The following is a 57,100-nucleotide window of genomic DNA, read 5'->3' on the forward strand; positions in this document are numbered from 1 at the left end:
TGGGGTTGGCCACACGCTTACATTTGACGACCGCGAGGGCGCAATAGAAATTGCCGGGAAGCATATGCGAATTGAACGTCGTTATTTAGAAAGGGCGTGGGAAGACCATACAACTGATGAAGCGCTGCCCAGCGACTTGCGCCTTGAGCGGCGCTCTATCGAGACTGCCTTAAGCATGATGAAAAGAGACCGCGGTGTTCGCGTGGCTCAAGATGCAAGCCCTGAAAAGTATGTTGATACAACATACTTGTACCAAGCTTATGAGCTTTTGGGTTTAAAAGCAGAAGCTATGTGATCTTCAGGACTTATCCAACGTATAGTTTCAAAGAAAAATATCCGGCAAAAATGCCGGATATTTTTTAGTCGATCATCGACACATTTACATTTTTGAGTTGCGTGAACTCATACAGCTCTTCGAGACATTCCTCTTTGCCAATACCAGAGCGTTTGTAGCCCCCAAAGGGTGCTCCGATAAAGTGTGATGAGCAATCGTTGACCCAGACATAGCCAGCTTGCACTTTAGCGGCCGCCCGGTGAGCAGTCACCAAGCTACGCGTCCAGATTGATGCAGTTAAGCCGAACTCGGTACTGTTTACATCGTTGATAAGGGCGTCTTCATCATTCCATTTAAGTACAGAAAGTACAGGGCCAAATACCTCTTCTTGGGCAATGCGCATGTTTGGCGTGACGTTGGTGAAAACGGTGGGTTCTAAGAAATATCCGTCCTTGAGCGCCGGATCGTCGGGTTTTTTGCCGCCGCAAACCAGGGTTGCCCCCTCGGCTTTTGCAATTTCGATGTACTCGAGACTGCGTTGATATTGCGCAGGGCTTGCCAGGGCGCCCATAGTTGAGCTTAGGTTGGTTGCGATGCCTGGCTTGTGCTCTTGGTGAATCTTTTGAATGAGAGCCTCGACAAATTGGTCATGTAAGCTTTCATGAATGAATAGCCGACTGGTTGATCCGCAAGACTGGCCGCACCAGGTGAAGTTCATTCCACGCACTGCTCCGCTTACGGCACGATCAAGGTTTGCATCCGGGTAAATGATCATTGCATTTTTACCCCCCAGTTCAAGTAGCGTGCGCTTCATGTCAGTGGCGGTTGCTCGCAGCACGGCCTGGCCTGCCTGTACGCTGCCAATTAGCCCTACTGCTGCAACTTCCGGATGGGCAACAAGAGCGGCGCCTGTATTGCGGTCGCCGACGACGCAGTTTAGGACCCCTGCCGGAAAAATGTCTGCCAAAAGCTCCATCAACTTAATGGTGGATAAAGGCGCTTGCTCTGGCGGTTTGACAACGACCGTGTTGCCGGCGGCGAGTGGCGCTGCAATTTTGCCACCGGCAAACATAAAAGGGTGATTGAAGGGGAAAATGCGCGCAACTACACCCAGTGGCTCGCGCTGGGTGTAGTTCAAAGAGCCGTTGCCCGTAGGTATTGTTTCCCCCTTAACTTCAAGTACAAGGCCCGCAAAGTATTCGAGTTGGGTCGCGGCAATTTCTGCATCGAAGATCATGGCCTTGACGGGATTACCACAGTCGGCGGCATCTAAAAGTGCCAAGTCTTCCGCATGCTCCCTGATTCGTGTGGCCGCCTTTCGCATAAGGCGCGCACGTTCAAGTGGCGGTGTGGTGCGCCACTTTTCGAAGGCGTTGCTTGCCGCTGTGACCGCCAAATCTACCTGCTGATCGCTTGCAATGGGTAGTGATGCAAGTAGTTTGCCGGTTGATGGGTTGATAGATTCGATAAAGCCATTGTCAGCCGAGAAATGCCATTCGCCCCCCCAATAATGTCCGAGCTGTGACGGCATGATAGTTGGGACGCGGGAGGATAAATCTTCGTTGGTCAGGTTTGTTTTATGTTGTGTCATGACGGTTGCTTCAGGCGGTTGGTATTAAGGTAGCGAAGAAAGTTTGCGTACTTTTTGTGCAATGCGAATTAGCCGATAAGTCCCGGTAGCCAGGTGGCAACGCTAGGAACCAAAAATATGACGACTAGCATAAGCACGCTGATTATTACGAATGGCATTGCCGACGCGAACACCTGGTTTATGGATATTGACGGCGGTACTACGCTTTTCATGGTGAAGAGCAATAATCCGAACGGTGGCGTCATGAGCCCCATTTGCATGGCAATTAGGAATAAAACGCCAAACCAGATTTGGTCGATGCCTGCAGTTAGTACTAAAGGCATAAAGAATGGCAGCGTAAGCAGCATCATGCTGATTTGATCAACGAAGCAGCCCAAAACAATTAACACCAGAATCATCATGATCAATAGTGTTGTCGTGCCAAGGCTCATTTCGCTGATCATCCCCAGGAACCCGTTGGTTGCGCCGGACATTCCCAATAGCTGTGAAAATGAGGTGGCTCCTACGATGATAAAAAGAATGATTCCCGACACATGAACTGTGCCTTTCAGAGATGCAAGCAGGCTTGAGAGCGTTAGCGCGCGATAGGCTAACGCTAAGACGATGGTTGCCGCTGCACCTAATGCGGCCGCCTCTGTTGGTGTTGCTATGCCGCCGGTCATGGTGCCAATGACCACCGCGAAAATAGACATTAACGGCAAGACATACGTGACCAACGGCTTGTATTTTTCCCACCCGGAATATCGGGTGCCCACGTCGTCGGTCGGCACCATTGATGGTGAGATTTTTGCGCGCAGAAGAATGTAAAGTACAAAAAGACAGGCAAGTGCCACGCCAGGCAAAATCCCGGCAAACAAGAGCTTTGTGATTGAAATGTTTGCGAGGCTACCAAAAAGAACGATTAGTGCAGATGGTGGTATCAGCATATCGACACCGCCAATCGCGATAATCGGCCCCATGGCCAGACTAGGATGATATTTTTTCTTGAGCATGACGGGCGTCATGGATCTGCCCAGCATAGCTGTAGTTGCGATTGTCGATCCTGAAACAGCCGAAAATGCTGTTCCTGCAACTACCGAAATGATTGGAAGGCGTGCTGGGACTCGGTAGATCAATCTATCGAAGCCGTCGATGACTTTGAGTGCCAAGCCTGTTTGAAATAGCACTTCTCCCATTAATACAAAGAGAGGGATAGGTGTGAGTGAGAATGTAATGACCGAAGCAATTGAGTTGCGGGCCAATTGGTCAATGCCCGCAATGCCGCCCATGAACAGGAAGGCGCCAATAACATTCGAGGCCAGAAAAGCCATGGCGACGGGTAGGCCGATCAGCATTAAAAGTACGATCGTGCCCATCAGGAGAGCCAGGTTTGTCGTCCAGTCCATATGTTTGTCTCTTTTTGATTTATCTGGCGTTACGCTACTGACGTGGCTTCTGCCCGCAGGGTTCTGGTGCCCGTCAATAACCGATGAATTCGGAAGAGGAACTCGATGGCGAGAATAAAAAACATGGCCGCCGCGGGCGCCAGCACCCACCATTCTGGAAATACCAAAATTTTCAAGACAAGCGAACCACTGTCTGCGCTGGCGGTAACCGCGCGTATGCTTGATACGGTCAAGACAAAGGCTGTTGCGGCGCCGATGATGTCGGCGACTAATTCGGTCGCCCAGGCGGCTTTAGATGGAATCGCTCGTAAGAGCATGTCCATGCGGACGTGTTTGCCCTCGCGCAGCAGCCAAGGAGCAGCTAAAAAAGTGGATAAGTAGAGTGTATATTCGGCGACCTCAGGCGACCAGGGGATGTTGCCCCATTTCATCGCCCGAGTCCCTACGTCGGCGCAGATCACGACAACCATGATTATGATGAGTAGACAAGCAACTAATGCAAGTCCATTGAGAAGCTTTTCCCAATAATGATCGATTTGATCCAGCATGCTTTAAGTCCTCAAGCTCATGGTTGCCGACCGGCGTTATTTCGTTACTAGATCGCGGAGTTTTTGGCCATGATCCGGGCTTCGCGAAATAATGCTGGCCCAAATGGTGTTGTTTGCTTTTTCTACGTAAGCCGCGCTTTCTTTGGCGTCAAAACTAATGGTTTCGATACCTGCAGCCGCTTGACGTTTTTTCTCCTCTTCCCACATTTTTGCATTGTCGAGGTTAAGGTCTTCCATCCAGCGTGCAGCGTTATTCAGAATTTCCTTTTGTTTGTCGTTGAGCTTGTTCCAGGTGTTTGCGTTTATTAGTACACCAACCTCTGTGTTGTAAAAACCAGGCTCAACACGATATTTGGTTTGTTCCTGAAGACTGAGGTCGAAAATGCCCGATACAGGCCAGCCGTACCCGTCGACGACCCCCCGTTCGAGTGCTGTGTAAAGCTCGCCAGGGGCGATAGTTAACACCGAGCCTCCCAATGATTCAAAGAATGAGCGATAGATTGGGATGCCGCGCAGTCGCAATCCTTTCAGATCTGGCGAAGAGATCGATTTTTTCAGGAAAAGGTGATAGGGCATTTGATCAATGGCGCGACCAAGATATCGTGCATTGAGTTTCTCTCCCCAGATTTTGTTGATGTAGTCGTAAGCACCGTTTTTGTGCCATTCCTGGACGGGTACCGTGCTGACCGACAGCGCATCTGATTCGGGGAGCAGGTTCGTGTAGAAATTGCCGGTGACGTTTGCCATATCGATAACGCCAGCTTTGATTGCGTTGCCGACTTCGAATGGGGGCATTACTTTTGCCCCGCCGCCCAGATATTGAATCTGTATGTCGCCTTTTCCGTCTTCGTTCACCTTCTTGACAAACTTCTCGAAGTTTTGCGAGAAGAAGTTGCCTTCAGGCCATGCACTCACAGCCCGAATAGTAATTTGTTCGGCTTGGGCTGAAGTGCTCATTGCGAGTGTTATGGATGCTGCTGCCAGCAGAAATCGCTTGGTAAGTGTCATGATTGTCTCCTCTGGTTTTTGGGGGGGCTGCGTATTTATGTATTTTGTGAAAGGCGAGCGCTGCAACAATACTGCTGAGCCCTTGTTACAGGAAGGTCAGCCCGCCGTCTACGATTAATGACTGACCCGTAATAAAGCGGCTATCTTCCGATGCCAGGAATACGGCGACGCCAGTCAAGTCTTCGGGGTTCTCTTCCCTGGGTATAGAGCGCATCGCTATTTGCGCTTGTTTTTGCGCCGCCGTTACCGTTTCCCTCGAGATTTCCGTATCGGTTGCGCCCGGCAATATGGCGTTGACAGTAATGCCGTCGCGTCCAAGTTCTTTAGCCATAGAGCGGGTCATGCCTATAACTGCAGCTTTGGATGTCGTGTAGTGAAGATAATGCGGCCGGCCCATTGTTACTGCTGCGGACGAAATGTTGATGATGCGGCCCCAATTGTTTTTGCGCATTGTCGGCAGGAACGCTTTAACCATTAGCAGAGTGCCAGTGATGTTGACGTGCAGTACTTTTGTCCACTCGTCCATTGGGATTTCTTCGAAAGGCCGCATTTTGAGCGTCGAGAAAATGGCCGCATTGTTGATCAGGATGTCGGCCTGCCCATATGCCTCTAAGACTTTTTGATGCGCGTTTTGAACCGAGGACTCATTGCCGATATCGACGGCGACTGAAATGCATTGCCCGCCATTGGCCTGGACTTCGGCGGCGACATTGGCAACGCCTTCTGTGTTGATGTCTAACGCCGCAACTTTGTAGCCCAATGCCCCAAATCTATGAGCATAAGCCCGCCCAATGCCCTGCGCTGCGCCTGAGATTACTACAACGCGCTGTACCGAACTGCTCGTTTCCATTCTTGTCTCCGTTTAACTAGCTGATACTGGACTTTCTTGTGTATTTGAATGTAGTCTATCGATCAGTAAACATTGATTCAATCTCGATTCAACAATCGATCAATATAAATACCTAGGACGTATGCCAGAAACGAAAAACCCCATTTCTCCCGATAGCCTGCAGGACTCAGAGCTCTTGAGCGCAAAGCAGGCTTGCGAGGTGCTTGGCGTCAAGCCTGCAACGCTTTATACGTATGTCAGCCGTGGGAAATTACATCCGGTAGGGCAGTCGACGGGGCGTGAGAGCCTTTACTTGCGTCAGGATGTCCTTGGGTTGAAAGCGCGCAGCGAGTCTCGCCTGGGTCACGGGGCGGTAGCGGCCAGCGCGATGCGTTGGGGGCAGCCGGTTATTAATACAAGCATTACCGAGATTACGAGCCGGGGGCCAAAATACCGTGGGTACTTGGCAACCGAGTTGGCGACGTACCCAGGCGCATTTGAAGGTGTTGCCGAGTTGCTTTGGTCCGGGGTGCTTCCAAGCGGTCGGCATACTTGGCCCGTCGAGCCGATGGATATCGATGTTCAGGGGGCACTTGACGGCATGCATATCGAGCGTATGCCTAGTTTGCGCATGATGCGGGTGCTTGCTATTGCAGCCACCTCTATGGGGGGTGGGACGCTGGCCGAGGAGCTCCGAAGCGGGTCTTTAACAAGTTACTCGCGTCAACTGATCTTTGCTTTTGTGGGTTGCTGCGGCATTCTAGGGATAAAGAAAAAATTTCACGAACCAGTTGGCGAGCAGCCGATTGCTGCGCACATTGTTGATGCGTTGGGCATGCCCGCAGATCCGCTCTTGGTCGATGCGATCAATGCGGCGTTGATTGTCGGGGCTGATCACGAGCTTTCACCTGCGACATTCACGGCACGTATTGCCGCTTCGGTCGGCGCTGGTTTGCATGCTTGCGTTGTTGCAGCCTTGGCAACCCAAGTTGGAAGTACGCTCGGCGGGGGCTGTGACCAAGCGGATCAATTGCTTCGGGGCTTTGCGTCGCAGGCCCAGATTCGCGTCCGAGTAGACGAGGCCGATCGTCATCGCGAAAGGCTGCCGGGTTTTGCGTTGTCTTTATACCCTGAAGGAGACCCTCGCGCTGTTTTGTTGATTGAGCTTGCGAAGAAACTAGGAAAGCAGTCCAGGCAGTCAGAGTTGGCTTTTCGGTTTATCGAGGATGTTCAGAGTCGCCTTGGTATACATCCGAACATCGAAGTGGGGCTGGCGATGTTGTGTCTGGCCGGAGGCTTGCCCGAACGCACGGCTGGGGCGCTATGGGGAATAGGTCGATCGGCAGGATGGATTGCTCATGTTCTTGAGCAACGCCTGGCGGGCTTTGTATTACGGCCGCGTGGCAATTACGCGGCACGCTAAGATTTGTGGCGAGGCCGGGGAATGGAAGTTACCCGACCTCATGCTGACTTAAATCTTGACGGTTTCGTATGTGGCGGGATGGAAAATTTCATCGACACTCATTAAGCGTGCCGAAAGCCCTTGTTTGTGATGATGGTGGACGAAGGCCTCGAGTGTTTTCCTGTTCCGATCAACCCCATATGACCAATAGTCTTCGCCCATGAGTGCTTTCGCGGCTTTCAGCTGTTCTTCTACGAAGGGAAGCGTGACTTTTGTCGCAGACGTGTCAGCCAGCTTTTCAAGAGCGAAGCGTTTTGCTTGTTCAAACGCCTTATAGACCGCATTCGCTAGCCAGGGGTGCTGCTCTAGCAGGGTTTTGCGGATGCCTACGACATGCATAATTGGGTAAATGCCCGTTCGTTTGAAGTAGTCTTTTGCCGTTGCTGTGGGGTCAGGGAATAGCCAGCCAACGTTTGGATTTGTTGCGGCGCTGCCTGCGGGCGGTCGAGGTCCAATGAAGCCGTCGATGTCGCCTCGGCTTATCATTTCTGAAATGGTTTCGCCCTCGGGTGCGTTCTCAAGCCGAATGTCGTTTGGCAGTTGGAGTTTGATTTTCTCAGGCCGACCTGGCTCTGTAATACCGCCCCTTACCCAGGTTACGCTTGAAGGCGTCACGCCGTAATCATCTTCAAGAATTGCTCGCGCCCATACGTTAGCTGTAAGTTGGTACTCTGGCAGGCCAATGCGCCGGCCGCGCAGGTCTTCGGGTCGCTTGATTCGGTCGGTGCGAACGTAAATTGAGGTATGACGAAAGGCACGTGAAAGAAATACCGGAATGGCAACATAAGCATTTTGCCCTTGTGAGGCTTTCACCAGATAGCTAGAGAACGACATTTCCGCAATATCAAACTCAGTGTTCCGGAAGGCCCGAAAAAATATCTCTTCCGGTGACAGTGTCATGTAGACCGGATCGACGCCATCAATCAGCGCATTGCCGTCCAGCAGTGCTCTGGTGCGGTCGTAGTCACCCATAGCGATAGAAAGTTGTAGTCGTGCCAATTCATGCTCCTGTATTAGTTCTACGTAAATTTGGGTCGTGGGCAGTTACGCCGTTGCCTTGTCGGATTCCCAGACAGGGCCAACTTCATGTGTTCTCCAGTCAGTCCCCTTGGGTACCATGGTCTGAAAAGCGCAGATATGCTTGGGTATGGCGTAGGTGCCAGCGCCAATGACCTCACCGGTTTCCTGGAATGCGTGCACTGCCTTAAGCATTTGCTTGCGAAACTCTGCTACGGCGATATCGCTTGCCCCAAGGTGGTCGGCGGTCCGGTTGGCAATAGCGCCCATCGTGCACCACATGGCAACGTCTTGGTTCGGGAAACCGGTGATGCCAGTGAAGTTACCTGCTTTCATGGCGTCACGATCTTGCCAGAAATTATTCTCAACAGTGCGTAGTGGCCGATAATTCTGGTCCAGGTCTACACCCACAGTTTGGCCCAAGAACTTTCGCCATTGTTCGGTATTTGGGGTTTGAGCAGGATGACCCCACGCGATGAAATAGAAAACAGTAGTGGTGTCGTCTGCCGGCACGTTAATGTTGGCGACGTTATAAAGATTGTTTGGCGGTATTAGGGCAGTTGCCGGGGCTACGAATACCGTGGAGCGCACGTAATCGTTAACGTCGGCATTATGTATCGGGATACGAATGGCGGCGTAGCGAAAGCCGTATGGCGTTCTATCGATTTGAAGCCGTGGCGCTTTGTCGTTAGATGGACGAAGCCATAGGCTGTCCGTGGCTTCTGCGCCGCTGACTGATTCTGTGGAGACCATATCAGAAGAGTGCAGGCTCGAGCTATGTGCTGAGTCGATTGCGCCTTCGAGAATTTGGGCCCAGTTGCAAGGTAGAACGGCCTTTGCAATAGTGACTTGTGTATCTGCCGTTGGCGCCCATGCCGGCGGCTGAAACTCTGGGATAGCATCTTGCGGACCCATATAGGCCCAAATCATACCGCCCCATTCTTTAACGGGGTAGGCCGGATGTTTGATGCCGGCCGCCATGCGATTGCCACCCGGTTCGGAGACCATCTCGAGAATGTTTCCGTGAATATCGAATTTCCAGCCGTGATACAAGCAGCGCAGTCCCCCCTCTTCGTTTCGGCCCAAGGCTAGAGATGGACCCCGATGAGGACAGTGTTCTGCGATGACGCCTACTTTGCCTGAGGTATCTCGGAATACGACAAGGGGTTCCCCGAATATTTTTGCTTTTACGGGTGTGCCGTCGGGTTCTGCGACTTCTTCCCCAAGACAGACAGGCGTCCAGTGACGTCGCATCAGTTGCCCCATCGGAGCGTCTCCGGTAACTCGGCAAAGAAGATCGTTTTCTTCGGGTGTCATGACTACCTCCGTTTATGTTGTCGCGCGCAAATGAATGCGCCTGTGGTGACCAGCATTTATTGTTAGATATCTAACTATATTTGGACTATATTATTAGATATCTAACTTAGTGGCAATATGTTTAGGGGGGCGAATGGAGAAGAAACCGATCGGGTTGGGTGTCGTGGGTTTGGGGCGCGCGTTTACGCTGATGCTTCCTACGTTTGTTCAGGACGAGCGAATCCGCTTGGTGGCGGCCGTTGATCCCCAGCCGGGTCCCTGCGCGCAATTCGAGGTGGATTTTGGTGGACGCGTATATGACTCAGTGAAGGCGCTTTGCGGCGATCCGTTGGTTGAGGCTGTGTATATTGCATCCCCCCACCAGTACCATGCTGAGCATGTCGCTATAGCGGCGTCAGCTGGTAAGGCGGTGCTTGTAGAAAAGCCCCTGGCCATAACGCTGGAAGATTGCACACGTATTGTGGACGTAGCACATGAGGCAGGGGTTCCTATCGTGGTGGGACATTCGCATAGCTTTGACGGCCCTGTTTTGCATGCTGCTCGATTGATACAGTCAGGCACTTTGGGTAGGCCTCGAATGTTGCATACGATGAATTACACAGATTATCTATACCGTCCGAGGCGACCAGAGGAGCTGGATACGCGTCAGGGTGGCGGGGTTGTGTTCAGTCAGGCTGCTCATCAGGTTGATATCGTGCGCTTGCTACTTGGTGGCGAGGCTGTGAGTGTTAGAGCGTACACAGGTTGTTGGGACGCGACACGACCTACCGAAGGCGCCTATATGGCGCTGGTTGGATTTGAGGGCGGGGCGTTTGCTTCGTTGACTTACAGTGGCTTTGCGCATTACGACAGTGATCAATTAATGGGCAACATTAGCGAGATGGGTGAAATAAAGCCATTGGATGCCTATGGTCAGATACGTGCCCGATTAGCATCGGCGAATGCGGAGCAGGAGGCTCTACTTAAGGCCGCTCGTAACTACGGCGGCAGTGCCTATCGCCCGATGTCGGTTTCCGCGGGGGCCTATCATCAGCACTTTGGGCCTGTAATTGTTTCGATGGATCATGCAGATATTAGTTTGACGCCGGAAGGGTTATGGGTGTGTGGAAATACACAACGGGAACTCCGGCCAACGCCGAAATGTGATGTGCCTCGGGTCGAGGTGGTTGATGAGTTATGGGCTAGCGTGCGCGAGGTGCGCCCACCGTTACATTCTGCGGCTTGGGCACGAGCAAACATCGAGGTGTGTCTGGCCATTTTGGAGTCTGCCCGAACTGGCAAAGAGGTACGCTTATCCCATCAGGTAAAGGCCGGGATCGTGGCTTAGAGTACTGCGTAAATTTTGGAGCGTTATTGGTAATGACTGAGAAGAATGTTGTCCTGGGCCGTCGCGACTGGCTGGAATCAATCCCGCAAGACCGTTTGGCACACCTGATTAAAGATGCCCGGCGCGCCATGGAGAGGTCGCTTCAAATTCGACTTATAGATCACTCGGTTTCATTCGGGCATTGGTCTTTTTTGCGCATATTGTGGGAGCACGACGGATTAACTCAGCGCGAATTGAGCGAAATTGCGGGGATGTCGGCGCCAACAACATTAGCGGCGATCCGCGCGATGGAGTCTTTGGGCTACGTCGAGCGTAAGCAAAAATCGGGGAATCGAAAGAACGTTTATCTATACCTTACCGATTCAGGCAAGTCGTTAAAGACAACCCTCCTGCCGCTTGCCGAGGAAGTTAATGCTTTGGCTGTGCAAGGTCTTTCTGTACAGGAAGTGCTTATAGCGAGAAAAGTGTTGGCCAAAGTTATTGAAAATCTGGCTATGGATGAGCAAGAGCTGCTGCACTCTGAGAATAGAAAAGTACCCTCAACACGACATCTGGCCCGACTAAGGTTGGCAGAAGAAGCGGATGAGGTTTAATTCATTAACGTCAATCTGTACTGCCCTCAGTTGACCTCGTTAGCTCTTTGTTTCCAGAGATTCCAGGCCCGGATGACTTGTGTTTCGATCGTTTCAGTAGCTGCTGCAGCCTCTTTCTCCGAGAGGTAGCGTGGTTGCCCAAGCTGTAATGCTTGCAGTTGCGTCTTTGCGTTAATTTCAGCGTACACGGCGCGATACACAACTTTCTTTAGGTCATCTGCCACGACGGTAGACCCGTGGCCTCGCATCAAAACGAGTGTTTTCTTATCCAGGGTTCGAGCTAGGGCCTTTCCTAGAGGTGGGTCGGTAATCAGAAGATTGCTGCCGTCTCCGATTTCATCGCTGATTTCAAATATCGGTGCGCCAATGCCCAAGAAACCAGCCATGTGACAAACGGGTCGAAGTGGAGCGGTGCGCACAACACTAAACGGAACGACGGAGGGTGAGTGGCTATGTACGATGGCCATGACGTCCGGGCGAGCTTTGTAGATCTCTCCGTGGATGAACCGCTCCAGATATACCTTCCTACCATTTGCATCAAGGGGCCGACTGTCCAGGTCATATTGAATAATATCTTCGGCCGCAACTTGACCTGGGGCCATGTTGCGACACAACAGGTAGCGTTTTGGATTCTCGGGGTGTCGAACGCTCACATGACCAAAGGCGTCTAACACACCCTGGGCGTACAGAATGTGGTTAGCCGTTACCAGGTCGTTGATTAGCTCAGCGTTGGCTGGGGTTAGGTGATCAATATCTGTTGAGTCCGTATCTGTCGAAAGCGGTTGGGCTGTATCCATGATTGTGCGACCTCTGTAATGGGCAAAAGTGGCTTTGTTGCTTGTGTTGTTGGTATATACGCCTACTAGGTTAGTGCCGGGCACCCGAGCCGTCTATTTTGAGATCGCTATACTCTATATCAATAAAATTGATAAGCGGTGTTTTTAAATGCTCAACAGTTCAATCAAGAACCTGGATCTTCGCTTGCTTGCGGTGTTTGATGAAATGTTTAGAACGGGCAGTGTGTCTGCGACAGCAGAGGCTTTGCATATGACCCAACCGGCGGTAAGCATGTGTTTGTCGCGTTTGCGACGACAGTTCGGTGATGCGTTGTTTGTTCGTACAAATGCGGGGATGGCACCAACGCCGCATGCGTTGTCGCTGCAGGAACCTTTGGGCAAAGCTTACCGCTTATTGTGCGACGCGACGAGCTCAAGGGATCCGTTCGATGCGGGTACCTCAAATCGGGTGTTTCGCATTGCGATGGCCGATGCGGGTTATTTGGCGCTCTTTAAGCCGTTGTTTGAGTTCAAGCAGCGCCAGGCGCCAAACATCAGTTTCGAGTTTCGTTCGATCAGCAAGGATACAGGTGCGCTCATGGCCGAAGGCGAAATTGATTTGACGATTGCCTTTTCCCCCCAACTTGGCCCGGGCATTTATCAACAGTTATTGATCGAGCAGGATTTTGTAGGTGCAGTAAGGTGCAATCACCCTCGAATTGATCGTCAGATCTCCTGGTCGGACTACGCCGGAGAGCAGCATCTGGCTGTTTCGCTGCAGGGAACCGGACATTGGGTGCTTAACAATGCTATCGAAGAGGCCGGTATCGTCAGGCATATAGGGTGGCAGGCCGAAAGTTATTTGGCTGTGCCGCCCATAATTCCCTTTAGCGATTACATAGTGACTTTGCCTAAGGCGATGGCTCGATTTTTTGCCGAGCGAGGCGTGCTCAAGTACTTTGAGCTTCCTTTCAAAACGCCACGCATACTTGTCATGCAGCATTGGCACGAGCGATTTCATCGTGATCCGGGCGTAGTTTGGTTGCGCAAGGTAATGTTTGAACTATTCAGGGATTTGTGAGGGACAGTCAACAGCGCAATCCTTACTGGCAAGGATCTATAACTACCCGAAAGTAGCGGTTCCGGCGTTTCGCAATTTTCCGAAAAGCGGGTGCAGGCTAAGGCGGTATTTGTATTAGTGCCAAGGCGTACTGACTTGCCGCGAGTGGCTGTCCTAGCATTAACACTTATAAGAATTTTAATATGTCAGGGGCCGCTTAAATTGTATTAGACCTGTGTGGGTTTGCAGTGCTTCAATGAGCCGACTAGCTTAAGTTTGGTTCCATAGCTAGGTGCGATTTACCTTGTAAAACAACACAGGAGAGTACCCGTGGGACGCATTCATAAATCCTTCATTGCCGGCGTAGTAACCGTGTCGAGTTTGTTCGGTCTTAACGCGAACGTTGCTCTGGCGAGCGACACGACAACAGGCAAAAAAATTGCTTATTTAACTGCAACAACCAGTAACCCATTCATCGCGAAGCTGGCCTCTACTATTCAAGAAGAAGCTAAAGCGAAGGGCATGGAGGTCACCGTTCTAACCAGCCCTTATGACCCTGCCCTGCAAGGCCAGCAGATCAACGATGTTGTGGCCCAGAAGTACGACATTCTGATGATTACCCCCATTAGTGAACGTGCCGCCGTACCTCCACTTACGGCTGCAAAAAATGCAGGCTTGCCCGTTTTTATCGTTAACTCTCCACTTGCCGAAGGAGCGGATGACCTCTACGTTTCTTTTATTGGCGAGAACCATAACGAGCTGGGGCAAGTTACTGGTGAAGCGCTGGTCGAAGCTGTTAAAGGTCGTGACAATGTCAAGGTGGCGTTGGTTACTGGTTCGCTTGCCGAGGGCGTGGCACCACGCCGTCTGGCCGGGTTCAAGCAAGTTGTTGAGAAGCACCCAAATATTTCAATAGTCGCAACTGAGGACGTGAAATGGGATACGGCGACCGCTGAACGTGTGTCGGGGCAGTTGTTTGCCCGGTACGCGGCACAAGGTGGTCTGGATGCGGTTTACGGGATGGCGGATAACGTTGCTCATGGCGTCATTCTGGCCGCAAAGGCTGCAGGTGTGCCATTAGGCAATGAAAAAGGCAAGTTATTGGTGGTGAGCTCTAACTGCATGAAGTTTGGTATTGACCATATTCGTTCAGGCGAGCAACACAGTACGGCCACTCAAATGCCGACACGTACAGGTAAAGCAGCGGTAGCCGCAGTGGTTGATTTTCTCGAGAAAAAACCGGTTAAGAAGAATAACTTCCTTGAGGCCGTTGCGATCACCAAGGCGAATGTAGATACATACGCAGAACCTTGCACGTTCTAACTGGATAAAGGAGGTCGCGTGTCGCAGGTGGTACTCGAGGCACGAGGTGTCAGTAAATCATTTGGTCCAATCGAGGCACTCAAGTCGGTATCATTTTCAGTAGCTAAAGGTGAGGTGATTGCCTTGTGCGGTGAGAATGGTGCCGGCAAGAGCACCTTGGTAAAGATTATGACTGGCATCCATCAGCCCACAACCGGACAGGTTTATGTTGATGGTGTTGCCCGAAATTTCAGGGGTTCCGCCGATTCCCAAGCCTGTGGTGTGGCGTTTGTTTCTCAGGAATTGAGCATCATTCCGCACCTTTCTGTGTCGGATAATCTCTGGCTGGGCCATCTCGATATTCCTTTCTTTCATCGTCGTCGGGTATGGCGGAGCAAAGCTAGGACATTACTTGATACGGTTGGCTTGGTCGATGTCGCGCTCGATCAGCAGGCACACACGTTGTCGTTGGGGCAAAGGCAGTTACTGGAAATTGGGCGAATGCTGGCTAGAAACGCACGTGTTCTTCTGCTCGATGAACCCACTGCCACGCTAAGCGATGCAGAAATCGAACGTGTGTTTGGCGTGTTGCGTCGTTTGCGTCATGCGGGGCATTCAATAGTATTCATTACGCACCGGTTGGCAGAAATATTTGAAGTTTGTGATCGGGTCGCTGTTTTGCGTAACGGTGAAGCGGTGGTAACGCTGCCTGTCGCGCAATGCAGTCGTGAGCAGTTGGTTGAACACATGTTGGGGCGCTCTCTCGATCAAATGTATCCCGAGCATAATCGCGTTGCTAACAAGCAGCCTGTTTTAACGGTTGTCAATTTGTGTGTGCCGGGCCGGCTGCATGGTTTAAATTTTCGCGCTGCCCCGGGGCAAATTGTTTGTATTGCTGGTCAGATTGGCTCCGGCGCGGCCGAAGCCGTTCGCGCATTAGCAGGGCTTGTTTACGACGTTCATGGTGAAGTCTTCGTCCAAGGGCGTGCTGTTGCGTTGGGTTCGGTTCCTGCCGCATTGCAAGCCAATATGCGCTTTGTTTCCGAAGATCGGGCTGCTGAGGGTATTTTCCTGACGCAATCAGTACATACCAATTTGTTAGCAACACAACTTGATCGGGTTACGCATTCGGGTGTGATAGATACTAAAAAAGCAGGGAAGATCACCGACACTTTAGCTCGACGCGTAACGCTTGAAGTGACTCGTTTGTCAATGTTGGCCAGTAGCCTAAGCGGCGGAAATCAGCAAAAAATTGCCATTGGCAGGCTGCTTACTGACCAAGTATTCGGCGTTCTGCTTATGAATGAACCCACTCGAGGGGTGGACGTTGGGGCCCGCGCTGAAATCTATCGTTTGATGCGGGAGGTATGCGCACAAGGTTATTGCATTGTGATGATGTCTACTGACATCGAAGAGGTTGTGGAAATGGCCGATGTTGTTATTACTTTATATAAAGGGCGTCAAGTCGGTCAGTATGCTGCCGAAAGCATATCCACTACACGCGTCTTGGCCGACATTACACACGAGGCAGATTCTGTTGCCGGAGAGACGCTATGAGACCGTCAGGGACCGGGTTAGTTACCAACTCTGCCTCCAGGCGTTGGAAAAAGCCGGGGCTACCTCTAGTGGGCGTGTTGTTTTTGCTAGTTGTTGCATTCACCACTCCGGGTTTTGTTAGCTTGCCAAATATGATGGCGTTAAGCGGTACGGTTTCTTTGGTTGGCTGTGTTGCAGTGGGAATGACGTTCATCACCATATCGGGAAACATTATGTCGTTCGCACTAGGAGCAACGGCGGCCGCAACTTCAATGCTGATCGCGCACTATTCTTCGGCTGGTGCGGGTATGGCTATCGCGATTGGGTTGGTGTTTGCGTTGGCAGTGTCCGGTATTCAGGGACTGATCGTTGGGGTATTTCGCGCCAATCCGCTCATAGTTAGCATCGCCTCTTTAAGCCTTCTATTCGGCACCGCCCAATACTTTTCTGGCGGACAAAGCTTGTACGTTGAGACCAATGTATTCGCCTGGCTCAAGAGTCGACCTTTTGGGTTGCCCGCCGCCATGGTCGTTTTTGTCGCTATAGCCATTCTGGGTGAGTTGATTCTGCGATTTACCCGTTTTGGTCAGCATATTTTACTGGTTGGTTCCAATATTAATGCCAGTGTTGTCGCGGGTATTCGGACTTGGCGAACGGTACTTGGGTGTTATGCGTTGGCAGGCTTGTGTGCCGGTGTGTGTGGCCTTTTGTTGGCGGCACGCTTTGGTTCAGGAACAATGGAGTTCGGCATTGGCTACGATTACAGCGCAATTTCAGCGGTTTTAGTTGGCGGTACCGCTATTGCCGGAGGCAGCGGATCAGTGCTGCGAACAGTAATTGGTGTCTTGGTCATTGCGGTTTTGCAAAGTATTTTGCTGTTGCGTGGATTTGAGACGCAGTATCAGTATTTTTTGATTGGCGTCATCGTTTTGCTGGCGATATTGGTGCAAGGCAGGAGGGTTGCATCATGACTCGTGCAGTCGAAATATGGTTTTTGAATCGAACGCTACGTTCTTACACGTTATTGCTCCTGGTCATTCTGGTATTTACGTTTTTGGCTCCAGGCTTCGATTTTTTAAGCGCACGAACACTTTCGAGTGTTTTTCAGTACTTCGCCACAATTGGTTTGGTTGCGTTAGCGTTAGGTCTAACAATGATTGTCCGCGAGTTCGATATTTCGGTCGCAGGCATGATGTCTTTGGGCGGCTGTATCGCTGTGTTGTTTGGCAACGAGTCAGCGCTAGTGGGTTTGGCTCTCGCCGTATTCGTTGGTTGCGCGGGGGGGGTGTTGCAAAGCTATTTGATGATCAAGTTTAACCTGAGTTCGGTAGCCGTCACCCTTGGAGGGCTACTGACTTGGTTGGGGTTGGCTTATGTCATCACGGGAAATCAAACGATTCCGTTTAATCAAATGGATGTTGCTATTGCGATCAACACCACGTGGTTTTTGGGTTTGTCGCCGCGTGCTTTGGTTGTTATAGCGCTGTTTGTCGTCGCTGCCCTATTTGTGGGCTTAACCCGAGTAGGTCGTGACATGGTGGCTATTGGTAGCCATCGGAACGCGAGTGTCGTTGCCGGTATTAACCCTAACAGAATTTTATTGGGCGTATTTTCGGTGTCTGGCGCCTTAGCTTCTTTGGCTGGCGCTATGTTGAGTTTCGGTTTGTCGTCGGCCTCACCATCTGGGGGCGTTACGGATGTCTTAGTCCCCGCAGTTGCCGCTGTTATTTTGGGGGGTGTGTCGTTATCTGGTGGGGTTGGCCGACCTATGGGGATTGCCGCGGGTATGTTGATTCTATGTGTGACTCGCACAGGGTTAACTTCGTTGGGTGTGGATCCGTACGTTCATGATGTGGTAACCGGTCTCATATTGTTGGTTGTGGCTATTACCGACGGTGCGCATTTGCGGATGCGTTTGCATCAAGGCATTCGTGTTGTTCGAAATGGGCCGTAAGCGACTTATTTGGTTTTAACTGGAGGGTGACATGCAAGAGCAGGAAAATTCCGATGAAGCGTTTTTCACGGCGAGGGGATTTGGACAGATCATGGGGTTCGGGAAGCGACCTGCTTTGATCGTTGTTGACGTCATTAATGGGTTTACCAACCCTGATATGCCGTTGGGTGCGGATCTTGACGCCGAGGTCGTCGTTATTAATCGGCTAATCGATGAATGCAGAAAAGTAAATGTGCCCATTTTCTTTACTGTTGTAGCCTACGATGATGCCAGCTTGAAAGATGGCGGAGTCTGGGTATTGAAGCAAGCGGGTTCAGCAACTTTGCGGGCAGGTACGCCTGCCGTCGAGCTCGACAAGCGTCTGCACTATCAGAAGGGCGACTCTATCGTTACCAAAAAGTATGCCTCAAGTTTTTTTGGAACAGACCTATTGTCGCGTTTGGTGGCGCATGAGCGCGACACTCTAATTATTACGGGTTGCACGACAAGCGGGTGTGTGCGAGCTACCGCCATTGATGCGGTCCAGAATGGCTTGAGACCGATGGTAGTTCGTGAAGGCGTGAATGATCGGTCCAAAGCAGCACACGATCAAAGCTTGTTTGACTTGCATGCCAAATATTGCGACGTTGTGGGGCTCGCCGAGGTGATGGGCTATTTGAGTCGCTTGTCTGAAGAGGTGCTGTAAGTAATTGAATTGCGCGGTACAACTAGAGAAAATGGAGCAACGAGAATGCAAAATCATGATCGCTTTGAGTTTTCCCCGATTGTCAGTCGTCCAAAGTTAAAATTGCCGGATGGAAATCGGGTAGCTGTTTGGGTTATTCCCAACGTAGAGCATTTCTTATTTGATCGGCCGTCAACATCGATTACCGGTGTCACTGCAGGTTTGGCACCGGATATTCTTAATTATGCATGGCGCGATTACGGACCACGTGTGGGATTTTGGCGCATGCTTGAGGTTATGGAAAAACATGGTGTCAAAGGGACGGTAGCGCTGAACTCCGATGTTTGTGAGCTTTACCCCCAGTTGATTGAGGCGGGTAATGCGTGTGGTTGGGAATGGATGGGGCACGGCAAGAACAACTCACAGTTTATTGCTCACCTTGAAATCGATGAAGAGCGCGCACTAATTAATGATATTGTTCGAACCATTCAAAGTGCGACTGGAACGAAACCGCGAGGTTGGTTAAGTCCGGCGCTTACGGAAACTTACAATACGCCCGATATTCTTGCTGAGGCAGGAATTGAGTACAACGCAAATTGGGTTAACGACGAACAACCTTACCCCATGAGTGTGAAAAAAGGATCGTTATATTCATTGCCTTACGCAATTGAAATGAATGACATTCCGGCATTTCTCGATCTTAAGCAGAGCCCTGAACAATTCGCCAAACAAATTTGCGATACCTACGATGTCATGTACGAGGATGCAAAAGATAGTGCGCGCGTCATGGCGATATCTGTTCACCCGTTTCTTATAGGCCGCCCACATCGTAGTAAATATTTTGATCTGGCTTTAAAGCATATCCGCAATAAAGGCGGAGCCTGGTTTGCAACCGGTTCTGAGATCCTTGATTGGTACAAGGGACAGGTAGGTTAATAAGTCGTTTAGTCGCGCATGATGCACATGCCGATGTTGGCTAACTAGTTGGCTCGGAAAAAGTCGTATAGGCTTTCATCTGAGCTAATTTTTTTAGCATAGCCCAGTTGTTTTTTAACAATTTGGTCTATTAATGTCAGCAGATAAGGAACCAGGTCGGGCATTTCCTCGGCGATGGTCGTACCCATTTTGGCCGGGCACATGATGTGCATGGTATGTTTCAGTAATGGTTCGTTGATCAGGCGAACAGCTAAGGTACCACTTTCAACCTCGCGACAAATTGCCCCATAGGGCAAAATGCTGGCCGCAGCGCCACGCGCTACGATATCGCGGATACCGGCAATTGACTGCATTTCATAGTCAACCTTGAAGGGAATGCCGCGTTCGCTAGTAACGAATTCTAGGCATCTACGACCAACGTCGCGCTTGCCTCCGTGGGCAATGGGGTATTGCAACGCCTCCTCCAAGCTAACAGCATTCTTGGTTGGGGCAAGATCTGTGCGTGTCACTAGTAAAGGCACTTCCTGCAAGACGGCTATCGATCGAAGGCCAGGACGTTCTACAGGTGCATATGAGAATGCTAAAAGAATTTCTTTGTTTTCTAGAGCGTCCACGAGTATGAAGCTGGGGTCTTCTCGCAAGGTTAAAGACGTATTTTCAAGCTTGGATTGGGAGGTTATGAGAGCCTCCGCGCCAACCAACGTCATGAGGCTCGGAGTTAGCCCCAAAGAAATAGTGTGTTGGCTGGAGCGTCCGATATTTGATATATCGGTACGCATTTGGTCGATAAAGCTAAATAAAAATTGTGCTCGGCTGAGCAGAAGCTCTCCCGCTTCAGTCGGTTCGACGCCGCGCGAGTGTCGATTCAGAAGCGGGACGCCGAACGATTCTTCCAGTTGGCGAATATTTAGGCTAAGGGCAGGTTGGGCTATGAACAGTAGCTCGGCTGCTCGCGTTATGCTGCCTGTCTCAATTACTTTAACGAAGTTGCGCAGTTGGCGAATGTTAAGGTCAACATCTCTCATGATTTGGGGCCCGATTTGCAAGATCACGCTTCAGTTTGGGCATAGGTGTAAACGTCGGGCACACATCTTCTAATAAAGCTTTTACGGGAGCGGGTTGCCGCTGTTGAGTCATCGGTACCGTGATGTTTGAGTCTAAACATTTCGCCAAGGCCGCGTCTAGTTAGCTATAAGAAATGACTTGATAGAACTCTTCATCTGCAAGTTCTCTTATTCAGGAGTAGGTGGCTTAGGCCCATTGAGCCCCTCTGAGGCTTGGGAATAATGCCCTCAAAAAAGACTGAGTAGAAGGACGGCTTACAAGGATTTAAGACTGCCGGCCGTGCCAGTGATGAAGGCGTCGATTAGGGCCTTGCTCGTTTGCGGATGTTGTTGGAACGATCTGTAGCGTCACTCATACCTGTGTGAGCGCCTAAAGGTTCCGGACTAACTTTCGCTGGCTTGAACATATCATATTGAGACGATAGGTGTAAGCCCTGAAAGCGGCTAACCGCGAGATAATGGGTGACACAGGTAAACAACGCGCTTAGCCGCCAGAGTCGTTGTGTAAGAATAATGCCTGGCGTGCCACCGGATGCGACTGGTTAAGTGAAAAATCAGTCTTAGGTTGCCGCATCCAGAAGGGTATCTTCCTACCCCATCCGCACCACTGGTTTGATGGTGATGCCTTTGTCCATATCTTCCATGGCCTGGTTAATGTTGGCCAGGTCATAGAACTTAAGCAGCCGGTCGAACGGGAAGCGGCCTTGGCGGTAGAGCTCGATCATTTGCGGGATGAAAATGTCGGGGACGCTGTCGCCCTGGTGTATGCCGCGCACGGTGCGGCCGCCCAGTACCATTTGCAAAATATTGACTTGGGCGTCGGCGCCCTTGGCGGTGTTGATCAGGCCGCATACGCCGCGCGGGGCCAAATGGTTGACGGCGTTCTTGATCAGGGGCAGGCTGCCTGTGGTGTCTACTACGTAGTTCAGGCCTTCGGGGGCCAAGCTGCGAATGACATCAAAGGTTTCTTCTTTTGCACCGTTGATGGTGTGTGTCGCTCCTAGCTCCATCGCCAAGCCCAGACGCGAGTCCTGGGTGTCGACGGCAATAATGGTGGCGGCGCCGCACAGGCGTGCGGCCATGACGGCGGCCAGCCCGACCGATCCGGTGCCCAAAATGGCAATACGGCTGCCAGCCGCTACTTTTAATGAATTGATGACTGCACCGGCGCCCGTCTGGATGCCGCAGCCCAGCGGGCCCAGCAGCTCCAGGTCGACGGTTTTGTCGACGGGGACCACGGTGCGCTCGGTGCACAGGCTGTAGGTGCCAAACGAAGACTGGCCGAAGAAATGGCTGTGAACAGGTTCGCTGCCGGCTTTCAAGGCGGTAGAGCCGTCGATGCGCTTGCCCGAAAACGCATGTCGCCCCAAATGCTGGCAGTAGACTGAGTCGCCCTTGCGGCAGCTTTGGCAAGTGCCGCACGAGTCAAACGAAATGACGACGTGGTCGCCCGGCTTGACCTTTTGTACCGATCGACCCACGCGCTCGACAATGCCTGCACCTTCGTGGCCCAGTACGATGGGCTTGGGTACAAAAACGTCGGAATTACGCATGTTGACGTCGGTGTGGCAGATACCCGTTGCAACGACGCGAACCAGGACTTCGTTATCACGGGGGTCTTCAAGCGTGAGGGTTTCGATGGAAAATGGTTCGCCGGACTTGCGGCTGACTGCTGCGGTAATTTCTGTCGTCATGTCTTGTGTGAGTTAATGCTGGGCGGCGGGAAATGGCTGCCGTTTGTTAGTTGACGCTGGCTTCGACGGGCTGGGCCTGCGTTGCATCGGCTTGGGCCAGACGCTGAACGATACGGCGTGCCGAAATGGCGCCGCTGTCGGCCCGGATACTGATGTCTGGGTTGGCGCGTGTGTCGGTTTCGATAAGTTGCTGTTGGGCTTCCAGGACCTCAACGTCTTCCAGAAACGTTTTCAGAATCTGATCGTTGATCATCTGGGTGAGATTGTCGTCATCTAGTGCAAAACAGCGGGTGATCGTCCAGAAGTACAGACTGCTGCGCTCGTCGATAGGGGTAATCGAATTGATCGAAAACCAGCGCATGCCTTGTTCAAGGTCGTCGACACCGGCGGGGTAGCCGCGGGCGTCAATTGAAACGTTGGCCGGCATCTGAAAGCGGATGACCTGCCAGCGGTCGATGTTGCCGGTGAAGCCGCGCACTTTCTTGAACAGCGGCGGTGGCGGCGTGTTGCGCATGATGCGCTGCACATGCACTTCGTCGCCTTCAACGCGGTATTCCATAGGGGTTTCGACAATAGCCGAGTTGCCAATGGTTTTGCCGTGCACATAGGTTTCGTGGGTCAGGTCGAGCAGGTTGTCTGTGAGTAACTGATAGTTGGCATTGACTTTCAGGCAACCGCCGGTGGCCAGCCAGCCGGGCATGTCGTTGTACTGGAACTCGGGCAGCAGTGATTCGTCGGCCTTGTCGGGGTCGCCCATCCATACCCAGATCCATTTCCATTTTTCAATGACCGGGTAACGGCGCACCTGCATGGCTGGCGGGATTTTGTCCTGACCAGGAATGTGCGTGCATTTGCCGGAGCAATCGAACGTGATGCCGTGGTAGCCGCATTGAACGGCGTCGCCCACCAAGTTGCCTTTGGACAGAGACGCACGACGGTGCGCGCAGCGGTCTTCAAGGACGGCGACTTCGCCGGCTTCGGTGCGAAACAGAACCAGGGGTTCGCCGGTGATCCAGCGCTGGGTCAGGTGGCGACCGATTTCATTGCCCCATGCTGCAACATACCAGGCATTCTTGATAAACATTGTTGTCTCCTGCGGTGTTTCTTAACCGGCGCGCGCAGTCTTGGGCTGCTTTGGCGCCGGTGTCATGTGTGTTGCTTATTTGGTTTCGAGGTAGAAGTGCTTGGTCTTCATGAAGTCGTACATGCCTTCCCAACCGTGCAGTTTGCCGTAACCACTGTCGCCGTAGCCGCCGGTTTCGACTTCGGCAAACAGCCGGTTGTGGCTATTGCACCAGACGTTGCCAAAGTTCAGGCGTGATGCCATGCGGCGCGCCAGCAGGGCGTTTTCCGTCCAGACGCTGGACGCCAGGCTGTAGCGCGTGGCATTGGCCCGCGAAACAGCTTCGTCTTCTGACGTAAAGCGTTCGAGCACGAGAATGGGGCCGAAGAGTTCATCTTGAATAAACGGCGAGTTCAGATCGTCGACTTCGATCAGGCTGGGTCGGATGAACGCCCCTTTGGCCAGATCGCCGCCCGGAATCTCGCCTTTCAGGACGACTCTTGCTTCGCGCTCGGCTTTGGCGACCAGGTCGGCAATGCGATCGCGGTTGCGAATGTCGATCAGGCAGCCCATTTGCGCTTCGGGGTCAGTGCCCGGGCCGACTTTAAGGTTCTTCAGGGCCTGGGTCAGGCGGGCGCGGAACTCGTCGTAGATGCTGTCGTGGACCAGAACACGCGCAATGGCGGTACATTGCTGGCCGGCCATGACCATGCCGCCGGCCACAATGCCCGCGACGGTTTTGTCCATGTTGCAGTCGGGGAAAACAATGGCAGGTGCTTTGCCGCCCAGTTCGAGGGACAGGCGCTTGAGCGTGCCGGCGGTGGCTGCGGCAATCAGCTTGCCCACATGTGAAGACCCGGTGAAACTGATGACGTCGACATCGATGGTGTCGCACAGATAGCGAGATACGTCGGTTCCCGATTCAATGACCGAGTTGATAATGCCTTTAGGCATGCGCTCGTCGTTGACGACACATTCGAGCGCCAGGTTATTGGCGATGCAAGTTTGGAATGCGGGCTTGATGACGACTGAGCAGCCTGCCGCCAGGGCGGGTGCCAGTGAGCGGATCAGCAACGTGATGGGCGCGTTCCAGGGCAAAATAATGGCAGCGACACCTGCGGCTTCGCGGTCTAGCGTAGAAAAACAGCCGGGCTCAATTTCAAGGATACGACCAAATTGGTTGCGTGCCAGACCGGCGTAGTACTTCAGCTCAGAAACGCCAGCCATGATTTCACCGATGGCTTCACGGCGTAATTTGCCGTTAACTTTAACGATCCAGTCGGCAATTTCGTCTTTACGGGCTTCGAGGTTGGTCGCAAAGGTCAGTAAGACCTCGGCCCGAACCCGGGGGCTTTGCTTCCAGTTTGTGTCGTTGAATGCGCGTCGAGCGGCAGCAACGGCGGCCTGCGCTTCGGCAGTGGTTCCGTCGCAGAAGTCCATCACATGTTCAGACGTGGCGGGATTAAGAATGGGACCGGTGGTGGCAGTGCCTGAAACGGCGGTGACCCATTGGCCGTCGATGTAATGGTGTGCAAGTGTCATGATGAGTTTGTCTCCGGGCTAATACTAAGGTTATTAGAAAGGACTCGGGGGTATCATGGAAATTTGAATATAAAATGAATTAATAATAATAGTTTATGAATATAAGTTTTCGGCAGATCAAAGCGTTTTTGCATGTGGCGCGGCTGGGTAATTTCACACGCGCCGCCGAACAGATGCACGTCACGCAAGCCGGCCTCAGCATCATGATGCGCGAGCTCGAGTCGCAACTTAATTGTCGCTTGTTCGACCGCACCACCCGTAACGTTACGCTAACCGCCGCTGGGCAAGAGTTCCTGCCGGTGGCGTCTCGTATGGTGCAAGAGCTGGAATCGTCTGCCCAGTACCTGGGCGAACTGACCGACCGTGCGAATCAGACTTTGAATGTTGGTGTGACGCCGTTGGTGGCCTCCAATATTTTGCCGGCGGCATGCCGGATGTTCCGCCTGATGCACCCGGAGGTCAACATTCGTCTGGTCGATGCCATACCGGCGCAAGTGCAGCATATGGTCGAAGGCGGCGAGCTTGATTTCGGTCTGGGGGCTTTTTTCAAGCCGACGTCCGGTGTCGAGCTCGTGTCATTGTTCGAGTATCAACTGATGTGGGTGGCGCCAGTCGATTTCAATGCGCCTGAGGGCGGGCCGCTGCCCGATGCCAAGGTTATTCCGTGGTCAAGCCTGATCGACGTGCCGCTGATGGGGTTGCCGCCCGAAAACCGCATTCAGCAAGTGGTCGAGAAACACCTGGCGGCCATAGGCCGAGCCAACGAAGAGCGCCTGACCCTGAATAATTTTGAAACCGTGATTGCGATGGTGTCTTCGGGGCTGGGTACGGCTATTGTGCCATCGTATGCCAATGCGGCTTGCAAGCGTTATGGTGTGCGCACCGCTATTATTAATGAGCCAGCGGCGTCGCTGAGTTTTTATCGCATTACCAAACGGGGGCGTGCCGAGGCCGTACTTATGCCCGATTTTATCGATGCGTTTGTGTCGGCTGTGCCGATACATACCCTTTAAGCCATTGTTGCAGGGGGCTTGTTATGAATTCATCCGTGTCAGACGTCCGAGTACAGGCGCTGCGCAGTTATACCGTCCCGGACCATGTCGACCCGATCGGCATGCCGAACCGAGTCTGGCCTGGCGTTGCGCCGGGTTTTTTCGGGGGCATGTCGGTGGCACAAGCACCGCTGGCCCGGTTGGCCAGGCAAGTGGCTTCGGGCGAGGTCAATCCGGTTGACCGGGTGCAGCATTTCCTCAAGGTGATTGCCGAACATGCCGCATTGAATGTGTTCATTCATGTCGATGCCGACGGGGCGCTTAAAAAGGCACGGCAATTGCAGCGCCAAATTGCCGATGGACGTGATCCGGGGCCGTTGGCAGGCATTGTGTTTGCTGTTAAAGACTGTATTCCGGTGGCCGGTTTGCCATATCAGGCGGGGTCGCTGTCCATCAGTAGGCAAGTTGCCGGACAGAGCGCGCCTGCCGTGGCCCGGCTTGAGGCCGCGGGTGCCATCGTTATTGGCATGGCAAATATGCATGAGCTGTCGTATGGCGGCCTGTCGAATAACGCGCATTTTGGTGCGGTAGGTCACCCGCTCGATGCTTCTTGTGTGCCAGGTGGTTCAAGCGGTGGTTCGGCTGCAGCCGTAGCCGCAGGCATGGTTGACTTTGCCTTGGGCACTGATGCGGCCGGTTCGGTGCGCATGCCGGCGGCGCTGTGCGGACTGGTGGGGTTCAAAGCCAGTTACGACGTCATTCCGCGCGACGCGGTGATACCGTTGACCTTTACGCTCGATCATGTGGGCCCGTTAACCAAAACCGTGGCAGACGCTGCCCTGCTGAGCACCTTGATGGTACAGGCAGCGCCTGAGGCTGCCGATACCCAAGCCACGACGTTTGCGCTGGCTGACATTACTGCGTTTTGCCCGCAAAACTTATTTCACGATATGTTGCAGCCCAGTGTGCAGGCGGCATACGGTAGTGCACTACATAAATTGCAGCAGGCCGGGTTGCAGATGCGACAGGGCAACATTGCTGCGCTTGATCAGGCACCCGCCATCCAGCATGTGACGTTGGCTGCCGAGGCAGCGCAGGTTCACGACAACTGGGCGCTGCGTCGCCCAGAACACATTGCGCCCGACATCAGGGCACGACTCGAGGCCGGCAAAGCGATTTCAGCAGTCGACTACATCAAAGCCCAGCGCTTGCGTACGGTTCTGACTCAAGCGTTATCGGCCCCACTAGAGGGGCCTGCGTCTGTGATGGTGACCCCAACGGCATTAACGGTTGCGTGTCCGGCCGATGCTGTGATTCATCACGGCAATCAAGCTATTGCTGCGCGTACCGTACTCACACGATTGACCTCTCCGTTCAACTTGACGGGTATGCCGGCTATTTCCATACCTTGCGGTGTAGATGCGGCTGGCTTCCCGGTCGGCTTGCATATTGCCGGTAAGTTGGGTGATGATGCTTTGGTTTTGGCGGCAGCCGCCGCGTTTGAGGCCGTGTTGATGTAAAGCATCAGCGTCGACGGTCTATGGATAAAGAATTATGGAAAATCTTGATCTGGTTGTATTGCGCGCGCTGAAAGACTGGCGTCTGGCGGGCAAGCGCGGGCTGCTGGCAACCGTGGTACGCACCTGGGGTTCGTCGCCTCGGCCTGTCGGCTCGACCATGGCGCTTTGCGAAGATGGTTCGGTGGTGGGGTCGGTGTCGGGTGGTTGCATTGAAGACGATCTGATTTACCGGTTTACCAAAGCCTATGCTGGGGCGCCGCAGAACGAAGACATGCCGCATGGGGCGCCGCGATTTTTAAAGTACGGGATCAAGGCCGACGAGGCCCACCGGTTTGGTTTGCCCTGCGGCGGCACACTAGAGCTGTTGCTGGAATTCGACCCCGATGCCCAGGCGCTGGCCACACTTATTGCATCGCTCGAGCAAGGCAAGCTCATGCAGCGCAGCGTCAATCTGGCCGATGGTGTGGTCATGCTTCGCGAAGCCGAGCAACCCGAAGCACTGGCTGTTTCCGATACGGCGCTGGTCAACACCTTTGGGCCCGAATACCGCATGTTGTTGATCGGGGCCGGGCAATTGGCCGAATACCTGGCCACTATGGCGCTGTTTAATGGGTTTGCCGTTACCGTCTGCGATCCGCGCGAAGAATACCGAGGTAGTTGGTCGGTGCCTGGCGTCAAGGTGGTGTCCGACATGCCTGATGATGTGGTTTTGGCGTTCAAGGCCGACCGTCGTTCGTGCATTATTGCCTTAACACACGACCCTAAACTCGACGACCTGGCGCTGCTTGAGGCCCTTGAAACCGAGGCCTTTTATATCGGCGCCATCGGCTCGCGCAGCAACAACGAGGCTCGTCATCAGCGCATGATTGAGCATTTGGGCCAAACCCGCGAAACGCTGCAGCGTTTGCGCGGGCCTATCGGTATTTTTATTGGTAGTAAAACGCCGCCCGAAATCGCCGTCAGCATCATGGCCGAAGTGTTAGCCGTTAAAAACGGCGTAACCTTGCCGCGCGATATGGAAGTGGCCTATGCCAAGAACAATGCGGGTGTTGCTTCGTCGGGCGCCGACGCTATGTGTTCGATCTAGGCCAAAATTTGCGGCAGGTCGTCCCTGAACCAGCCGGTCAGACTCCAGCGTGTTTTGCGGGTGGGTAATACTTCGTGCCAGATTTGATCGCTTCTGAATACGACGAACCTGCCCGGCGTGGGTAATAGTCGGGTTACACGTTCAAGGCCGGCGTTGCCCGCTTCGTAAAGACACAGTTCGCCGCCGTCGTCGGGCCCCCAGTCTTCGTTCAGGTACAGCACGACCGAAATTTTTCGGTGGGGGCAATTGCGATGTTGATCAAGGTGTTTTTTGTACCCATAGCCACTGCCGTACCGCGCGAAATGCAGTTCTTCGCTACGCAGGCCTAAAAAGTAAGTTTGGTTCAGGGTTTGGCGCAAATCGGCCAGAAAAAGAAAGAAAGGGTGCGCGGCGTAGGGGGGGAGATGAGGGTCGACCCAGCAAATGCTGTCGCCGCGGATGTCGGTGTTTTTTTGCCGGCTTGCGTGTTGCCCGATGAGTGCATCGTGGAACTGGCCGGCTTCGAAAAGTGTTTGACTGGCCTCTTTTAATGAATGCCGCCATTCGACGGGGATGACCTCGTCGGACATGGCCCAACCCGAGGTCTCGAGGCTGGTAAAAAGCTGATCAGGGAGTGCGATCAAGATGAACGCCTAAAGCTGGAATTTTAAGCGATTTCCCCTAGTTTTCTCAAAATGCTTTAAGGGTAAAATTTTTTTGTTTCAAGCGCCTGCGCTGCGGGCCGGCCGGTGCCAATGCCCGGTATGTTCTGCAGCAGGCAGACATAGGCTAGGCAGATGACAGAATCGATTTCTTTAAACGTATGTGTGGTGGGCGCGGGTGCGATCGGGTGCACGCTTGCAGCGAGGTTGCAGGCCGCAGGGCAGCCGGTGAATGTGCTGGCCCGAGGGGCGACGCTGGCGGCCTTGCAATCCGATGGCATTCGCCTGCACGACCTGGACGGAGAGCACCGCGTTCACGTGAATGCTAGTGACGACTGTGCCGACTTTGGCGTCCAAGATATTGTGTTTGTATGCACCAAGGCACAAGCCTTGCCCGCCTTGTTGCCCACGCTGGCGCCTTTGGTGGGCAACGATACCGTGGTCGTGCCCATGGTTAACGGTGTGCCGTGGTGGTACTTTTTTGCCGAAGGTGGCCGCTTTGATGGGCAGCCGGTTCATGCGGTTGACCCTGACGGCGTCCTGACGCGTGCCTTGCCGTTGGCCAACGTGATTGGCTGCGTGGTGTTCATTACCGCTCAAGCGTTGTCTCCGGGGGTAATAAAGTCCGTCAATCCGCACCTGGTGGTCTTTGGCGAACCGTCCGGAAAACTCACCCCGCGTCTGGAACGTTTGCGCAGCATGGTAGAGCGGGCGGGTATAGAGGCGCGCGGCGTTGACCGTATTCGCGATACGCTTTGGACCAAAATTTTGGCCAATCTGACGTCCAACCCGCTGTCGGTTGTCATTGGCGGTACGCTTGATCAGTTGTATTCCGAGCCCGACATCAAGCAGATTGTGGTCAAAATGCTGAATGAAGGGTTGGCTGTGGCGGCAGCCTACGGCGCGCGCATCAACTTTGACCCGCACACCTTTTTAGAACTGGCTGCCGGCATGGGCCCCGTAAAAACGTCGATGTTGCAAGATTACGAGAAAGGCCTGCCGCTCGAGCTGGCCGCTATTGGCGATGCCGTCATCGAGCTGGCAGACCGTATGAATATCCCCATGCCGGTCAGTCGCGACATTCTGGCGCTGGCGCGGTTTCGGGGCGTTCACGCCTCTACACAATAACGTTTACCCCAAGGAGACCTGACTATGTCACCCGTTACCCGCCCCGATCACTGTCCCGAGGCCGAATGGGCTTTGCGCGAACAACTGGCGTATTGCTACCGGTTGGTTGATTTTTTTGGCTGGACCGAAACTATTTTCAACCATATTTCGGCGCGTTTGCCGGGGCCTGCGCATCATTATCTGGTCAACCCCTTTGGCTTGAATTACAGCGAGGTCACCCCCGCTAACCTGCTGAAGGTTGATCTCGATGGCCATAAGCTTGAGGCCTCCGAATACGATGCAAACCCAGCGGGTTTTGCTTTGCACAGCGCTGTACATGGTGCGCGCGACGATATCCATTGCCTGATTCACACCCATACGACGCCCATCTCGGCCGTGGCGCAAAAGCAGAACGGTTTTGATCACAACAATTTTTACGGGGCGCAGTTGTATGGGCGTGTCGGTTATCACGCCTTCGAGGGAATTACGCTGTTTGCCGACGAAAAGGCCCGCATGCTGGACAGTTTGGGTAACAAACACATTCTCGTGCTGCGTAATCATGGCGTGGCCGTGGGCGAAAGCTCCATCGAAAAAGCATTTTTCCTGCTCTGGACGGTGCAGCGCGCTGCCGAAATTCAGTGTCAGGCGGCGGCGATGGGGGGCGAGGATGTAGCGTTGTCAGACGAAATTGCACAGAAATGCGCAGACTTGACGGCCATGCTTATTCGTGAAGACGATTTCGCCGTTAAGTTCTTCAAGGCCATGGTGCGCAAAATGCATGCCGAAAAAGGGGCCTCCTGGTAGGCGATGTGTGGAGCGACTCTTCAAGTGTTACATGCAGATGGTTTAGGCTGTCATTGTTTAAGGTTAAAATTCTGCGCTCAACGCTTACAGGACGAGTCGTATGCAACAATCTTTCGAGACACAGTCCGAGCCGGTCGGCGGCTCCGGGCTGTCGCGGGCCTATAGGGGCCTGTTAAACGGTACGGGCGCTTTTGCCGCCTTGCTTTTCTTTGCCATGGCGCTACTGGTGTGCGCCGATGTTCTGCTTCGAAACCTGGGCGTCATGTCTATTCAGTGGGCGGTAGAAGTCACTGAATACATGATGATGATTGCCGCGTTTTGTGCGGCGCCCTGGTTGGTTTACACCAACGACCACATTCGTGTCGACGTCATTGTGCGTAATTTCACCGGGGCGGCCGCCTTCCTGGTCGGGTTGGTCTCTTACGGTGTATGCCTGTTTATTTCGGCAGTATTGGCCTGGTATAGCTACACCAGTTTGCTCGACGCCGCGCAACAGGGCGGTATCGTGTTCAAAGTGCTGATGTTCCCCGAATGGTGGCTGGGGCTGCCCATGCTGTTTTGCTTTGTGCTGCTGACCATCGAATTTACGCGTCAGTTTGCAGGTCTGTTTTTCAAAAGTAAGGTGGCATGATGGATTGGCAGTCGGCAATTATGTTGTTGTTGGGTACGCTCTTCGTGCTGATGCTCGTTGGCATGCCCGTTGCTTTTGCGTTTTTGGGGGTTAACCTGCTGGGCGCCTGGGTGTTCATGGGGGGCGAGGCCGGTGTCAGTCAGCTGGTTCGTAATTCCATTCAGTCAGTTAGCAGCTTTTCGTTAACGCCTATTCCGTTGTTCATCCTGATGGGCGAGGTGCTGTTTCATACCGGGTTGGCATTCAGGGCCATTAACGCCATCGAACGCCTGATCGCACGTGTGCCAGGGCGGTTGTCTGTCGTGTCGGTTGTCGGTGGCACAGTATTTGCGACTTTGTCGGGCTCTACTATTGCCAACACGGCCATGATGGGCGGTACCTTGTTGCCCGAAATGATGCGGCGCGGCTACCACCCTAACCTGGCTATGGGCCCGATTATGGCGGTGGGTGGTATTGCCATGCTCATCCCACCATCGGCGCTGGCCGTTATGTTGGGTAGTCTGGCCGGCATTTCCATTTCCAAGCTGCTTATCGGCGGCATTATTCCGGGCATTTTGTTGTCGATTATGTTCGTGGGTTATGTTGTTTTGCGCTGCAAAATGAACCCCGAATTGGCCCCGGCCGATGACCCCAGCGAACGCGTGTCGGGTTGGGAAAAGTGGAAGCCCTTCATGCGTGACGTGGTGCCGCTGCTGGGTATCTTCATTGCCGTGGTGGGCAGTATGCTGGTAGGTTGGGCGTCGCCAACCGAGTCGGCCGCCATTGGCGCCGTTGCGGCCACGCTTGCTACCGTGTGCTACGGCACTTTCACTGTCAGCAGTTTTTACAAGTCACTTATCGAAACTGCCCGCATTTCGGTGGTGATTCTGTTCGTGCTTATTGCGTCGACCACGTTCTCGCAGCTACTCAGTTTTTCGGGGGCAACCACCGGTTTGCTTAATCTGATTACCGAGTATGACCTGTCGCCCATGTGGCTGATTATCGGCATGTTGCTGATTTTGCTTGCTCTGGGGTGTGTGATTGACCAGGTCAGCATGATGATGATTACGCTGCCGTTCTTCATGCCTCTGGCCAATGCGGCCGGTATCGACCCCATCTGGCTCGGCGTGATGTTCTTGCTGGCTATGGAAATGGGCTTGCTGACACCGCCATTTGGTTTGCTGTGCATGGTCATGCAAAGTGTGGCCCCGCCACAAATTCGCCTGACGCAAATTTACGCGTCGGTCATGCCCTACCTTCTCATTGAGCTGCTGGTGTTGGGCTTGATCTTGTTAATCCCGTGGCTGGCTGTGGGGCTGCCACAACTCATGATGTAACCAAAGGAGATCCGTACATGAAATTTCAACTGAAAAAAATCGTGCTGGGCGCGGTGCTGGGCTTGGCCGCTGTGTCGGCACAAAGCGCAGAAGTGACACTGAAAGCCGTCAGCGTATTCAACAAAGATGCCTTTTTCTTCCGTCAGTTCAACGAGTTCATGAACTCGGTGAATGCCGAAGGCAAAGGTCTGGTCCAGATCCAGTTTGTTGGCGGCCCTGAGTCCATGCCTCCGTTCGAAGTAGGCAGCGCCCTGCGTTCGGGTGTTGTCGACATCGCTAATACAACGGCCGTGTTCCATGCCAACTTGGTGCCCGAAGGGCTGGCCTTGACGGTGACCGACACCCCGATGGCCGAGCTGCGTAAAAACGGCGGCTACGAGCTGATGGACAAGATCCACCGCGAAAAGGCCAACATGGTGTGGCTGGGTCGTACCACCGATGGCTTGAAATACCACGTTTACAGCAACAAAAAGCCCGACGGTAACTCGTTTGCCGGGATGAAGCTGCGCAGTGTGCCCGTATACCGTGCATTCTTCCAGTCGTTGGGTGCCGCACCTTTGCAAGTGCCCCCCGGCGAGGTCTTTACGGCGCTTGAGCGCGGTGTGGTCGACGGCTACGGCTGGCCCAGCGTAGGTATTTTCGACCTGGGTTGGCAAGAGAAAACCAAGTACCGCGTCGAACCCGGCTTTTACAACGTAGAAGTCAGTTTGTTCATGAACCAGGATACCTGGGAAAAGAAATTGAACAACGAACAGCGTGAGTTCTTGAAAGCGCAAATGGCCAAGATTGAAGCCAATTACGCTAAAGACCACGAACTGGCTGTTGCTGAGAAAAAACGTCAGGAAGAGTTCGGTATTGAAATGGTATCGGTCGGCAATGGTGATGCTTTCGTCAAGCAAGCCAACGCCGAAGCCTGGAAAGCGATTGACCAGGCCAGCCCCAAGCATGCCGCTGAATTGCGCGCCAAGTTTGGTGGCAACAAGTAATCAAAGCCTCATATAAACGGGTACGGAGCATATGATGACAACCGGTGAACTGATCGTCCTAGCTTTATTCGGCATTGGCCTTGTGTGCTCTATTACCCTGTTTGTCTGGTTGGTTCGCATGCTGCGACGCGACCGCAAGAAGTAAGTGCCTGGCGCCTGCCCAAACGGTAACAGGCGTAGCACGGCCAAAAAAGTTGTCTAGTTAGGCGATTTTCAAGGCGGTGCGGTAACGACGCTGCAATTAAAAAGGCCTGAACCCGCGATAAAAGCGGGTTCAGGCCTTTTTGTGTTTGGTGCTTTGGGTTAGTTAAATGCCTGATGTGGCAGCAGGAAGAAGAATGCTGCAATAAGCGTGGGCACCAGGGCCGAGAGCAGCAATTTCAGGGGTGAAATTGCGCCGTCTGGGAATGTGTTTTTCAGGATAGCAAAGCCAGCCGGGTTGGGGGCGTTAGCAATGACGGTTAAGCCGCCGCCGGTTACCGCACCGGCCACCAGCATATAACGCCAGATATCACTGGTGCCTTCGACCAGAGACCCCAGGTAAGTGAGCGCAGCGTTGTCAGTAAGTGCCGTCAGTGCCGTTGCACCCCAGAACAAGACCGTGGGTGAGAGGCTGCCCAGGAGGTCTTGCAGCCACCATTTTTGAAGGCCACCCAAGACGACCAGCCCCGCCAGAAAGAAGCCGACCATCAAGCCTTCTTTGATGAGCAGCGGGTTCTGGAACTTGGGGTAGGCTGCCGCATAGCCAATAAACATCATGAGCAGGCCCAGGAACATCGCTGGGTGGTGCGCGGTAAGCACAATGGCTACCAGGAAGGCCAGGTGGATGCCCATGACCAGCGGTGGCGCAGGGGGGCGCTTTTCGGTGAAGTCGTTGGCATTGTTAACCCCCGAGCCGGTACCGATTTCTTTGGTGACCAGGTACTTGCGCACAATAAGGGTAAGCAGGGCGGCATTAAGGAACACTGCAGCTGCAGCGCGCCAGCCGAAGTGCGTCAGCATGTAGTAGGAGTCCCAGCCGAAGGTTTGGGCGACCATGAGCACGGGCGGAGCAGCATAGGCTGTGAGTACGCCGCCAATAGAGATATTGACGAACAGCACGCCCAGGGTGAGGTACTTGAACCCGGCCTGTTCAGAGCGTCGGAAATACGCATCGCGTAACAACAAGGCGGCCAGCGTCATGGCGGCAGGCTCGGTAATAAATGAGCCGGCCAGCGGCACCAGCGACATGGTGATGAAGAACATGGCGACTTCGGTGCGGATAGGCATCGCACGGGCCAGGCCGCGTACCAACAAGCCAACCAGATCAAGAATAGGCTTGCTGGCAGCGACCACCATAATGGCGAACACAAAAGCGGGTTCGGTAAAGTTACGCGAGTCGATATAGCTGATGGCCTCTGGCGCTCCGGCCGAAATCACCATAAAGACGATCAGAACGAATGCCCAGACACCGAAAACGGCCTCGACTTCGGCCAGCATGTGCCACAACCCCGCGTGCGGGCCATGTTTGTTGGCCAACCGGGCGAAAACAGGGACAGAGAACGTGTGAATAATGGCAACGGCAAACAGAAACGTTGCCAGCGTTTCAAGGAAAGATGGCATGGGTTTGACCTTTAGTTGATTAGGGTGCCGCCCAACGAGGCGACAATCAGTAATACACCCACCGTCATGTTCGACCGAAACAACATGAAGTTGCGGTCGGGACGGTTAAGGCTGAACACCCACATTTGCCAGGCAAGGTGAGCGGTAATGACTGCCAGGACCAAAAAATAGGCCCATGACAAATGAAGGGCAATGCCTGCGTACAGCCAAAGCAGCACAGTTGCCGCGTAAAACCCGCTGATCCATAGTTTGCCGTGCTCGCCAAAGCGCATGGCAGTCGACTTGACCCCTAATTTGAGGTCGTCGCGTACGTCGACATAGGCGTAAATAGAGTCGTAACCTACCTGCCACAGCACGGCGCCCACCCACATGGCAATGGCGGCCAGCGGCACGATGTTTTGGGTGTCGGACCAGGCCATGAGCATGCCCCAGTTAAACCCGATGCCCAGCACAATTTGCGGCCAATAGGTAAAGCGCTTGCACAGTGGGTAAACAATGACAATGGGGACGAGCAGCACGGCCAGCCAGCGGCTGTATTCGTTAACGGCAAACAGCAACAGGCCGCACACCACGAATTGCCCGAACAAAAACCACAGCGCATTCTTTAATGAAAGTTGTCCGCTGGTCAGTGGCCGAAAGCGCGTGCGCTCGACTTTGCTGTCGATGTCGCGGTCGAAGATATCGTTGATGGTGCACCCCACACCACGCATGAGCAGGGCGCCTAGCGAAAAGATAAAAAGGCGGAAAAGTGTAGGCCAGCCTTCGGCGGCTTGAACCAGTGCCGCCAGGCAAGGCAGAAGCGTTAACCAGGTGCCCACCGGCCTATCGAGCCGGCAAAGCCGGGCATAAGGGCCCCAGGCGGCCGGCAGGTAATGCGCCACCCAGTCATCGTGGCGCATATCGGATAGGTCGGGTTTTGGCTGCTGCGCGCCGCTCACGCTGCTTTGCTGATGGCCGTTTCGGCGATCAGGCGGCCGAGAATTTCAATGCCTTCGCGGATGCGCTCTTCGGAGACGGTGACGAAACTGAGGCGCATGGTGTTGCGTTTTGGTTCTGCACCCGCGTAGAACGGTTCGCCGGGAACAAAGGCGACGTTTTGCTTGATGGCCCGTTCGAGGAGCTCGTAGGCATTGATGTGCTCGGGCAGCGTGACCCAAATGAACATGCCGCCTTCAGGGCGCGTCCAGTGGGCGTCTTTAGGAAAGAACTGCTGCATGGCGTCGAGCATATAGCCGCACTGTTCTTTGTAGATGTCGCGTACGGCCGGCAAATGGAAGTTAAGGAAGCCGTCTTGAATAGCTTCGTAGACTGCCATTTGAGTGAGTGTGGCCGTGTGAAGGTCGGTGGCCTGCTTGATTTGCACCAGCTTCGAGATGATGGCCTCGGGGGCGACGATATAGCCCAGACGTAGGCCGGGTGCCAGTACTTTTGAAAAGCTGCCTAGCCGGATAACGGTTGCGCCGACTTCGCGGCCCAACCCCAGCAGGCCGGGCAGCGCTTCGCCCGCGTAGCGAAGATCACCGTACGGGTCGTCTTCGATGATGGGGACATTAGCCTGGGCACAGCGCTTAACCAACGCTTTGCGGCGTTCGAGGTTGAGCGTCAGACCGGTGGGGTTTTGGAAATTGGGCAAAGCGTAGATGAAGCGGGCGCCCGCAACGCGTTCGTCGGTCAGGCCCTCGGGGATCAGGCCGCGTTCGTCGGTGGGGACGGCAACGTATTCGGGCTCGAATAACGAAAAGGACTGCAAGGCACCGAGGTAGCTGGGCGCCTCGACCAGGACCTTGCTGCCCGGGTCGATGAACAGTTTGCCTAGTAAGTCGAGCGCCTGTTGAGAGCCCGAAACGATAAGGACCTGATTGATGTTGACGTCGGTGGCGCCAACGCGTTTCAGGTCTTGTGTGACCCATTCGCGCAGCGGTGCGTAGCCTTCGGTGGGGCCGTACTGCAGCGCGGTGCGGCCATTGTGGCTAAGTACGCGTTCGAAGGCTGCACTGATCGTGTCAACGGGGAACCCTTTGGCTGCCGGTAACCCGCCGGCAAACGAAATAATTTCGGGGCGCTCGGTCACTTTCAAGATTTCGCGAATCGTTGAACTGGTGATTTTTTGCGCACGCTGCGAAAACGTATAGGGTTGCGTGTTGGGGTTATGGGCGTTCGAGCTCGTCATCCCGCATTATTCCTAAAAAAGAGGGCGTTTAGCCCTTTAGAATACTTCAACTTTGGCCGAAATGCTTGTAACTTGGCCTAGTGCCCCCATCTATGGCGTGACAGCTTTGTCGGCCAAGCCGGCCAATCTGGGTAAATACCCGTAAAAAAAGCTAAAATCGCGTGTTTTAGGCTGCTTTGCTACAAAGCGGCCATGCGCTGGCGAAACTGCTTTTTCGCGGGCGTTCAAGTATTTTTCTGGGGTAAGTATTGTGCCTATTTACGCTTACAAATGCAGCGCCTGCGGCCATGCCGAAGACGTTTTGCAAAAAATTTCCGACCCGCTCTTAACTCAATGCCCTCAATGTGGGCAGGCTACCTACGCCAAACAGGTGACTGCGGCGGGTTTCCAGCTTAAAGGCTCGGGTTGGTACGTTACCGATTTCCGTGGCGGGGCCAATGCGTCGGGTGCCTCGGGCGCAGCGGCGCCCAGCGCCTCCGAGACAGCATCGTCATCCTCGACGGCAGGGACCCCTGCAGCCGCACCTGCGGCGGCGCCTGTGTCGTCGGCAACCTAGGGCCGCATGCGTACATTCAAACGCTACTTTATCACCGGGCTGCTCGTCTGGATCCCGCTGGTCATCACCTTGTGGGTGTTGTCTCTGGTGTTCACCACGCTTGAAAGCGTGGTGCCCCGTTTTCTCACCTCGCAATCCTTGTTTGGTATTCAGATTCCGGGCTTCCAGCTGCTTCTCGTTTTGTTGGTGGTGTTTTTTACCGGCCTGGCCGTGGCCAATTTTATTGGCCGTGCGCTGGTCGACCGCTGGGAACGTTTGCTGGGCAAAATCCCGTTGGTACGTTCCATTTATAATTCGGTCAAGCAGGTTTCCGACACGGTGCTGTCGCCTAGTGGTCAGGCGTTTCGCGAAGCTGTGTTGGTGCAGTACCCGCGCCAAGGTGCCTGGACCATCGCCTTTTTAACCGGTGTCCCCGGGGGCGAAGTGGCCGAGCGTCTGGGCGGCGATTATGTCAGTGTTTATGTGCCCACTACACCCAACCCAACGTCGGGCTTCTTTTTAATGATGCCTCGTGCCGACGTCCAGGTACTCGACATGAGCGTCGATGCGGCGCTCAAGTATATTGTTTCCATGGGGGTGGTGGTGCCCGGTGCATTAAAGCCCGAACTGGAAAGCGCTGTAATCAATGCGGTGCAGGCGGCAGCAGCAGTCGGTGCAGCAGCGGCTACGCCCGAACAGAACAATAATGGCAAACCGGGGTCTGATCACTAACAGACGCTGGCCGCCGACATCAAATTTTGAATATATAAACGGAGTATTCTTTCATGCGTACGTGCTATACCGGCGAGGTGGGTCGTGCCCAACTGGGCCAAACCGTCACACTGTTTGGCTGGGTGCATCGCCGCCGCGACCATGGCGGCGTCATCTTCATCGACCTGCGCGACCGCGCCGGCCTGGCTCAGGTCGTTGTCGATCCCGATAACGTCAGTGCCTTCGAAACGGCCGAACGCATCCGTAACGAATTTTGTGTGCGTATTACCGGCCTGGTGCGTGAGCGTCCCGAAGGCACGACCAATGCCGATCTGGCCTCGGGCGAGGTCGAAGTTCTGTGTCGTGAAATCGAAATCCTGAATGCTTCGGTCACGCCGCCGTTCCAGCTCGACGACGATAACCTGTCCGAAACGACCCGTCTTACTCATCGTGTGCTCGACCTTCGTCGCCCGCAAATGCAGCGCAATCTTATGCTGCGTTATCGCGTGTCTATCGAAGTACGTAAATACCTCGACAACCTGGGTTTCATCGATATCGAAACCCCCATGCTGACCAAGAGCACACCCGAAGGCGCACGTGACTATCTCGTGCCTTCGCGCGTCAATGCGGGCGAGTTCTTTGCATTGCCCCAGTCGCCCCAGCTTTTCAAGCAGATGCTGATGGTGGCTGGCTTCGACCGCTACTATCAAATCACCAAGTGCTTCCGCGACGAAGACTTGCGTGCTGATCGTCAACCCGAATTCACACAAATCGACTGCGAAACCTCCTTTCTGAACGAAGAGCAGATTCGCGAAATTTTTGAAGGCATGCTGCGTCACGTCTTCAAATCGGTCCAGAATGTCGAGTTGCCTGGGCAGTTTCCGACCATGACCTGGGCTGAGGCCATGCGTCGTTATGGTTCCGACAAGCCCGACCTGCGCGTCAAGCTCGAGTTCGTCGATGTCTCCGACCTGATGTCTGATGTCGACTTCAAGGTGTTCTCGGCGCCGGCCAACGACCCTGCTAGTCGCGTCGTTGCCTTGCGCGTACCCGGTGGTGCCAGCATGCCCCGTAGCGAAATCGATGCCTACACCAAGTTTGTTGGTATTTACGGCGCCAAGGGGCTGGCCTACATCAAGGTCAACGATGCGTCCAGCATCCCCGACGGCCTGCAGTCACCCATCGTCAAGAACATCCATAACCAGGCGCTTACGCAGCTTATCGAGCGTACCGGGGCACAAAGCGGCGATCTGATTTTCTTTGGCGCCGACAAAACCAAAGTCGTCAACGATGCCATGGGCGCGCTACGCGTCAAAATCGGTCATAGCGATTTCGGCAAGCAAAACGGCCTCTTCGAGGCTGGCTGGCAGCCGTTGTGGGTGGTTGACTTCCCCATGTTCGAATACGATCCGCAAGAAGGTCGCTACTTCGCAGCGCACCACCCGTTTACCAGCCCCAAAGACGGCCACGAAGAGCTGCTCGAGACCGATCCGGCAAGCGCGCTGGCCAAGGCTTACGACATCGTCCTGAATGGTTGGGAAATCGGCGGCGGGTCGGTACGTATTCACCGTGCAGACGTTCAAAGCAAGGTCTTCCGTGCGCTCAACATCGGGGCCGAGGAGGCCGCCGAGAAATTCGGGTTCCTGCTCGACGCCCTGCAATACGGTGCGCCGCCCCATGGCGGCGTGGCGTTTGGTCTCGACCGTCTCGTCACCATGATGACGGGCGCCGAATCCATTCGCGACGTTATTGCTTTCCCCAAAACGCAGCGCGCTCAGTGTCTGCTCACGCATGCGCCGTCGCCCGTCGACGAAAAGCAATTGCGCGAGTTGCACATTCGTTTGCGCAAGGCCGAGGCTCCGTCGTCTTAAACGACGTCGGGCCCTAACGACTATGTCGGTACTTCGGGTCGTCAGCTACAACATCCATAAGGGCCGCTCTGCCACGGGCGCGCGCGAGTCCCTTTCCCAGTTGCGTCTGGGGTTGTATGGGCTGCGGCCCGATTTGCTTTTTCTGCAAGAAGTGCAGGGGCGCAATCATCGGCAAAGCGTGCTCGACGCACAGCACGAATCGCTGGGGGCAGCCCTGGGCATGGACGTTTGCTACGGACGTAATGCCGTACGCACCCATACCGACCACGGCAATGCGCTGTTGTCGCGCTTCAGGGTGCTGAGCTACGAAAACGAAGACGTATCCGATCACCGTCTGGAGCAGCGCGGCTTGTTGCATGCTGTGGTGTCTATCAACAATACCGATGTGCATTGCATCGTGGTGCATCTGGGTTTGTTTGCTGGCGGTCGGTCTCGTCAGGTGCTGGCGTTGGTCGAACGTATCCGGCGGCTCGTGCCTGCCGATGCGCCTCTGCTTATCGCTGGCGATTTCAACGACTGGAACAACCGCCTGGCACCGTTGTTCGTCAAGCAGTTAAATTTATACGAGGTCTTTTCGGTCGCGCCTCATGCGCCGCATACGGGTCCTTTAACCATGCCGGCGCCGCTTAAGGCCTTGGGCCAGTCGTTGCGCATGTTGGGTGGCAGCGGCGGGTTTGGCGGGCGTCCGCAAGAATTGGGTGTCGACGGCATGGCGCGCACCACGCCGCCGCCGCGTACGTTTCCTGCCGCTTTCCCGTGGTTCCGGCTCGATCGCATTTACCAGCGCGGTTTTGCCGTGCGTACGGCGCGAGTGTTGCATGGCAAACCCTGGTCGCAGTGGTCAGACCACGCGCCCATATTTACCGAGCTTGAGTTGCCTTGAGCAAGCCTGGGCCAGACCGCTACCCGGATTTTGTCCGTTGGCGCTCAGGCAACGAAGTGACACTGCTGCAGAACGGCGCCCAGTATTTTCCGGCGCTGTTTCAGGCCATAGACGGTGCGCGCTTCAGCATTCACCTCGAAACTTACATTTTCAATCTTGATGACACCGGCCTGAAGTTGCTGGCGCATTTGCGTGCGGCCTGTGAGCGTGGGGTGCGGGTGCGCGTGGTTGTCGATGGCTTTGGCAGTGCGCCCAATGCCGAAGCCATCGGGCGCGAGGTGACGCAAATGGGTGGGCGCTACCGGGTATATCGTCCGGAGCCACAGGGTATTGAGTTTTACCGCTTCAGTTTGCGTCGTTTGAGGCGCCTGCATCGCAAGCTGGTGGTCATTGACCAGAGTGTCGCCTTTGTGGGCGGCATCAATGTCCTGGACGATCTGGTCGATGTGCCTGACGACGGGCATGGCCCCGAGCCGCGTTTCGATTTTGCCGTTAAAGTGCGCGGCCCGATTGTGCAAGACTTGTTCAAGGCGCAAAGCGACTTATGGATGCGCATGGCCTGGCGGCATCGCAGCGATTGGGCTGCGTTTTACAAGCGGGTCAGGCGCTGGCGCCGAAGGCGTGATGTTGCCTTGGAGCAGCGGTCGGGTCCGGTGCCTGGTGGCGTGCGTGCCGCCGCGCTGTTTCGAGATAACGTCCGGTTTCGCAAAGCCATCGAGTCGGCTTACATTGGCGCCATTTATCGGGCACGGCGCGATATCCTGATTGCTAATTCTTACTTCTTGCCGGGGCGCGCGCTGAAAAGAGCCCTGCAAGATGCCGCGGCCCGTGGGGTGTCTGTGCGTTTGCTGTTGCAAGGTCGGTCTGAATATACTTTGCAGTTCAGGGCGTGCCGCAGCATGTATGGCCGATTGCTCAAGCATGGTATTCGTATTTATGAATACATGCCCAGCTATTTGCACGCCAAGGTGGCCGTCATCGATGATCGCGCCATGGTGGGTTCGGCTAACATGGACCCGTTCAGTTTATTGTTGGCGCGCGAGGCCAATGTCTACGTAGACGATGCGGGTTTTGCCGCGCAACTGTGCGAACGGCTCGAGGCTCAGTTGCAGGTCAGTAGCCAGCACGTTACCCCGCTGGTCTACGAAAAGCGGTCATGGCTGACAATATTTCTTGATGCCTGTGCGCATCGCTTGTTGCGTCTGGGCGTTGCCCTGACAGGTAAATCTTCCGAATACTGATTTTTTATCAAAGGTTTTTCATGTCTGATCTTTCTGCGTTTCCCATTACCCAAAAATGGCCGGCTGCACACCCCGATCGTATTCAGCTGTATTCGCTACCCACGCCTAATGGCGTCAAAGTGTCGATCATGCTTGAAGAAACGGGTTTGCCGTACGAAGCGCACCTGGTCAGTTTCCAGACCAATGACCAACTGACGCCCGAGTTTGTCTCGCTGAACCCGAACAACAAGATCCCCGCCATCATCGACCCGGCCGGCCCCGGCGGCAAGCCGCTGCCATTGTTCGAGTCGGGGGCTATTTTGGTGTATTTGGCCGAGAAAACGGGTAAGTTTCTACCCACTGATCCGGTGCAGCGCTACACCACCTTGCAGTGGCTGATGTTCCAGATGGGCGGTGTAGGGCCCATGTTCGGGCAGTTGGGCTTTTTCCATAAGTTTGCCGGCAAAGATATCGAAGACAAACGTCCGCGCGATCGCTATTTAGCTGAAACCCGGCGTTTGCTGGGGGTTCTGGATAAACACTTGGCAGGGCGTCAGTGGATCATGGGCGATGATTACACCATTGCCGACATGGCGACCTTGCCCTGGGTGCGCAGCCTGATGCAGGTTTACGAAGCTGCCGATTTAGTCGGCATCAGTGATTTTCCTGAGGTCTTGCGCGTGCTGGACGTCTTTTTGGCGCGACCCGCGGTGCAGGCGGGCCTGAACCAGCCACCGCGCAGCTGATACCCCCGCTGGTGCGGGGCATGCCAGGGTTAGGTCAAGGCGTGTTGGATAAGCTGGCCGCCAGCCGCTCAACCAGGCGCTGGCGCCGCACCGATGTTTCGTAGTGGTCGTCGAGTGTTGACCATTGCGGGTTGCTGCGGGCCTCTTGAATCGTTTCAGGCAGGCGCGAGTCACTGAATCCGTTGACGCGTTCAATATCAATGGTGATCGGGTCTCGTGCAGCATGACCGCGTTGCTCTAGTGCGGCGATCAGGGCCATTTGGCGGGCTGCCAACAGTCTGATGACATTATCATCGACAGAAATTTCTTGGTAGCCGAGCAGTTTTGCCAGCAGGCGTTTGCCGAAGCGATCTACTCCTTGCCAGGCGCCGCCGACTGCGGCGCCGATCATGGTGCCGGTGCCCAGGCTGAGACCGGCACTGAGCAAGTCAACCGTCAGCCCCGCTGCTGCACCTGCTGCTGCACCTTTGCTGACCTCAATACCTGCTTCTTTAAGGGTTTGGGGGCTGAATAAATCCATGCCCCAGCGCTCACCTTCAAGCGGTAGGGCATGCTGCAGGAAGTCTTCGCGACGAAAGTTGTAGTGCTTGAGCAAGGCTTGCAGGCAGGTTTGCTCGTGGCGCCGGACCAGGTCGCGCAACACTTGGGTAGTTTCTTCGACGGATGCACTGTCTGCTTTTGTGCTGACACGCAGGGCGGCAACATCGACCAGTAGCTCGGCCAGCAAGCGGTAGGCGCCTTGGCGGCGTGCGTGCCGTTGCGCCTGAATATTGGTTTTCAGGGTAGTCAGCAGTGCGGCGTGGCGGTCGAGTAAAACGCCTAGTTTTTCGTAAAGCTGGTCTTCGCCGTCGAGCGAGGGGGCAACCGTGTCGAATTCGACCATGGCATGCAGATTCAGGCGACCCAGGCCCTCACGCCACTCATCGACACGTTGGTACTTGTGCTGCGTAAAGTTCAGCACTGGCAAAATGGGGCGCCCGCAAGAGGCTAGTATGGCCAGTTCTTCTTTGTGCTTGCTGAGCATCGGGTCCCGGGTGTCGATGACGTATAACGCGGCATCGCACTCAAGCAATTTTTTCAGGACACGCGCCTCTTGCTCGAAGCGGCGCCGGCTCTCAACCGAGTCCAGGAAGCGGTCGACCCGATCGAAGGCGTCCAGGCGCTCTTCGCGTGGACAAAGGCGATCGATGTAGTCTGACAAACCGATGGCGTCTTCGATGCCCGGTGTATCAAAGAACTCGATGACCGGCGTTTCGTCGATGAGTAGCTGTATGCCTTCGACGTGGCGTGTGGTGCCGGGGCGGTCGCTGACTTCACCGAAGTCGGGGTTGCGTGTCAGTGAGCGTAGCAACGACGTTTTACCGGTGTTGGTATGACCAACCACGGCAATGCGCAGCAGAACGTCGGGCGTCGGTGCCGGGTCGGTGGGCGGCTGTGCGATATCAGTGGTTGCCATGCGGGGTGCTCTGGGTAGTGCCGGTTTGAGCCGTCAGGCTTGCCGGCCCGGTGTAAACGCGGGCGCTGTCAAAGCCGACGCGCTCAAGGTTTGCTTGCCATAGTGTAGTTCGATTGTTTTCAGGCATTGTGTCAGGCAGCAAAATCAGCACATGAAATTGTTTGCAGGTTTGGGCCAGCGCTTGAAAGTAAAGCAAGGTGCCGCGGTCGGGTGTCAGGCGGCCGTCGCAGGCCGCAATCAGGTGGTCATACTGTTTTGATTCCAGCGCGCTCAGCAGCGCGCTGCGCTGTGCGCGGGTATCGACACGTCCGAGGTCGGCGCCAATGTTTTCCAGGCCTGACGGCGGCCAGGTAATGTCGTTGGGCAGCTCAATGGCCACCAAGGCATTATGCCCGCCAGGCATTATGAGACCAGCCTGGCTGCTTTCGCCAGAGTTTGTTGCTAAATCAGGGGCAGGGGCGTCGATACCGGTGTTCAGGCTGCCGGGCATGAGGCGCGGCTTGAGCTCGATGAACCCGGGCAGTTCGGTGTCCAGCGTAAGAAGCTGCATTTGCCTTCGCCAGGTGACGATGCACGCCAGCAAGGCCAATAGCCTGGGCAAAAAGCCGTATACGACGACAACGCCCAGCAGCCATTGAGACCATAACGGCCCTGCGCTGTTGTTCGCAGGCAGTGCGCCGGCCATGCTTTGTGCCACAACGGTGTCGGCGGGTATCGGGAACCCGATCAGCGAGGGTAGTCCACCGAACAGATGCGTAATAACGGTGAACGCTTCGGGCGCCAAGAGCGTCGTTTCCCACTGGAAGACATATTGTCGTGCCGACAGTAGTGCCAACAGGGTGACGATGGTCGAGACAAAAACAATGCACCAGACAGCGTGGGTCAGGATCCCCAGCAGCGGTTTGAGCCCGTGGCTACGTTGCAGCGTTGCGACTAGCGCCTGGCCGATTGCCGCGCTTTGCGGTGTACGCGCCATGCGCGAGGTCATCCATAACCAGACCGCGCCCATTCCGCTGGCGTGCGATGAGGATGCGACGGTGCCAACCAACCAAAAGACAAAGGTCAGGGCGTGTAGCCCCAACAGTACAGCTATTGCCAGCATCAGGTTGACAGGATGGCTGCCGTCACCCAATGCGCTTGCCGCCAGCCCCGCGCCGGTCAATATTGCGGTAATCGCAAGCAGTGCAAAAGCCAACTTGCTTAGCGTCTGCCAGTGTACGAATGTCGTTTGTATGCTTTCGCGTTCGGCCAACGCCTGGGCGCGGGTGATCAGGCGCTGGGCAAAATTGCCCCCGCGCCCAAGTGCGCGCGCCACGGGTGCGGCGTCGTCCAGAGCGCCGTCGCGCAGTTCTTTGATGCGCAGCGTTTCGGCCAGCCATACAGCGTTGAACGATAGCGCGTCATGCATGGCGGGCTCCGGTCAGGCTTAGGTGAAAACCCCGAGTCGGGCTTGAAATGAAAACCATAAATAGGCGTTGAGCAAGCAATAGCAAGGGGGAATATTAGGCTGGCCGTCGTACCGACGTCCAGTCGATAGAGAAAGCCCTATTTTGTTGGGGTCTCAACTAGTTGACTTACCAACTAGTTTGAACTTAGACTCAGTGCACGTGAGACGCGTAAGGGCCCGCAGAGGCCGACATCCGCTCACCCTAATAATCAAGGAGACAAAATGAAAGCACTACGTTTAGGTGCCATCGCACTGATGGCTGTGTCGTTGTCGGGTTTTGCGCAAGCCGAAACCGTGAAAGTCGGCATTATTGCCCCGTTTTCCGGCCCCTTTGCACACTACGGCAAATTGTTCAAAGATGGTGCCGAGTCATATCTTGCTCAGCAAGGCGGCAAATTTGGCGGTCACGATATCCAGATTATTTATCGTGATAGCGGCGGCCCCAACCCGGGCGGCACTAAAACCGTAGCTCAAGAACTGATTGTGAATGAGCGTGTCGATTACCTGGGCGGTCTGGTGTTTACCCCCAATGCCATGGCGGTTGCACCGCTTATCCAGCAGTCCAAAACCCCCACGGTCATTTTCAACGCGGCAACATCGTCCATCAACACCAAGTCCGACTATTTCGTGCGCACGTCGTATACCTTGTGGCAGGTGACGGTGCCCATCGCACAATGGGCCAAAAAACAGGGCATTACCAAAGTCGTGACTGCAGTCATGGATTACGCGCCTGGCGTAGATGCCGAAGCCGCTTTCAAGGATGAGTTTGCCAAGCAGGGGGGCGAGGTCGTTGAAAGCATTCGTATGCCGCTCAACACCAACGATTTCAGTCCGTTTGCCCAGCGCATCAAGGCCAGTGGCGCGCAGGCCGTGTATGTATTCCTGCCCGGCGGGCCGCCTAACCTGGGTTTTGTAAATGCTTACAACCAGAATGGTTTGCGTGAAGCCGGTATCCAGTTTCTGGGCACTGCCGAAATGGATGAGTTCGACTTGCAGAAGTTTGGCGATGCTTCATTGGGCTTGCTGACCTCGTTCCATTATTCGGCTGATCACGACTCTGACGCCAACCGTCAATTTAAAGACGCCATGAAGAAACAGGCGGCCGATGCATTGGCCAACTACGCTTCGGTGGGGGCATACGACGGTATGCGCGTGATTCAAAAAATGGTTGAAGCCACCGACGGTAAAAAAGACGGTGAAAAGGCCATGGCAGCCATTAAAGGTTTTGAATGGGAAAGCCCACGCGGCCCGGCAAAAATCGACCCCGATACCCGTCACATTACCCAGAACGTTTACCTGCGCAAAGTCGAGCGTAAAGACGGCACGCTGGTTAACACAGAAATCGAGAACTTCGGTCCGCAACGCGACCATGGCTTGAAGTAATCGAAGGGGGCATGCGTGCTGCTACTCAGTAATATTCTGATCGACGGAATCGTCTACGGGATGGTGTTGTTTGTCATCTCTGTGGGCCTTTCCGTCACCATGGGGTTGATGCGGTTCATCAACCTGGCCCATGGCGCATTTGCCATGCTGGGAGGGTATGTCACGGCCATTCTGGTGCGTGAGCAAGGCTACCCCTTTCTTACGGGCTTATTGATTGCCATTGTGGCCACCATGGTCGTGGCGGCACTGCTCGAAACCTTTGTGTTCCGTTTTTTGTACAAAAAAACGGAGCTGCAACAGGTGTTGTTCACCATTGGTTTTACCTTCGCTTGTATTGCAACGGCCAACTTCTTTGCGGGTGCATATATCCAGCAAATTCCGTTGCCCGAATTGCTGCAGGGGTCGATCAGCCTGGGTGAACGCACCTTGCCCAAGCAGCGCGTGCTGGTCGTGGTGGCCGGCTTCATTGTGGTGTTGCTCATCTGGTTACTCATTTCCAAAACCCGTTTTGGCATCTGGTTACGTGCGTCGGTCGACAACGCCGCCATGTCCTCGTCGCTGGGGATCAATATCCGGGTGGTGCAGTGCGCCACGTTTGCAGCCGGGGCGGGTCTGGCTGCTTTGGGTGGTGTGCTTGGCGCCGAACTCATGCCCCTCGAGCCTTATTACCCCCTGAAGTATCTGGTCTTGATGTTGGTTGTGGTTGCCGTGGGTGGCCTGGGCAGTATTTCCGGGACGTTGGCAGCAGCCTTGTTGCTGGGCGTAATCGACACCACCAGCAAGTACCTGGCATCCGACTTCGGCACATTCTTTTTCTACGCAGCCATGATTGTTTTGCTGGCGTTGCGACCTGAAGGCATTTTACGGAGACACTGATGACGTTATCCCCTGTTTCCGCGGGTATGGCCATGCGTCAATCCCCCTGGGGCTGGCTGGGCTATGTGGCTGCGCTGGCTGTGATTTTTCTGTTGTATTGGTATTTGCCCGGGCAATTGCTCATTCTTACCCGCATCGCCATGATTGCCATTTTGGTCATGTCGCTTGACCTGGTAACGGGTTATGGCGGGTTGCCCACACTGGGTCAGGCGGCCATGTTTGGCATGGGGGCGTATGCCGCCGGCTTGTTCGCAAAGTTTGTGATGCCCGACCCTTTGCTGGGGCTGTTGGTTGCAGCAGGCTCGGGTGCCTTGCTGGCCTTTATTGCCGGTTTGTTTTTGGTGCGCTATCAAGGGTTGGCGTTCTTGATGCTGACGATTGCTGTTGCGCTCATTATGCAAAACCTGGCCAGCAAGCTGCAGTTTATTACCGGGGGCGACGACGGCTTGTCGGGTTTCGAAGTGGCTCCCATTTTTGGCCAGTTTCAGTTCGATATTTTTGGGGTCACCGGCTACTGGTACGCCATGGTCGTGATGCTGTTGTCGTTTGCCGTACTGCGGCGCATTATGCGCTCGCCGTTTGGTTTGTGCTGTGTCGGTATTCGCGAAAACCGCGACCGTATGGCGGCCAATGGCACGCGTATTTACCCGCATTTGGTCAAGCTGTATACGTTGTCGGGCGTGTTTGCCGGCATCGCCGGGGGCTTGTTTGCCCAAGTCAACCAAGTCGTCGGCTTAGATAGCCTGGGTTTCGAGTTGTCGGCCGAGGCGCTGGTCATGCTGGTGCTGGGTGGGCTGGGCACATTAAGTGGGGCCATTATCGGCACCACCCTGTACACCATGATTCACCACTTTGCCGCGACCGCAAATCCGTTTCATTGGCTGTTTGTGATTGGTGGGTTGTTGATGCTCGTCGTGTTTTTGCCTAAAGGCTTTTTGCAGCAGATGATGCGCCGGTTAGGGCTGAATGTGTTGGCACTGTTCGGGAGGCGCGCATGACGCTGCTGAAGGTTGAGCATCTTAAAAAATCGTTTGGCGGCCTGAAGGTGACTGACGATGTGTCATTCAGCTTGTCGGCGGGCGAGCGCCTGGCGATCATTGGCCCTAATGGCGCCGGCAAAACCACATTGGTCAATCAGGTGGGCGGAGTGCTGCATGCTGACGAAGGGCGCGTGTTGCTGAACGATACCGACGTCACGTCTTGGCCCAGCTACAAGCGTGTGGCTCACGGCTTGGTGCGCACTTTCCAGATTTCGAAGCTGGCGCCCGACATGCCGGTGATTGATCAGGTTGCACTGGCTATCCATCAGCGAGATGGTTCTATCGGGCAGATGTGGCGAAGCAAAAATTCGTACACCCACATTATTGACGAGGCTGCAAACATTCTGGCCGAGTTGCAGTTGACGCGTGTCGCCCACAACACACCGTCTGAAATGGCTTATGGCGACCAGCGTTTGGTAGAAGTGGCGCTGGCACTGGCGCTACGGCCTAAAGTTTTGTTGCTCGACGAACCCATGGCTGGTGTGCCCAAGTCCGAGGCGCAACTGGTGCTCGACGCGCTTGAGCGCTTGCCGGCAGAACTGGGGGTGGTGATTATCGAACACGATATGGACCTGGTGTTCCGGTTTGCCAGCCGCATTTTGGTGCTGGCCAATGGTGCGGTACTGGCCGACGGTACACCCGATGATATTCGCCGCAATGATGTGGTCAGGGCGGTGTACCTGGGTAAAGAGGGGCAGATATGAGTCAGTTATTGGCTTTGGAGGGCCTGGAGGCCGGGTATGGCCCGCTTACCGTGCTGCATGGCGTGTCGTTTAGTGTGGCCGAAGGTGAACGGGTATGCCTGATCGGGCGCAATGGTGTGGGCAAGTCGACCACACTGAAAACCATTATGGGGCTGACCGATTACCGTCGTGGCAGCGTGGCCTGGAAGGGCGCCGACGTGGCGCGCCGCAGTACGGTCGACCGCGCCCGGATGGGCATCGGCTATGTGCCGCAAACACGCGATGTATTTCCGTCGCTGACCGTCGAAGAAAACTTGATCGCCGGGTTACGTAATCGGCCGGCATCTGACATTCAGCGGGCCTATCAACTGTTCCCGCGCTTGCAAGAGCGTCGCAATAATCCCGGTACGGCGCTTTCAGGTGGCGAGCAGCAAATGCTTTCAGTGGCCCGTACCTTGTTGGGTAATCCGCAGCTCCTGTTGCTCGACGAGCCGCTCGAGGGCCTTGCACCCATTATTTGCGAGGAACTGATGCACGCATTCGACCAGCTAAGTCAGCAGCAAGGCGTGGCTATTTTGCTGGTTGAGCAAAAAGTACAAGAAGCCCTGAAGTTTGCGCAGCGCGCACTCATTCTTGACCACGGCGCGGTTGTGCACGAAGGCCCCACCGCCGAACTGATTGAAGATCCTTCGGTACTTGACCGCCATATTTCGGTGGCTGCAGTGCCGGGGCAGGCCCATTAAGCAAAATACGAAGTAGGAGACAATCATGAAAATTCACGCCAGTAAAACCCAGACGCCGCCGGCGCACGTCACACGTCTCGATATCGATCCGTTTGGCGACGATTTTTTAACCATGCCTTATCCGCATCACGAAACCATGCGTGAAGCCGGTGAGGTGGTTTGGCTTGATGCTTACGGTTTGTGGGCGTTTACGCGTTATCAGCCGGTCAAGGCCGGGCTGAGCGATTGGCAGAACTTTATTTCGTCTGCCGGGGTGGGCTTGGCCAATTTCCGCACCGAGAAGCCTTTTCGTCCGCCCAGCCTCATCCTCGAAGCAGATCCACCTGATCACACCAAGGCTCGCGCGATTCTTGCGCGTATTTTGTCGCCGAAGGTCGTGCAGCAGGTGCGGGCCGAGTTCCAGGCCCAGGCCGAGGCGCTGATTGATCGTCTGGTCGAAAAGGGCGAGATCGACGCCATTAGTGATCTGGCCAAGGTTTACCCGCTGCGCGTGTTTCCCGACGCCGTTGGCTTGCCCGATGAGGAGCGTGACACGCTGCTGCTTTATGGCGATATGGTGTTCAATGCCTTCGGACCGCGCAACCATGTGTTTCAGAAAGCGGTCGAGCGCTACGAGCCGGTGCGTGAGTGGATTATGGATAAGTGTCGCCGCGAGGCGCTGCGCCCGGATGGCTTTGGCGACCAAATCTATCAGGCGGCAGATGCGGGCGAAATTACCCATGAAGAGGCCACGATGCTGGTGCGCTCCTTCTTGTCAGCCGGGGTCGACACAACGGTTAACGGGATCGGCAACGCGATCTATTGCTTCGGGCAGTTTCCCGACCAGTACGCCAAGCTTGCAGCAGACCCTGCGCTGGCGCGCATTGCCTTTGAAGAAACATTGCGTTTCGAGTCCTCGGTACAAACTTTCTTCCGTACGGTGAATCGCGATGTTGAGTTTGCCGGTGCCCAAATGCAAGAGAACGATAAAGTGCTCTTTTTCCTGGCGGCGGCCAATCGCGACCCACGTCAGTGGAAAGATCCTGAGGTATTCGATATTGAGCGCAAGCCGGTGGGTCACATGGCCTTTGGCACGGGCATTCACGGCTGCGTCGGTCAGGCCATCGCCCGGCTGGAGGGCGAGCTTATACTCACGGCCCTGGCCCGTAAGGTCAAGCGCATTGAAATCATCGGCGAGCCGGTACGCCGCTTGAACAATACGCTACGCGCGCTCGAGTCTTTGCCGGTGCGCCTGATTCCGCATTAACAAAAAAGAGGTTTGATTAAAGTGGCTGTTGTTAAATATATAAGCGCCGACGGCGCGGTAACCGAGATAGATGTTTCGCCGGGCGTCAACCTGATGCAGGCGGCTGTCAATGGTGGCGTGGTCGGTATTGTGGGTGAGTGCGGTGGGTCGGCCATGTGCGCGACCTGCCATGTGTATGTCGATGAAAATGACATGGGTAAGTTCGATGCGGCCAATGCACCCGAGCAGGAAATGCTCGAGTGCACGACCAGTCCGCTCAAGCCCACCAGCCGACTCAGTTGCCAACTGGTAATTAAAGACGACTGCGACACGATCACGGTACACTTGCCCGAAACACAGCAATAACGCGGGTTTACGGCATATGGCCAAGGCAAAAAGTTCGGTTTCGACGGCAACGCCAACGGGTGGGCGTGGTAAGCGCACACCCTTGACACGGGCGGTGGCGCGGCCAGTGCAGCCGCCGCTGGAGCCCGAGAACCCGACAGGCGGTATTGACCTTGAACAGTATGTGCCGGCCTACCTGACGTTTACCGCCACCAAGCTGGCCAGCGGCGCTGCCGCGGTTTATCGCAAGTACTACGGGGTCGGCATCGAGGTCTGGCGGGTGCTGGTCATGCTGGCGCTCGAAGAGAAAGTGTCGGTCAATATGGTGTGCAAGCTCATTGGTATGGACAAGGGCTCGGTCAGCCGCTGCTTCAAAACCATGTACGAAAAGGGCTTCATCACGTTTTCGGTCGACCCCGATGATGGCCGGGTGCGTTATGCTACTTTAACGCCGGCCGGCCGCGCCAAGCACGACGAAATCAAGGCTGTGGCGCTCGAGCGCCAGCGTGTGTTGCTGTCATGCTTGTCCGACGCCGAGGCCCAGACATTCATGGGCTTGCTGCTGCGCGTGCACGGCAATTTGCCCAATGTCGAAAAGGCAACCCAGGCCTACATCAAAGAAAAAGGCCCTAAAGCCATTACGTCAACCTGAAGGATGATCCCGTTTTGAAGAATATCGTTGTTGTTGGGGGCGGGCATGCCGCAGCCCAGTTTTGTGCATCCGTCCTTGAAGCCGACCCGTCGGTAAAGCTGACCCTGATCACTGAAGAAGGCTATTTGCCGTATCAGCGGCCGCCCCTGTCAAAAACCTTCATCAAAGACGAAAACCCACAACCGGCGTGGCTGCGGCCGGGCAGTTTTTATGCTGATAACGGCATTAATGTCCACGTTAATACGTGTGTCACTGCCATCGACCGCGAGGTGCAACAGGTCACGGTCAATTCGGGCGATACGTTCCCGTATGATGTTCTGGTGTTGGCCACGGGTACGCGTGCACGGATGCTGCCCCTGTTCGAGGGCGAGTTCAGTAATGTCTTCACCTTACGCACCATCGACGACGCACAGCGGCTGCGCGACCAGATTGGCACGGCCAGTAATGTCCTGGTGTTTGGCGGCGGCTTTATCGGGCTCGAGCTGGCCGCTACGGCGTCGGCGTTGGGCAAGCATGTAACGGTCCTCGAAGCTGCCGATCGCTTGCTTGGCCGTTCGGCCTCTCCCGAAATCTCCGATTATTTGCTGAGCACCCATCGTGCCAACGGCATAGCCATCGAGCTGGGTTGTCGTGCCGATCGCCTCGAAACGCTGGACGGCGTGGTCAAGGGCGCCTGGGTGGGCGACCGCTTCTTCGCTGCCGATGTCGTCGTGGTTGGTGTGGGCGCGGTACCTAATGTCGAACTCGCCCAAGCGGCCGGGTTGGATTGCGATAACGGCATTATGGTCAACGAATTTATGCAAACCAGTGACCCGGCCGTATATGCGATTGGCGACTGCACTGCGTTTCCGTCGGCCATGCTGGGGCGTCGGGTGCGTCTGGAGTCCGTTCAAAATGCCAATGATCAGGCCCGATGCGCTGCGCGCAGCATTTTGGGTGACCCGGCGCCGTACACGGCGATGCCGTGGTTCTGGTCAGATCAGGGGGCGACCCGTATTCAGATTGCAGGTCTGCCAGATGCCGCGAATGAACGTGCGGTCCGCGGTAACCCGGCCGACGGCAAGTTTTCGGTGCTGTATTTTGAAGGCGACCGCCTGACGTGTGCCGAGTCCATTAACTCGCCGGCCGATCACTTGGCCTCGCGTCGCCTGATTGCCGACAAGGTGTTGGTTGATCGGGCTCAGGCGTTGGACACCTCGGTAGCGCTTAAGACTTTGGGTCTGGCTTGATATAAAGATTGCGCCCGGCACCCATGCCAAATGTGAACGAACCGGTTGCCAGCACCAGATAAAACACGGCAACTGCGTGCCAGTTGCCGGTGAGTTCGTGCAGCACACCCACAATAATGGGGCCGGTTGCGGCGACGGTGTAGCCTACCCCTTGGGCCATACCCGATAGCGATGCAGCGACCTGGGGGTTGGGGGCGCGTAATACCAGCAAGGCCAGTGCCATGCTAAACACCCCGCCCAGCCCCAAGCCTAAAATAGTTGACCATAGCCACATGGTTTCCAGGGGCGCGTATATGGTGGTCATGAGGCCAACAACCGACAGCGCCAGCATAAGCGCGATGGTGCTGCGCTGATCTTTGCTTCGGGTGGCCAGCCAGGGCGCCGATAGCGAAGTGACGACCTGAACGCCCATGCAAATAGACAGCATGAAACCAGCGGCCAGGGGCGTAAGGCCGCGATCGACCAGAATGACGGGCAACCAGCCAAATACACAGTAGGCGATGGACGACTGTATGCCCATGAACAAAGATACCTGCCAGGCCAGCGCGTTGCTGCGTAGCTTGGGTAGTTTGACTGTGGCGGCGAGCGGGTTGGCCTTGCCCGCCTTTGAATAGGGTAGCCACAGCGCAATGGCGACAAACAAAGGCAAGTTCCAGAACGCCAGGGCCCAGCGCCAGTCGCTGCCGGGTATGGACTCGACGGGCACCGTGAACGCGGCGGCGACCGTAGCCCCCAAGCACAGGGCGGTTGAATAAAGCCCCATCATGGCACCTGCTTGTGTGGCAAAGTTCTTTTTGATTAAGCTGGGCAGCATGACCATGACTACGCTGATGGCCGCACCGGACACTAGTGTGCCCGCAAACAACCCGAATGTGCCGAACAGGCTTCGGAGTGCGACGCCCACGCACAATACGATCAGTGCGAGCGTGACCAGTTGTTCTGACGAGCGATAGCGCTGCAAACGAGGAACAAAGGGGGCGAAAGCGCCAAAGCAAAGCACCGGTAAGGTGAGGAGCAGGCCGACCATGGTGCCCGACAGCGACAGGCTATGGCGGATGGACTCGACTACCGGCCCGACACTGATGAGCGCCGAGCGCAGGTTGATGGAGATAAAACAGATCGCAAATACAAGCAGCAACTTTGAGCGGATGGTGCCTTCGGGCTGAGCGGTTGAAGGCGGTTGTGCAGCATCTGGGTGTGTCGACATGGCAACCTGAAATACAAGACGGGTGGTGCGGCTTAGGCGGTTAGCGGGCGCGTTGAAAAGCAGTGTGCCACAATATTTGTAGCGATGGCATACCATAGCACTGATGCGCTTACAGTGTGCTTTAATGCCGTCACTTAACGCTTGTCTTTTCAAATTCGCGGGTTGTTTTTCATGTCTTCAGTTGCTTCCCGGGGGCCGGTTACCTCTAATACGTTTGCCTACATTGTGTTTGTGGCCGGGGTGTGTGCGGCCTTGCACGTCTGGAAGCTGCCGCCGGCGCTGCCCGAGCTGCAACGTCAGCTGGGCATGACATTGGTCGAGTCGGGCTTTTTGCTGTCGCTGGTGCAAATGGGCGGCATGAGCCTGGGTTTGATGATCGGGCTGGTGGCCGAGAAAGTTGGCCTGCGCCGTTGCATTTTGCTGGGTCTGTCGTTGCTGACGGCCAGCTCTGCGTTGGGCCCGTTGTTCGACAGTAAAACGGCCCTGTTGTTGTTCCGGGCCCTCGAGGGACTCGGGTTCCTGATGGTGGTCATGCCCGCACCCGGGCTTATTCGGCGCTTGGTCGAACCGGCCTATTTAAGTCGCTTGCTTGGGCTTTGGGGGTGTTATGTGCCCTTTGCCACCATTATTGTCTTGATCTTCGGCTCGTGGTTGCTCAGTTTTTCGCACTGGCAGGTATTGTGGTGGCTACTGGCAGTGCTTACAGGCGCTATTTGGTGGCTGGTGTGGTCACGCGTGCCGTCCGATGCGGTGTATCGCAGCGCGGCGGCCACAGACGCGGCTGCCGCGCCTCCTCCGCGTGCCTGGAGTATCGTCTGCCAAACCTTGTCCTCCCGAAATGTCTGGCTGGTGGCGTTAAGCTTTTTGGCGTACTCGTCGCAATGGATGGCCGTGGTGGGCTTCTTGCCCTCTATCTACGTCGTCGAGGGCTTTTCCGGCACAACGGCCGGCTTCATGACCGCCATTGTGGGCGGCAGCAATGCGTTGGGTAACTTTTGGGGCGGCCGTTTGTTGCACAAAGGTCTGCAGCCGCAAACGCTCATTGCCACG

At 54.9% G+C, this 57,100-nt stretch carries 53 protein-coding genes and 1 pseudogene (1 of these 54 cut by a window edge); 35 read left to right on the top strand and 19 right to left on the bottom strand.

The window, feature by feature from the left end:
* Positions 1-295 (top strand): annotated as a pseudogene (locus PuT2_RS09680) (ABC transporter substrate-binding protein); the annotation flags it as partial.
* Positions 296-359: 64 nt separating this feature from the next.
* Here the strand turns inward: PuT2_RS09680 and PuT2_RS09685 are convergent.
* The 5 genes from PuT2_RS09685 to PuT2_RS09705 all read right to left on the bottom strand — a co-directional run bounded on the left by PuT2_RS09685 (position 360) and on the right by PuT2_RS09705 (position 5,656).
* The gene (locus tag PuT2_RS09685; protein WP_093970851.1) at positions 360-1,865 is read right to left on the bottom strand and encodes an aldehyde dehydrogenase family protein; all 1,506 of its coding nucleotides are present in this window, start codon (positions 1,863-1,865) and stop codon (positions 360-362) included.
* Positions 1,866-1,933: 68 nt separating this feature from the next.
* Positions 1,934-3,250, bottom strand: a complete 1,317-nt coding sequence (locus PuT2_RS09690; protein ID WP_093970852.1) for a TRAP transporter large permease — start codon at positions 3,248-3,250, stop codon at positions 1,934-1,936.
* A gap of 29 nt (positions 3,251-3,279) precedes the next feature.
* The gene (locus tag PuT2_RS09695) at positions 3,280-3,798 is read right to left on the bottom strand and encodes a TRAP transporter small permease (RefSeq protein WP_093970853.1); all 519 of its coding nucleotides are present in this window, start codon (positions 3,796-3,798) and stop codon (positions 3,280-3,282) included.
* A gap of 36 nt (positions 3,799-3,834) precedes the next feature.
* Positions 3,835-4,806 (bottom strand): TRAP transporter substrate-binding protein DctP, encoded by a 972-nt coding sequence (dctP, locus tag PuT2_RS09700; protein ID WP_093970854.1) that lies wholly within the window; start codon positions 4,804-4,806, stop codon positions 3,835-3,837.
* 85 nt (positions 4,807-4,891) lie between these two features.
* On the bottom strand, positions 4,892-5,656 hold the full coding sequence (locus tag PuT2_RS09705; protein ID WP_093970855.1) for an SDR family NAD(P)-dependent oxidoreductase: 765 nt from the start codon (positions 5,654-5,656) through the stop codon (positions 4,892-4,894).
* A gap of 121 nt (positions 5,657-5,777) precedes the next feature.
* Between PuT2_RS09705 and PuT2_RS09710 the strand changes: the two genes are divergently transcribed.
* Positions 5,778-7,058 (top strand): citrate synthase, encoded by a 1,281-nt coding sequence (locus PuT2_RS09710; RefSeq protein ID WP_093970856.1) that lies wholly within the window; start codon positions 5,778-5,780, stop codon positions 7,056-7,058.
* A gap of 48 nt (positions 7,059-7,106) precedes the next feature.
* On the opposite strand, the gene PuT2_RS09715 is transcribed toward PuT2_RS09710, so the two are convergent.
* Positions 7,107-8,096, bottom strand: coding sequence for a 4,5-dihydroxyphthalate decarboxylase (locus PuT2_RS09715; RefSeq protein WP_093970857.1), 990 nt, complete (start codon positions 8,094-8,096; stop codon positions 7,107-7,109).
* Positions 8,097-8,141: 45 nt separating this feature from the next.
* The gene (locus tag PuT2_RS09720) at positions 8,142-9,431 is read right to left on the bottom strand and encodes a Rieske 2Fe-2S domain-containing protein (RefSeq protein WP_093970858.1); all 1,290 of its coding nucleotides are present in this window, start codon (positions 9,429-9,431) and stop codon (positions 8,142-8,144) included.
* A gap of 133 nt (positions 9,432-9,564) precedes the next feature.
* Between PuT2_RS09720 and PuT2_RS09725 the strand changes: the two genes are divergently transcribed.
* The gene (locus PuT2_RS09725) at positions 9,565-10,758 is read left to right on the top strand and encodes a Gfo/Idh/MocA family protein (RefSeq protein ID WP_093970859.1); all 1,194 of its coding nucleotides are present in this window, start codon (positions 9,565-9,567) and stop codon (positions 10,756-10,758) included.
* 32 nt (positions 10,759-10,790) lie between these two features.
* Positions 10,791-11,351, top strand: a complete 561-nt coding sequence (locus tag PuT2_RS09730) for a MarR family winged helix-turn-helix transcriptional regulator (RefSeq protein WP_233574886.1) — start codon at positions 10,791-10,793, stop codon at positions 11,349-11,351.
* Between the two features lie 26 nt (positions 11,352-11,377).
* Here the strand turns inward: PuT2_RS09730 and PuT2_RS09735 are convergent, their stop codons facing one another.
* Complete coding sequence (locus tag PuT2_RS09735) at positions 11,378-12,148, bottom strand: class II aldolase/adducin family protein (RefSeq protein ID WP_093970860.1); 771 nt, start codon at positions 12,146-12,148, stop codon at positions 11,378-11,380.
* A 148-nt stretch (positions 12,149-12,296) separates the two neighbouring features.
* Between PuT2_RS09735 and PuT2_RS09740 the strand changes: the two genes are divergently transcribed.
* The 7 genes from PuT2_RS09740 (at position 12,297) to PuT2_RS09770 (ending at position 19,579) form a co-directional block, all read left to right on the top strand.
* Positions 12,297-13,208 carry a LysR family transcriptional regulator gene (locus PuT2_RS09740; protein ID WP_093970861.1) on the top strand — a complete coding sequence of 304 codons (912 nt, stop codon included), beginning with the start codon at positions 12,297-12,299 and terminating at the stop codon, positions 13,206-13,208.
* 309 nt (positions 13,209-13,517) lie between these two features.
* The gene (locus tag PuT2_RS09745; protein ID WP_158214030.1) at positions 13,518-14,510 is read left to right on the top strand and encodes a sugar ABC transporter substrate-binding protein; all 993 of its coding nucleotides are present in this window, start codon (positions 13,518-13,520) and stop codon (positions 14,508-14,510) included.
* 18 nt (positions 14,511-14,528) lie between these two features.
* Complete coding sequence (locus PuT2_RS09750) at positions 14,529-16,046, top strand: sugar ABC transporter ATP-binding protein (protein ID WP_093970863.1); 1,518 nt, start codon at positions 14,529-14,531, stop codon at positions 16,044-16,046.
* 68 nt (positions 16,047-16,114) lie between these two features.
* Positions 16,115-16,996, top strand: a complete 882-nt coding sequence (locus PuT2_RS09755) for an ABC transporter permease (RefSeq protein ID WP_158214031.1) — start codon at positions 16,115-16,117, stop codon at positions 16,994-16,996.
* Positions 16,993-17,979, top strand: a complete 987-nt coding sequence (locus PuT2_RS09760) for an ABC transporter permease (RefSeq protein WP_093970865.1) — start codon at positions 16,993-16,995, stop codon at positions 17,977-17,979. The genes PuT2_RS09755 and PuT2_RS09760 overlap by 4 nt, the downstream gene beginning before the upstream one ends.
* 31 nt (positions 17,980-18,010) lie before the next feature.
* Positions 18,011-18,664: an isochorismatase family protein gene (locus PuT2_RS09765; protein ID WP_093970866.1), complete on the top strand. Its 654-nt coding sequence runs from the start codon at positions 18,011-18,013 to the stop codon at positions 18,662-18,664.
* Between the two features lie 45 nt (positions 18,665-18,709).
* On the top strand, positions 18,710-19,579 hold the full coding sequence (locus tag PuT2_RS09770) for a polysaccharide deacetylase family protein (protein WP_093970867.1): 870 nt from the start codon (positions 18,710-18,712) through the stop codon (positions 19,577-19,579).
* Positions 19,580-19,623: 44 nt separating this feature from the next.
* Here the strand turns inward: PuT2_RS09770 and PuT2_RS09775 are convergent, their stop codons facing one another.
* The 4 genes from PuT2_RS09775 to PuT2_RS09790 all read right to left on the bottom strand — a co-directional run bounded on the left by PuT2_RS09775 (position 19,624) and on the right by PuT2_RS09790 (position 24,942).
* Positions 19,624-20,604 (bottom strand): LysR family transcriptional regulator, encoded by a 981-nt coding sequence (locus PuT2_RS09775; protein WP_093970868.1) that lies wholly within the window; start codon positions 20,602-20,604, stop codon positions 19,624-19,626.
* Positions 20,605-21,233: 629 nt separating this feature from the next.
* Entirely contained in the window at positions 21,234-22,337 is a 1,104-nt protein-coding gene (locus PuT2_RS09780) for an NAD(P)-dependent alcohol dehydrogenase (RefSeq protein ID WP_093970869.1), read from the bottom strand.
* Between the two features lie 46 nt (positions 22,338-22,383).
* A complete protein-coding gene (locus PuT2_RS09785; RefSeq protein WP_093970870.1) occupies positions 22,384-23,421 on the bottom strand; it encodes an aromatic ring-hydroxylating dioxygenase subunit alpha in 1,038 nt (345 codons plus the stop codon).
* 75 nt (positions 23,422-23,496) lie between these two features.
* Positions 23,497-24,942 carry an aldehyde dehydrogenase family protein gene (locus PuT2_RS09790; protein ID WP_093970871.1) on the bottom strand — a complete coding sequence of 482 codons (1,446 nt, stop codon included), beginning with the start codon at positions 24,940-24,942 and terminating at the stop codon, positions 23,497-23,499.
* A gap of 95 nt (positions 24,943-25,037) precedes the next feature.
* Between PuT2_RS09790 and PuT2_RS09795 the strand changes: the two genes are divergently transcribed.
* Genes PuT2_RS09795 through PuT2_RS09805 form a run of 3 tightly spaced genes read left to right on the top strand, consistent with a single transcriptional unit; the run spans position 25,038 to position 28,541 of the window.
* The gene (locus PuT2_RS09795) at positions 25,038-25,955 is read left to right on the top strand and encodes a LysR family transcriptional regulator (protein WP_093970872.1); all 918 of its coding nucleotides are present in this window, start codon (positions 25,038-25,040) and stop codon (positions 25,953-25,955) included.
* A 23-nt stretch (positions 25,956-25,978) separates the two neighbouring features.
* A complete protein-coding gene (locus PuT2_RS09800; RefSeq protein WP_093970873.1) occupies positions 25,979-27,454 on the top strand; it encodes an amidase in 1,476 nt (491 codons plus the stop codon).
* A gap of 34 nt (positions 27,455-27,488) precedes the next feature.
* Positions 27,489-28,541: an XdhC family protein gene (locus PuT2_RS09805; RefSeq protein ID WP_093970874.1), complete on the top strand. Its 1,053-nt coding sequence runs from the start codon at positions 27,489-27,491 to the stop codon at positions 28,539-28,541.
* Here the strand turns inward: PuT2_RS09805 and PuT2_RS09810 are convergent.
* A complete protein-coding gene (locus PuT2_RS09810; RefSeq protein WP_093970875.1) occupies positions 28,538-29,164 on the bottom strand; it encodes a 2OG-Fe(II) oxygenase in 627 nt (208 codons plus the stop codon). The genes PuT2_RS09805 and PuT2_RS09810 overlap by 4 nt on opposite strands.
* A 153-nt stretch (positions 29,165-29,317) precedes the next feature.
* Between PuT2_RS09810 and PuT2_RS09815 the strand changes: the two genes are divergently transcribed.
* The 5 genes from PuT2_RS09815 to dctP (PuT2_RS09835) all read left to right on the top strand — a co-directional run bounded on the left by PuT2_RS09815 (position 29,318) and on the right by dctP (PuT2_RS09835) (position 34,026).
* Positions 29,318-30,310: a ketopantoate reductase family protein gene (locus PuT2_RS09815; RefSeq protein WP_093970876.1), complete on the top strand. Its 993-nt coding sequence runs from the start codon at positions 29,318-29,320 to the stop codon at positions 30,308-30,310.
* 24 nt (positions 30,311-30,334) lie between these two features.
* A complete protein-coding gene (locus PuT2_RS09820) occupies positions 30,335-31,093 on the top strand; it encodes a class II aldolase/adducin family protein (protein WP_093970877.1) in 759 nt (252 codons plus the stop codon).
* Between the two features lie 100 nt (positions 31,094-31,193).
* Positions 31,194-31,724 carry a TRAP transporter small permease gene (locus tag PuT2_RS09825; protein ID WP_093970878.1) on the top strand — a complete coding sequence of 177 codons (531 nt, stop codon included), beginning with the start codon at positions 31,194-31,196 and terminating at the stop codon, positions 31,722-31,724.
* The gene (locus PuT2_RS09830; RefSeq protein ID WP_233574888.1) at positions 31,721-33,040 is read left to right on the top strand and encodes a TRAP transporter large permease; all 1,320 of its coding nucleotides are present in this window, start codon (positions 31,721-31,723) and stop codon (positions 33,038-33,040) included. Before PuT2_RS09825 ends, PuT2_RS09830 begins: the two co-directional genes overlap by 4 nt.
* Positions 33,041-33,057: 17 nt before the next feature.
* Entirely contained in the window at positions 33,058-34,026 is a 969-nt protein-coding gene (dctP, locus tag PuT2_RS09835; RefSeq protein ID WP_093970880.1) for a TRAP transporter substrate-binding protein DctP, read from the top strand.
* A gap of 303 nt (positions 34,027-34,329) precedes the next feature.
* Here the strand turns inward: dctP (PuT2_RS09835) and PuT2_RS09840 are convergent, their stop codons facing one another.
* Genes PuT2_RS09840 through PuT2_RS09850 form a run of 3 tightly spaced genes read right to left on the bottom strand, consistent with a single transcriptional unit; the run spans position 34,330 to position 37,798 of the window.
* Positions 34,330-35,628, bottom strand: coding sequence for a putative Na+/H+ antiporter (locus PuT2_RS09840; RefSeq protein WP_093970881.1), 1,299 nt, complete (start codon positions 35,626-35,628; stop codon positions 34,330-34,332).
* An 11-nt stretch (positions 35,629-35,639) separates the two neighbouring features.
* A complete protein-coding gene (gene ubiA, locus PuT2_RS09845; protein WP_370318041.1) occupies positions 35,640-36,566 on the bottom strand; it encodes a 4-hydroxybenzoate octaprenyltransferase in 927 nt (308 codons plus the stop codon).
* Positions 36,563-37,798: a PLP-dependent aminotransferase family protein gene (locus tag PuT2_RS09850; protein WP_093970882.1), complete on the bottom strand. Its 1,236-nt coding sequence runs from the start codon at positions 37,796-37,798 to the stop codon at positions 36,563-36,565. The genes ubiA and PuT2_RS09850 overlap by 4 nt, the downstream gene beginning before the upstream one ends.
* Before the next feature lie 250 nt (positions 37,799-38,048).
* On the opposite strand from PuT2_RS09850, the gene PuT2_RS09855 reads away from it, so the two are divergent.
* From PuT2_RS09855 to PuT2_RS09880, 6 genes are read left to right on the top strand one after another with little or no spacing between them, the layout of a single operon-like run.
* Entirely contained in the window at positions 38,049-38,354 is a 306-nt protein-coding gene (locus tag PuT2_RS09855) for an FmdB family zinc ribbon protein (protein WP_093970883.1), read from the top strand.
* Between the two features lie 6 nt (positions 38,355-38,360).
* Positions 38,361-39,065 (top strand): DUF502 domain-containing protein, encoded by a 705-nt coding sequence (locus PuT2_RS09860; RefSeq protein ID WP_093970884.1) that lies wholly within the window; start codon positions 38,361-38,363, stop codon positions 39,063-39,065.
* 53 nt (positions 39,066-39,118) lie between these two features.
* Positions 39,119-40,915 (top strand): aspartate--tRNA ligase, encoded by a 1,797-nt coding sequence (aspS, locus tag PuT2_RS09865; RefSeq protein ID WP_093970885.1) that lies wholly within the window; start codon positions 39,119-39,121, stop codon positions 40,913-40,915.
* Between the two features lie 22 nt (positions 40,916-40,937).
* Positions 40,938-41,798, top strand: coding sequence for an endonuclease/exonuclease/phosphatase family protein (locus tag PuT2_RS09870; RefSeq protein ID WP_093970886.1), 861 nt, complete (start codon positions 40,938-40,940; stop codon positions 41,796-41,798).
* Positions 41,795-43,039: a cardiolipin synthase ClsB gene (clsB, locus tag PuT2_RS09875; protein WP_093970887.1), complete on the top strand. Its 1,245-nt coding sequence runs from the start codon at positions 41,795-41,797 to the stop codon at positions 43,037-43,039. The genes PuT2_RS09870 and clsB overlap by 4 nt, the downstream gene beginning before the upstream one ends.
* 20 nt (positions 43,040-43,059) lie before the next feature.
* Complete coding sequence (locus PuT2_RS09880) at positions 43,060-43,764, top strand: glutathione S-transferase N-terminal domain-containing protein (RefSeq protein ID WP_093970888.1); 705 nt, start codon at positions 43,060-43,062, stop codon at positions 43,762-43,764.
* A 34-nt stretch (positions 43,765-43,798) separates the two neighbouring features.
* Here the strand turns inward: PuT2_RS09880 and PuT2_RS09885 are convergent, their stop codons facing one another.
* Both PuT2_RS09885 and PuT2_RS09890 read right to left on the bottom strand, forming a co-directional pair.
* Positions 43,799-45,220 carry a GTPase/DUF3482 domain-containing protein gene (locus PuT2_RS09885; protein WP_093970889.1) on the bottom strand — a complete coding sequence of 474 codons (1,422 nt, stop codon included), beginning with the start codon at positions 45,218-45,220 and terminating at the stop codon, positions 43,799-43,801.
* Positions 45,207-46,628 carry a DUF2868 domain-containing protein gene (locus PuT2_RS09890; protein WP_093970890.1) on the bottom strand — a complete coding sequence of 474 codons (1,422 nt, stop codon included), beginning with the start codon at positions 46,626-46,628 and terminating at the stop codon, positions 45,207-45,209. The genes PuT2_RS09885 and PuT2_RS09890 overlap by 14 nt, the downstream gene beginning before the upstream one ends.
* Before the next feature lie 261 nt (positions 46,629-46,889).
* Between PuT2_RS09890 and PuT2_RS09895 the strand changes: the two genes are divergently transcribed.
* From PuT2_RS09895 to PuT2_RS09935, 9 genes are read left to right on the top strand one after another with little or no spacing between them, the layout of a single operon-like run.
* Complete coding sequence (locus tag PuT2_RS09895; protein WP_093970891.1) at positions 46,890-48,050, top strand: ABC transporter substrate-binding protein; 1,161 nt, start codon at positions 46,890-46,892, stop codon at positions 48,048-48,050.
* Between the two features lie 15 nt (positions 48,051-48,065).
* Entirely contained in the window at positions 48,066-48,926 is an 861-nt protein-coding gene (locus PuT2_RS09900) for a branched-chain amino acid ABC transporter permease (RefSeq protein WP_093970892.1), read from the top strand.
* Positions 48,926-49,924: a branched-chain amino acid ABC transporter permease gene (locus PuT2_RS09905; protein ID WP_093970893.1), complete on the top strand. Its 999-nt coding sequence runs from the start codon at positions 48,926-48,928 to the stop codon at positions 49,922-49,924. Before PuT2_RS09900 ends, PuT2_RS09905 begins: the two co-directional genes overlap by 1 nt.
* Entirely contained in the window at positions 49,921-50,670 is a 750-nt protein-coding gene (locus PuT2_RS09910) for an ABC transporter ATP-binding protein (protein WP_093970894.1), read from the top strand. The genes PuT2_RS09905 and PuT2_RS09910 overlap by 4 nt, the downstream gene beginning before the upstream one ends.
* Positions 50,667-51,392, top strand: a complete 726-nt coding sequence (locus PuT2_RS09915; RefSeq protein ID WP_093970895.1) for an ABC transporter ATP-binding protein — start codon at positions 50,667-50,669, stop codon at positions 51,390-51,392. Before PuT2_RS09910 ends, PuT2_RS09915 begins: the two co-directional genes overlap by 4 nt.
* A gap of 25 nt (positions 51,393-51,417) precedes the next feature.
* Entirely contained in the window at positions 51,418-52,638 is a 1,221-nt protein-coding gene (locus PuT2_RS09920) for a cytochrome P450 (protein WP_093970896.1), read from the top strand.
* A 21-nt stretch (positions 52,639-52,659) separates the two neighbouring features.
* Positions 52,660-52,983, top strand: coding sequence for a 2Fe-2S iron-sulfur cluster-binding protein (locus PuT2_RS09925; RefSeq protein ID WP_093971012.1), 324 nt, complete (start codon positions 52,660-52,662; stop codon positions 52,981-52,983).
* A 16-nt stretch (positions 52,984-52,999) separates the two neighbouring features.
* Positions 53,000-53,614: a MarR family winged helix-turn-helix transcriptional regulator gene (locus PuT2_RS09930; RefSeq protein WP_093970897.1), complete on the top strand. Its 615-nt coding sequence runs from the start codon at positions 53,000-53,002 to the stop codon at positions 53,612-53,614.
* Between the two features lie 14 nt (positions 53,615-53,628).
* Complete coding sequence (locus tag PuT2_RS09935) at positions 53,629-54,843, top strand: NAD(P)/FAD-dependent oxidoreductase (protein ID WP_093970898.1); 1,215 nt, start codon at positions 53,629-53,631, stop codon at positions 54,841-54,843.
* On the opposite strand, the gene PuT2_RS09940 is transcribed toward PuT2_RS09935, so the two are convergent.
* Complete coding sequence (locus tag PuT2_RS09940; protein ID WP_093971013.1) at positions 54,821-56,050, bottom strand: MFS transporter; 1,230 nt, start codon at positions 56,048-56,050, stop codon at positions 54,821-54,823. The genes PuT2_RS09935 and PuT2_RS09940 overlap by 23 nt on opposite strands.
* Before the next feature lie 171 nt (positions 56,051-56,221).
* On the opposite strand from PuT2_RS09940, the gene PuT2_RS09945 reads away from it, so the two are divergent.
* Positions 56,222-57,100: the 5' portion of a CynX/NimT family MFS transporter gene (locus tag PuT2_RS09945; RefSeq protein WP_093971014.1), read on the top strand. 357 nt of this gene lie beyond the right edge of the window; 879 of the gene's 1,236 nt are visible here — the first part of the coding sequence; its start codon is at positions 56,222-56,224; its stop codon lies off the right edge, out of view.

It is taken from the genome of Pusillimonas sp. T2, from assembly GCF_002236805.1.
Taxonomy (GTDB): Bacteria; Pseudomonadota; Gammaproteobacteria; order Burkholderiales; family Burkholderiaceae_B; genus Neopusillimonas.

Excerpts from the sequence above, each read along its gene's own strand:
- PuT2_RS09895 (WP_093970891.1), top strand. The coding sequence starts at position 46,890 with ATGAAAGCACTACGTTTAGGTGCCATCGCACTGATGGCTGTGTCGTTG.
- dctP (WP_093970854.1), bottom strand. The coding sequence starts at position 4,806 with ATGACACTTACCAAGCGATTTCTGCTGGCAGCAGCATCCATAACACTC.
- PuT2_RS09885 (WP_093970889.1), bottom strand. The coding sequence starts at position 45,220 with ATGGCAACCACTGATATCGCACAGCCGCCCACCGACCCGGCACCGACG.
- PuT2_RS09820 (WP_093970877.1), top strand. The coding sequence starts at position 30,335 with ATGTCACCCGTTACCCGCCCCGATCACTGTCCCGAGGCCGAATGGGCT.
- PuT2_RS09690 (WP_093970852.1), bottom strand. The coding sequence starts at position 3,250 with ATGGACTGGACGACAAACCTGGCTCTCCTGATGGGCACGATCGTACTT.
- PuT2_RS09880 (WP_093970888.1), top strand. The coding sequence starts at position 43,060 with ATGTCTGATCTTTCTGCGTTTCCCATTACCCAAAAATGGCCGGCTGCA.
- PuT2_RS09710 (WP_093970856.1), top strand. The coding sequence starts at position 5,778 with ATGCCAGAAACGAAAAACCCCATTTCTCCCGATAGCCTGCAGGACTCA.
- PuT2_RS09705 (WP_093970855.1), bottom strand. The coding sequence starts at position 5,656 with ATGGAAACGAGCAGTTCGGTACAGCGCGTTGTAGTAATCTCAGGCGCA.
- PuT2_RS09870 (WP_093970886.1), top strand. The coding sequence starts at position 40,938 with ATGTCGGTACTTCGGGTCGTCAGCTACAACATCCATAAGGGCCGCTCT.
- PuT2_RS09920 (WP_093970896.1), top strand. The coding sequence starts at position 51,418 with ATGAAAATTCACGCCAGTAAAACCCAGACGCCGCCGGCGCACGTCACA.
- PuT2_RS09830 (WP_233574888.1), top strand. The coding sequence starts at position 31,721 with ATGATGGATTGGCAGTCGGCAATTATGTTGTTGTTGGGTACGCTCTTC.
- PuT2_RS09910 (WP_093970894.1), top strand. The coding sequence starts at position 49,921 with ATGACGCTGCTGAAGGTTGAGCATCTTAAAAAATCGTTTGGCGGCCTG.
- PuT2_RS09730 (WP_233574886.1), top strand. The coding sequence starts at position 10,791 with ATGACTGAGAAGAATGTTGTCCTGGGCCGTCGCGACTGGCTGGAATCA.
- PuT2_RS09770 (WP_093970867.1), top strand. The coding sequence starts at position 18,710 with ATGCAAAATCATGATCGCTTTGAGTTTTCCCCGATTGTCAGTCGTCCA.
- dctP (WP_093970880.1), top strand. The coding sequence starts at position 33,058 with ATGAAATTTCAACTGAAAAAAATCGTGCTGGGCGCGGTGCTGGGCTTG.
- aspS (WP_093970885.1), top strand. The coding sequence starts at position 39,119 with ATGCGTACGTGCTATACCGGCGAGGTGGGTCGTGCCCAACTGGGCCAA.
- PuT2_RS09800 (WP_093970873.1), top strand. The coding sequence starts at position 25,979 with ATGAATTCATCCGTGTCAGACGTCCGAGTACAGGCGCTGCGCAGTTAT.
- PuT2_RS09685 (WP_093970851.1), bottom strand. The coding sequence starts at position 1,865 with ATGACACAACATAAAACAAACCTGACCAACGAAGATTTATCCTCCCGC.
- PuT2_RS09905 (WP_093970893.1), top strand. The coding sequence starts at position 48,926 with ATGACGTTATCCCCTGTTTCCGCGGGTATGGCCATGCGTCAATCCCCC.
- PuT2_RS09760 (WP_093970865.1), top strand. The coding sequence starts at position 16,993 with ATGACTCGTGCAGTCGAAATATGGTTTTTGAATCGAACGCTACGTTCT.
- PuT2_RS09725 (WP_093970859.1), top strand. The coding sequence starts at position 9,565 with ATGGAGAAGAAACCGATCGGGTTGGGTGTCGTGGGTTTGGGGCGCGCG.
- PuT2_RS09860 (WP_093970884.1), top strand. The coding sequence starts at position 38,361 with ATGCGTACATTCAAACGCTACTTTATCACCGGGCTGCTCGTCTGGATC.
- PuT2_RS09940 (WP_093971013.1), bottom strand. The coding sequence starts at position 56,050 with ATGTCGACACACCCAGATGCTGCACAACCGCCTTCAACCGCTCAGCCC.
- PuT2_RS09805 (WP_093970874.1), top strand. The coding sequence starts at position 27,489 with ATGGAAAATCTTGATCTGGTTGTATTGCGCGCGCTGAAAGACTGGCGT.
- PuT2_RS09890 (WP_093970890.1), bottom strand. The coding sequence starts at position 46,628 with ATGCATGACGCGCTATCGTTCAACGCTGTATGGCTGGCCGAAACGCTG.
- PuT2_RS09735 (WP_093970860.1), bottom strand. The coding sequence starts at position 12,148 with ATGGATACAGCCCAACCGCTTTCGACAGATACGGACTCAACAGATATT.
- PuT2_RS09815 (WP_093970876.1), top strand. The coding sequence starts at position 29,318 with ATGACAGAATCGATTTCTTTAAACGTATGTGTGGTGGGCGCGGGTGCG.
- PuT2_RS09795 (WP_093970872.1), top strand. The coding sequence starts at position 25,038 with ATGAATATAAGTTTTCGGCAGATCAAAGCGTTTTTGCATGTGGCGCGG.
- PuT2_RS09785 (WP_093970870.1), bottom strand. The coding sequence starts at position 23,421 with ATGTTTATCAAGAATGCCTGGTATGTTGCAGCATGGGGCAATGAAATC.
- PuT2_RS09695 (WP_093970853.1), bottom strand. The coding sequence starts at position 3,798 with ATGCTGGATCAAATCGATCATTATTGGGAAAAGCTTCTCAATGGACTT.
- PuT2_RS09780 (WP_093970869.1), bottom strand. The coding sequence starts at position 22,337 with ATGACGACAGAAATTACCGCAGCAGTCAGCCGCAAGTCCGGCGAACCA.
- PuT2_RS09775 (WP_093970868.1), bottom strand. The coding sequence starts at position 20,604 with ATGAGAGATGTTGACCTTAACATTCGCCAACTGCGCAACTTCGTTAAA.
- PuT2_RS09930 (WP_093970897.1), top strand. The coding sequence starts at position 53,000 with ATGGCCAAGGCAAAAAGTTCGGTTTCGACGGCAACGCCAACGGGTGGG.
- PuT2_RS09720 (WP_093970858.1), bottom strand. The coding sequence starts at position 9,431 with ATGACACCCGAAGAAAACGATCTTCTTTGCCGAGTTACCGGAGACGCT.
- PuT2_RS09915 (WP_093970895.1), top strand. The coding sequence starts at position 50,667 with ATGAGTCAGTTATTGGCTTTGGAGGGCCTGGAGGCCGGGTATGGCCCG.
- PuT2_RS09840 (WP_093970881.1), bottom strand. The coding sequence starts at position 35,628 with ATGCCATCTTTCCTTGAAACGCTGGCAACGTTTCTGTTTGCCGTTGCC.
- PuT2_RS09765 (WP_093970866.1), top strand. The coding sequence starts at position 18,011 with ATGCAAGAGCAGGAAAATTCCGATGAAGCGTTTTTCACGGCGAGGGGA.
- PuT2_RS09825 (WP_093970878.1), top strand. The coding sequence starts at position 31,194 with ATGCAACAATCTTTCGAGACACAGTCCGAGCCGGTCGGCGGCTCCGGG.
- PuT2_RS09740 (WP_093970861.1), top strand. The coding sequence starts at position 12,297 with ATGCTCAACAGTTCAATCAAGAACCTGGATCTTCGCTTGCTTGCGGTG.
- PuT2_RS09850 (WP_093970882.1), bottom strand. The coding sequence starts at position 37,798 with ATGACGAGCTCGAACGCCCATAACCCCAACACGCAACCCTATACGTTT.
- PuT2_RS09790 (WP_093970871.1), bottom strand. The coding sequence starts at position 24,942 with ATGACACTTGCACACCATTACATCGACGGCCAATGGGTCACCGCCGTT.